Genomic DNA, 57671 nt, shown 5'->3' on the forward strand with positions numbered 1-57671 from the left:
TATCCAAGTCTGGCAACAACAAGCTTGGCAACCACTGCAAGCTGAGCAGCGCTATATCATGGTCACCAATAGCTTTCTTGCCGGCGGCAACGATGGCTGGCAATTGCTAAAACAACTCAATGAGCAAGGGCGTATTACCGATACTTATGTGAACTATGCTCAATCTTTTGTTGATTGGCTGCGCGCTCAGGGCGAAATTAGCCGTCCTGAATTCCATAGTACCCGTACCTTTATTGGACAATAGCCCTTATGTCGAATTACCAACCACCGTCAGATCGCGCACGGTTTGATTTGACTGTGGTCCTGCTGGCCTTACTAACCATGTTTGGGCCGCTCTCTATCGATATGTATCTGCCAGCCTTTGGCGCGATTGCGGAGACTTTCGAGCGCAGTGCCAACGATGTGGAGTTGAGCCTAACCGCATTTTTCCTTGGTTTATTTATTGGCCAGTTATTGTATGGCACCGTCGCCGATAGGTTTGGGCGTAAGCCGCCGCTTTATATTGGCTTGTTTCTGTACGTACTCAGTTCACTTGCACTGGCGTTTGCTAGCAGCCTCGAAAGCTTTATCATTTGGCGTTTTGTGCAAGCGCTTGGGTCATGTGCTGGGCTGGTGATTGCTCGCGCTATGGTGCGCGATTTGTACAGTGCGCAAGCCTCTGCTCAGGTTTTTTCTTGGCTTATCTTAGTGATGGGCATTGCCCCAATTTTGGCCCCTTTGCTTGGCGCCGCCATCACCGCTCAGTTCGGCTGGCAAATGATCTTTTTATCCGTCGCAGGTCTGGCGTTATTGTGCTTGGTCATCATGAATTTTCGCCTGCAAGAAACCCGTGGACCTGACCCGAGTGTCCGCATCAGTCGCAGTTTATCAATCTATTTTGCGATTTTACGGGATGTCAGCTTTTTACGTTACTCTCTGCCCGGTGGCGTGGCGCAATCCGGTTTATTCGCTTATATCACCGCATCACCATTATTGTTTATTGAGTATTATCAGCTCAGTCCGAGTATGTATGGGGTGTTATTTGCCAGCAATGCGATCGGAATCATCAGTGTCGCGCAATTCAATGCTTGGTTGTTGCGCCGCTATCCAGCCGAGCGTATCCTCAACCGTGCCTTACCCTTTTTGGGGGTAACGGCCTTAGCTGCTGGCGGTGCAGGGCTATTAGAGGTGAGTTTGATTCCTGTCATCGCTCTGGTATTTATTTACATCAGTACGCTTGGCATGGTGTTCCCCAATGCCATGGCCGGAGCGCTAGCGGAGCAGCAGCACCGAGCTGGTGCTGCCTCTGCTTTGACTGGCTCATTGCAATTTCTAATTGCAGGCGGGGTTTCGGCACTTGTCAGTTGGTGGGGCCGATTCGACCCCTATGCCATGACTTATATGCTCGCTATTTGCGGTAGCTTGGCGGTCGTTTTGTATGGGCTATTGCGGGTTACAAGAAAATCGAAAGATTAGCAAAGGTCAACCTTACGATTGTGTCTCACGTTTTTTAAGCTCCACACAAAGCTTTCTAAAAGCATCGCTGAGGCTGAATATGAATGCTGGAATGACAGAAATAAAAATTATCCTAATATGTTCATCAAGCGAGAAATCACGTTGATTCTCCCACTCGAATATAAGTGCCATGGTAGTGATAAGGTGTATTGCACCAAGAAATATTAACCACCACATCACTGTCGACTTGATGAAATAATATAATTTTTGCCCTAATAAACTCAGCCTCAAATTCATGGTAGTTCCCCCAGCCGTTACGTTACCGGATAGTAGGTTGGTGCCATAGGTCCGACTGGGAAGTCGAAGCCAAACACCCAGAGCATAAAGAAGGCGGTCCAGCCGATTAAGAAAATCACTGTGTATGGCAGCATCATGGCAATCATGGTGCCGATACCGGTATCCCTCTTATAGCGAGTTGCAACGGCCAAAATCAGGCCAAAATAACTCATCATTGGCGTGATTAAGTTGGTCACTGAATCGCCGATGCGGTAGGCCGCCTGAATCACCTCAGGTGAGTAGCCAACCAGCATCAACATTGGAATGAAGATGGGCGCGAAAATTGCCCATTGAGCTGACGCTGAACCCAATGACAAGTTGACGAACGCACACATAAAAATAAACACCACAAACAGCATGGGTCCGGTTAACCCAATGTTTTGCAGGAATTCGGCGCCGTTAATCGCGAAAATGGTGCCAAGGTTGGTCCAGCCGAAGAAAGCAACGAACTGGGCAGCAAAAAATACCAAGACAATATACATGCCCATGGTGCTCATGCTGTCGGACATGGCATCAATGACGTCACGATCTGAACGCATCACCGCTGTAATACGACCATAGACGTAACCCGGGATTGCGAAGGTAATAAAAATAAAGGTGACGATACCTTTTAAGAAGGGTGAGTTGGCGACTAGACCTGTCTCTGGGTTACGCAAAATACCATCGGCTGGGATTACGGTCCAAGCTAATAAACTAGCAAGCACCAAAAAGGCGATGAGCGCACCTTTCAGTCCGCGCTTTTCCAGCGCAGTTAACGGCTCGATTTTTTGCTCACCAAGATTGATGGTTGCTAGTTTAGGGTCGTATTGACCTAGTTTGGGCTCAACGATTTTTTCGGTAACAAAGGTTCCCATCAAGGCAATCAAGAAGGTTGAAGCAAACATAAAATACCAATTTGCTTCAGCGCCAACGACATAATTAGGGTCGAGTAGGTTGGCGGCCTTGGTCGTGATCCCCGCTAATAAGGGGTCAACGGTTCCGATAAAAATATTCGCGCTGTAGCCGGCTGATACTCCGGCAAAAGCAGCGGCCAAACCGGCTAACGGATGTCGCCCAAGAGAGTGGAAGATCATGGCGGCAAGCGGAATTAAGACCACGTAGCCAAGTTCTGAAGCGGTATTTGAAACGACTCCAGCAAATACTACAGCAAGTGTAACTAGGCGTGGTGGCGCATTCATCACAAGACCACGCATCATGGCGGACAAAAGCCCCGAGCGCTCTGCGATGCCAACCCCAAGTAAGGCGACGAGAACCGTGCCGAGTGGGGTAAAGCCGGTGAAGTTTGTCACCAGGCCGGTGACGATCCGCTGTAAACCTTCCGCGTTAAGTAAGTTAACGACTTCAATGACGCCGCCACCTGGACGCGGGTCCTGGGCACTGACGCCAAAGTAACTGGCAATGCCACTGCCGATGACGATGGCAATAGCAAATAGTGCAAATAAGGTGATTGGGTGGGGAAGCATATTGCCGAGGTATTCGACCGTATCTAAAAAGCGACTAAATACACTTCGTTGTTGATTTGTCTGAGAATTATTTTGCGTCATGCAGCGCCTTTCCATCTACTTCTAGCAATCGAATTGCCGATTGTACACGAAAAAAAACGGCGCCACAGGCGCCGTTTTAATTTATCGCGTGTTTTTAGCCGCAATTAGGCTGCATTAGGCTTTTTTGCTGCTTGCTCCAAAGCGTAATCGCGTGCTGCTTGACCCGCCATTAAATCCTCATGCGCGAAGTCATCGACGTTAATCACGCGTAAGCGACCTTCTTCAGTGCGCTTAAGTAATTCAACTTCGTCATCAGACAATACCCCGAGCTCTTTTCCTTGCTCAGCAATCTGGTCAAGGAAGATAAACGGTAAGCGTTTGTTCAATGCTTTGCCCACCTTGGCAACCACAGGCTCGGCTGCAATTACGTCGCGCAAGGTTTGCTCAACGTAGCCGTATTCACCTTCTGGAGCAAGGAATTGACCTGCACCAAGACGTTCGCGACTAGCATTCGGTTGCAATAAGATCTTCGCAACTTTGCTATCAAGTTTGTCCGATGGACGTTTCACGAAACGACCAAATGGATACATGATGGCACGCATGAACGAACCCACTCCGCCGAAGTTCTCAAGCAGCGCTAATTGCGCTTCTTGCAACTTGAACAAGGTGTCTTGCATTGCCCAGTGCACCAGTGGCAAATCGTCTTTTTGACGACCTTCGTCTTCAAAACGCTTCAAGGTCGCAGCACCGATGTACAGATAGCTCAGCATATCACCTAAGCGTGCAGAGATACGCTGTTTACGCTTCAGGGTTCCGCCAAGCACACCCATTGCTACATCACTTAACAGGGCTAGATTTGCGCTAAAGCGGTTCATTTGCTTGTAGTAGGTAGCCGTTTCACCACTTACCGGAGCTGAACTGAACTTATAGCCGCCAAAGCCAAGCGCGAGTGAGCGGACAAAGTTGCTGATACCGAAGCCAATATGACCAAAGATAGCATTATCGAAACGCGCTAACGCTTCTTTGCCTTCCTCAGCTGAGGCGAGCATCTCTTCAAGCACGTAAGGATGGCAGCGAATCGCGCCTTGACCGTAGATCATAAGATTACGGGTTAGGATATTTGCACCTTCAACTGTGATGGCGACCGGTACACCCTGGTAACCGCGACCAAGATAGTTGCTTGGTCCTAAGCAAATTCCTTTACCGCCATGCACGTCCATTGCGTCGTCCATACAAGTACGCAATTTTTCCGTCATGTGGTACTTAGCGATAGCTGAAATCACTGATGGCTTCTCGCCGAGGTCGATACCTTTGGTTGAGAAACTTGTGACCGCATCCATTAAATAGGCGTTACCCGCAAGACGCGCCATTGGCTCTTGCACACCTTCCATCTTACCAATCGGTAATTTGAATTGACGACGAATGTAAGAGTAGGCACCGGTTGCAAGAGCAAGCGATTTCACCCCACCAGCACTGTTCGAAGGTAGCGTAATCGCACGACCGACTGACAAACATTCAACCAGCATACGCCAGCCTTTACCTGCCATCTCTTGACCACCGATAATAAAGTCGAGTGGAACAAAGACGTCTTTCCCTTTAATTGGACCATTCATAAACGGAACGTTCAGTGGGAAGTGGCGACGACCAATCTCAACATTTTTGGTATCACGTGGGATCAGTGCAGCAGTGATGCCCAGTTCTTCTTTATCACCCAAAAGTTTGTCAGGGTCATAAAGCTTGAAGGCCAAACCGATGACAGTAGCAACTGGAGCAAGGGTGATATAGCGCTTGTTGAAGTTCAAGCGGATACCCACGACTTCTTTGCCTTCCCACTCGCCTTTACAGACCACGCCAGTATCTGGGATTGAGCCAGCATCTGAACCGGCTTCAGGGCTGGTCAGGGCAAAACATGGAATTTCATCACCGTTAGCAAGACGCGGCAAGTAATGGTCTTTCTGCGCTTTAGTACCATAGTGTTGGAGCAATTCACCCGGACCGAGTGAGTTAGGCACACCTACGGTTGAAGCAAGAATCGTACTTACCCCAGCAAGTTTCTGCAGAACACGCGATTGCGCATACGCAGAAAATTCCAGACCACCGTATTCTTTCTTGATGATCATCGCGAAGAATTTGTGGTCTTTGAGGTACTGCCATACTTCTGGCGACATATCAGCCAATTCATGCGTGGCTGTCCAGTCGTCCATCATCTTGCAGACTTCTTCAACTGGTCCGTCGAGGAACGCTTGCTCTTCAGCAGTTAACTCAGGTTTTTGAATGCTGTGGAGCTTGCGCCAATCCGGTGCACCGCGGAACAGTTCACCTTCAAACCAGGTTGTACCTGCGTCAATGGCGTCTTTCTCAGTTTCTGAGATTTCCGGCATGACTTTGCGGTACATTCCCAATAGCGACTTCGCAATAATGCCGCGTCGAATTGCAGTGACATTCAATGGAACGAGCACTAAGGCCAGTAGAATCCAAAGAATCGGACCCACCACACCAACAGCGCTGCCGATCGCAAACATGACGACCATACCCGCGCTTGTCGCGATGCGTGAGGTTCGATAGTACATTAGGCCACCAAATACGATTAAGGTGGCGATTACCCATAAGGCGACACTCATAAAAACACTCCATTCAATCGGTTAGAGGTCTGACCAGTAATTTATAGTACGTTGAGCGTAGTCGTTTTGATCAGATTTTTCAAGGTGAATTTGAACGCCCGTTTGAAATTTTTTGTGGTGTTTAACTTGGCTTAAACCTATTGTTTCTTGTACGGTCTATACAGCAACATAGATTACAACTTATGAACTCGCGAGTTGAGTTTATCAAGATAGGGATAACACCATGGGATTTAAAAGTGGCGCGACGATAACAGCCCTTATGAGTGCTGCTGCGCTTTTTGCTCTGAGTGCAAATGAGTTGGCCGCAGCTGAACTCGCGCCTTACCAGGCACGCTATATCGTTGAGCGAGGTGGTTCGGATTACGGAGAGGCAAGCCGCGAGTTAAGTCGTGACGCTGAGGGCGTCTATCAGCTTTATACCGAAACTGAGATTTCTTGGTTGTTTATCTCGGACCGGCGTCGGTTATGGTCTGAATTTAGCTTGGCAGACGCACGAGTGAGTTCGCATAGTTTTCGCTATAAACGTTCAGGGACAGGCAAAGATCGAAGCTTTGCGGTCGAAATAGACCATGACAACGCACAACTACTAGATCCACAGACGCACGAACCAATGAACGTCAGCTACGAAGTCGGAGCCATTGATGAAGCTAGTCTGTTAGAACAGCTACGCTATGATGTCAGTCAGAATGATGCGACAGAGTTGAGCTATCGGGTACTGGATGAAAAAGGCCGTATTGAAACGCAGAAATTTGCCATTCAGGGGCAAGAACAGTTGGCCTTGCCGTATGCAGAAATTGAGGCGATTAAAGTAGCGCGAGTGCGCGAGAACTCAAGTCGGGAAACTTATTTTTGGTTCGCTCCGAGTTTGAATTATGTGATGGTGCAAATGCATCAGCGTAAAGATGGGGATGAAGTCGCAACGCTGCGGCTGCAGCAGATGAATTAATCTGCTGCGTAGCCGTATGGCCCGAGGATCTCGTTATCCAACATTGCCCCGCGCTCGGTTAACTGTAACCGCCCAGTACAGAGCCACTGCACCACCAATGGGTAAATGCGATATTCCTGCTCATGCACGCGCTCTTGCAGATCTTCGACCTCATCACCGGGAAAAATTGGAATTCTGGCTTGCAGAATGACCGGTCCGCCATCGAGCTCCGCAGTAACAAAATGGACACTGACACCATGTTCTTTGTCACCTGCATCTAAGGCACGTTGATGGGTATTAACGCCTTTATATTTGGGTAATAAAGATGGGTGAATATTTACCATCTTACCGGCAAAATGGGACACTAAAGTAGGCGTTAAAATCCGCATAAACCCGGCGAGGACAATAAAGTCGGGGTAAAACGAATCAATCACCAGTTTTAATTCAGCATCATATTCTTCGCGGCTCGCAAAATCTGTGTGCGGCAGCACCGCAGTTGGGATACCCATCGCCTCGGCTCGAGCTAAGCCGAGTACGCCTGGTTTATTGCTGATCACCCCAACGACTTCGCCATCAATGCGACCTTGCTGACAGGCGTCAGCAATGGCCTGCATATTGGTGCCAGAGCCGCTAATAAGAATGAGAATTCGGCGCATTAATTGATCTCGACTTGGGCTTCGTCGGCGCTACGCATGACCACATCGCCAATAATCCAAGCATCTTCGCCATGCTCGCGCAGGATTTCGACTGCTTGTTCGGCTTTATCCGCAGCAACTGCGAGGACTAAACCGACACCACAATTGAACGTGCGGTACATTTCTTTGGTGGTGACATTGCCATGCTCTTGTAACCAGTTAAATACCGCCGGCCATTCCCAACTGCTGTCATCGATGACCACTTTGGCAGATGCCGGCAGCACCCGTGGAATATTTTCCCAGAAACCGCCACCGGTAATGTGCGAAATCGCATGCACATCAACCTGCTCGAGCAGGGCAAGAACCGATTTGACATAAATTTTGGTGGGTTCGATTAAGTGCTGGGCCAATGGTTTGCCGTCAAGCAAGGTGGTTTGTGGATCAGTTTCACTGACTTCAAGAATTTTGCGAATTAACGAATAGCCGTTTGAATGAGGCCCAGATGATGCAAGTGCAATCAGTTTGTCGCCCGCAGCAACAGCCTGTCCATCAATGAGTTTTGCTTTCTCAGCAACGCCAACACAGAAGCCAGCGATATCATAATCACCTTGCTCGTACATGCCGGGCATCTCAGCGGTCTCACCACCAATCAGGGCACAGCCAGCCTGCACACAGCCTTCACCGATGCCTTCAACCACTGCAGCCGCAACATCCACATCAAGTTTCGCAGTAGCGTAATAATCGAGGAAGAAGAGGGGCTCTGCACCTTGTACAATTAGGTCGTTAACGCACATTGCGACCAAATCAATCCCAACGGTATCGTGTTGGTTAAAATCAATTGCTAAGCGGAGTTTGGTCCCCACACCGTCGGTGCCAGAGACGAGTACCGGCTGCTTGTATTTAGTCGGGATCTCACAGAGTGCGCCGAATCCACCAATTGACCCCATAACTTCAGGGCGTTTTGTGCGCTTGGTTGCGCCTTTGATACGTTCAACTAAGGCATTGCCAGCGTCGATGTCGACACCTGCATCTTTATAACTCAATGATGGTTTTTGCTCACTCACGAAGGGGTCCTCAAGCGGTGCGAAAATTTTCGCCGAATAGTTTATCACTTTCGTTGTCATACTGCGATAGAATAAGCGAGATATCGGGCCGCAACCGCTGTTTAAAAAATCTTCAAACAGCAGGGAACTTCTCGCTATAGAATGCGGTCTGAGTTATAGTACGCATAGTAAGTAAAAACCTGGGGCTGATTCGGATTCGACGGGATACGCGAAACCCAAGGTGCATGCCGAGGTGAGGCAGGCCTCGTAAAAAGCCTCAAACTAATAGTTGCAAACGAAGACAACTACGCTTTAGCGGCTTAATAACCCGCTATGCCCGAGCCCTAGCGCTTAGTCTGTGAGACTAGGATCACTCGGTTCACCCCATAGCAGACTCGCGTGGAGGCTTCGCCCGTAGCCAAGACGTTAAAACCAATCGGGATCGTCACCTTAAGTAGCCTGTTTGTCGGCGACTTGGTGATTAACTAAAAGACAAACTAAGCATGTAGTACCGAGGATGTAGGTATTGCGGACGCGGGTTCAACTCCCGCCAGCTCCACCAAATCCAAAAATAAAGACGTCTTCGGGCGTCTTTTTTTGTTCATTTTTTCAATAATTACTGGGCTTTAGCCGTTTTATTGTGTATTAAAGTCCAAACTTGTCCAGTGACATCCAGTGAATCTAGTAGTACATTTAGTAGTACCTAATAAGGTATGGTTCTAGAGGTACTACATAATGGCTCGGGTGAAGCCGCTAACAAATACTGAAGTCAAGCAAGCCAAACCGCGTCAGATGGTCTACAAGCTATCAGATGGCGGTGGTCTTCAATTGAGAATCCGGCCCAACGGAAACAAATCCTGGTTGCTCGACTATATAAAGCCGAACACTAAAAAGCGCTCGGCTATAGGTCTCGGTGGATATCCAGCTTTATCGCTGGCGGATGCACGCAAGCAAAGAGAAATTTATCGAGAACTACTCGTTAGAGGTATCGACCCTAAAGATCATAAAGACAAGCAGCAAGTCGAGCGCTTACATAGTGCATCAAACACTTTTATGGTTGTGTCTCAAAGATGGTTTGAGGTTAAGCAAACTCAGGTGAGTAGAGATTACGCTGATGACATTTGGCGATCGTTGGAAAAATACATCCTCCCCAAATTAGCAAATCATGCGATCGACAAGATCAGAGCACCTGAGGTGATTGATATTCTCAGACCGGTTTCCAGCAAAGGTAATCACGAGACAGTTAAGCGGTTATGTCAGCGCCTAAATGAAGTGATGGTTTTTGCTGTTAACACTGGACTTGTGCATTCGAATCCACTGAGCGGATTAAAAGCTGCGTTTCCGAGTCCAGTGAAGTCCAATATGCCTGCACTTTTACCGAAAGAACTTCCGATGTTTTTGGAGGACCTAAGTTATGCCAGTGTCAAAATCGTCACAAGGCTTCTGATAGAGTGGCAACTGCACACTATGGTAAGACCAAATGAAGCTGCAGGCACTCGATGGAGCGAGTTAGACCTTGAACAGAAAGTCTGGGTTATTCCTGCTTCCAGAATGAAAAGGAAGCAGGAGCATATAGTCCCCTTGACTGACCGAGCACTGGAAATCATCCAGCGGCTGCGTCCAATTAGTGGCGAGAGTAAATTTCTGTTCCCCTCGGACCGTCATCCTAGTCAACATACAAATTCTCAGACTGCAAATATGGCAATTAAACGCATGGGATATGCTGGTCGCCTCGTCGCCCATGGAATGAGGTCTATCGCAAGTACCACATTAAATGAACAAGGTTTTGCCCCTGATATTATCGAGGCTGCTCTCGCTCACACGGATCAAAATCAGGTTAGAAGAGCCTACAATCGCTCAAATTACCTCGATCAAAGACGTGCGATGATGCAATGGTGGAGTGACCATATAGAGCAATCAAAATCGATGTCTTAACTGGTGTTCATGTATTGAAATCTGGATATAAGAGAGAGTTTGACGATGGAATCATCAAAAAATTTATTTGAAAATCATCACGGTAATGGTTTTTTCACGGTCGATGAAATAGTCCAGTTCAATATACTATCAGTACCGTTTGATAAAGTTAGCACCAAATTAAAGCAATATATTTATGTCTCAGATATTACTTATGCGCCAGATAATAGACTAATAAAAATAAATGGATACTTCGTCATTGGGGGGACTGAATCTTACAAACTGACTGAAATCGATGATGAATTTAAAGCTTCCCCTGTTGTTATAACAAAGATAACTAGTGTTATCCTCGGTGAAGATAGTTTGACTGAACGCCCTATCCCTTATTTACCCAGCAGCGAATATAAATTGATTACAAAGCTTTCTTTGACAGAGCCATTATATTCATTTGCGGAGTTGATTAGAGTCTGTGATGCGCTCGATTTAGGAATGCCGGAATTACCGAATATTGACGCTAGATCAAAGAAAATCCATGATGGGATTTACTTTCCAATCTCCACACGTAAGCTAAGAGCAGCGCTAGAAGCACAAGAGATTTATTGGGTACCATACCTTGATTCAGGACAACCCCCGCAGCAAAAAATGGTCATATTTGACATCGATAAAGCTCTTGGAAAAACGTCATCAGCCCCCTCTCGGACGGCCAATGAACTTGCTCTAGCTATTATGCCAGATGGTTTTAAATATAAGTGATGTCATATCTATAACCCTTTAAAATCGGGGTGTCTGTTAGCGATATGGTATCTATTCAAAGTCACCATGACATTATGACACCATCGCAAATCCAACATGACGCAATTAAGCTCATAACCGTTTAGAGAAGCTCAAAAGGAGAGCACGGTTATGAGTAAAGTGAATTTTCCAAGAATAGTCCGATTTCCAGAAGTCATCAAAATAACCGGATGGTCGAAATCTACCATATACAATCGTTTAAAAGTTGGCTTATTTCCAAAGCCAGTCAGTCTCGGTGCTCGATCAGTCGGGTTCGTAGAGAGTGAATTGCAAGAATATATGCATGCAGTCATTGCTGGACTTTCCGACGATGAATTACGACAAGTAGCTCGTAGCCTTTCGGCCCAACGTTTCAAATTGTACCAGACTAAAATACGATAAGTAGTAACGCAAAAGCATCAATATCTAAAGGCAAGCATTTGAATTATAAATTATTAGTCTTTATTGGACATTAATCATAGGTTTTTTGCCCCGCATTTTTTTAGGTTTTCCTCGGAAGAGTCCGAGGAGTAGGACGATGGCACATCCTGTGTTGATATTGATGATAGGTTTTTAATAATATCTCCTAAGGTTATTAGGTCTTTTATGTCACACATCACTAGAAGTAGAATTGTTCGATATGATGGTCAGGATTGGTTTATTAATCATCGCTATGGTGGTGTATACCTGGGCGCTATGACATCAATTATGCGACAACTGCATTGCATATTGGACTATCACAGTAAGATATTGGTCATTCGATTCGATTTGCGTCTTTATGTATACACTGCTGATAATGAAGTGATATCTCGATTTAATGAATTGTTGCACCGCTGGCTTAGGAGAAACTATGGAATGAAACGTTTGGGGTTCTGCTGGGCTAGAGAGATGGAAAACAGTGATAAGCAACATTATCACTATGCACTTATGCTAAACGGTCACAAAGTTAGGCATCCATCGAAAATTCTAGAACAAGCAAAATTGTATTGGGATGAATACATACAAGGCAGTTTTTTCGTACCTGAAAATTGCTATTACTTCATACAGAGACATGATAAGGAGGCCATGCAGAATGTGATTTTTCGTCTTTCATATCTCGCTAAAGTCAACGGAAAGGAAAGTAGGCCGGATCAGACTAAAAGATTTGGGTCGAGTCGGTTGGAGAATACTGGTTCACAGAGACTATCAAATAGAGTTAGTTCGAAAATGGTCGAAAGCTCACCCCACGTTTAATCATGTTGAAGTTAGGTTTAAAAACCAATCGCAGAGTTTGATTTCGAATAAGATAATGTTAACAACATATCAAATGACGATAAAAATTACAGAAGTAAAGTCAATAATTTCAGTGGTATTGTTGATAAATGTTCAAAATTTATCTCAGTTTACTAGAATGGGTAACGATAATTACTTTATTTGACACATTGCGCATTTCGTAAAGTTATCCACGCTCAATACATGAAATTCCTTCTCTACAACTAAATGAATCGGCAATACTTGGCAGCCGTTAAGGACAACGTTTCATCCTTGACTACTGTTTTCACTTCTTCTTTTCCAACTTTTTGAGCTAGGTCCTTTGTTGCGGAATCATAAGCGCTGCGGAGTTGCTCACTAAGTTTATCGCTCCCTATTTGTAAATAGCAGTATTGAGATGCAGGAAAATCGAAATCTAGAGGGTCATATACGCGGCCCGTTTTGAGCATCAATCTGATTAGCTTTGACCAGTACTCGTCTGTTAACATTGTTCTTGGCATGATGGGTTGTCATGGTTAGTTTTTGGCGAAAGTAATTATACCAGCCCATCATGCTGTCTAATAATCCATCGCGAAAGATCAACAAGCCCTAATAAGTTTATGGTATCATGATTCATGTAATCTCCTCCTTTAAGAAGCCGCAAAAAACGCGGCGCAAACTGCCTGCTTATTTGGAAAGGTGCTTATCCATGGTTCACGATAATTCTGAGTCTCATTGTCATCACCATACACCCTCCCACACGGGCTCAGGGCTTACAGACCCGGTCTGCGGCATGGGTGTAACGGCAGACTCTGCCCAGTATGTTGAGCATGCGGGTAAAACTTACTACTTCTGCAGCACCAAATGCATGAATAGATTCCAGCATGACCCTGAGAAGTTTCTTTCACCAACCCCGCCACCTCCCTCGGAAGCGGTCAAAGGCACAATTTATACGTGCCCGATGCATCCGGAAATACGTCAGGACAACCCCGGAACCTGCCCTAAATGCGGCATGGCACTTGAACCCCTGATGCCCAGTCTGGAAGATGACAATCCCGAGCTGGACGATTTTTCCAGGCGATTCTGGTGGACATTGCCTTTTACCGTCATTGTCACGGTGCTTGCCATGTTTGGGCCACAGCTTGGCTGGTTCGAGATGGCGACGCAAACGTGGATAGAGCTTGTACTGTCGCTTCCCGTGGTGCTGTGGGCCGGACAGCCGTTCTTCGTACGGGGTTGGCAATCAGTGGTCAACCGCAGTCCCAACATGTGGACGCTCATCGGCTTGGGTACCGGTGCCGCCTTCGTCTACAGCACGCTGGCAACCGTAGCTCCCGGTATATTTCCGGAAACATTCATGTCCATGGGGCGTGTGGCGGTTTATTTCGAAGCCGCAGTGGTGATCATTTCCCTTACGCTGTTTGGTCAGGTGCTGGAGCTTCGCGCGCGTTCCCAGACATCCGCTGCCGTCCGGTCATTGCTCGGTCTGGCGCCCAAGACGGCCCGCCGTATCAATGCAGACGGAACAGAAGAAGAAGTACCGCTGACGCATGTGCATGAAGGTGATCGTTTACGCGTACGTCCCGGTGAGAAAGTTCCTGTCGATGGCATTGTTGAAGAGGGTGCAAGTTCTCTCGATGAATCCATGTTGACTGGTGAATCGTTACCCATCAGCAAGCGCCCGGGTGACAAGGTCATAGGGGCAACGATGAACACCTCTGGTGCACTTGTGATCCGGGCGGAGAAAGTCGGCTCGGCCACTGTGTTGTCACAAATTGTCCAGTTGGTGGCTCAGGCCCAACGCTCTCGGGCGCCGATGCAACGGATGGCTGATTTGGTGGCGGGTTACTTTGTCATGGCGGTGGTAGCCATCGCCATCCTCACCTTGGTCGTGTGGGGCATGTTCGGCCCGCAGCCAAGCTGGGTCTATGGCCTGATCAATGCGGTCGCTGTTCTGATCATCGCTTGCCCTTGTGCGCTGGGGCTCGCAACGCCCATGTCAGTCATGGTTGCTACCGGACGAGGCGCAACCCAGGGTGTTCTGTTTCGTGATGCAGCAGCAATAGAAAATCTGCGCAAAGTCGATACGCTCATCGTAGACAAGACCGGCACCTTGACAGAAGGCCGACCCGCATTCGATCAGGCTGTTTCCGCTGGCGAGTTGGACGCCGATGAAATCTTGCGCCTGGCTGCCAGCCTCGATCAAGGCAGCGAGCATCCTTTGGCTGACGCTATTGTCAGCGCTGCGCGCGAACGTAATTTGGTGCTCAGCCCAGTGGACGACTTTGACTCGGGTAGCGGCATAGGCGTACGGGGCAAGGTTGAAGGCAAAATACTGCTGTTGGGCAACACTGCGTTCATGCAGCAGGATAACGTCAATGTTGATGGCCTGGCTGCCACCGCTGAGGGATGGAGGATAAAGGGTGCGAGTGTGATGTACCTGGCGGTTGACGGCACACTGGTCGGCCTACTCGCCGTTTCCGACCCCATCAAACAGAGCACCCCTGAAGCGGTACAGGCGCTCAAGGCCGCGGGAATCAGGGTCATCATGGCTACTGGTGACGGTATTTCAACGGCAAAAGCGGTCGCCGAACAACTAGGCATAGACGAAGTTCATGGCGAAGTGAAACCGGCCGACAAGCTGAATCTGGTTGATAAGCTTCAATCAGAAGGTTGCATCGTTGCGATGGCGGGCGACGGCATCAACGATGCCCCGGCACTGGCCAAGGCGAATGTCGGTATCGCTATGGGAACCGGGACGGACGTAGCGATGAACAGTGCGCAAATCACCTTGGTAAAAGGAGACCTGCGGGGTATCTCGATTGCCCGGGACCTGTCAAACAAGACTGTTCTCAATATGAAGCAGAACCTTGGTTTTGCGTTCATTTATAATGCATTAGGCGTTCCACTGGCTGCTGGCGTCCTGTACCCGTTTGCCGGGTTGCTTCTATCACCCATGTTTGCAGCCCTGGCGATGAGTCTGAGTTCAGCGTCCGTTGTATTCAACTCGCTGCGGCTTCGTGGTTCGGTTTAAGCTGGATACGTCGAGGGGGTAGCGGAAAATGGCGAGTCTCTACTCGCCATTTTTCTTCGGTTTTTCGGGTAAGGGGATTAAATGGTTGATCTTACCTTTGCATGAGAGTGAGGCAAACCGGCATCTCATCGGATTATCTGGTTGGCACTCCAACCTACTGCTGATGCATGCTTCCCTCGCTAATTCCAGCAAGAACCCCACACGCCTTAACTTCCCGGTCATCGTTGCAACGCGCTCTTAGTGAAACGAGTTGTTTCTCAAGCGCCTGTAGAGCGGTTATCTGCGAGCGCACATGAGAGATGTGATCATCGAGCAAGGCATTGACAGCGGTACAGGACTGATGAGGGTCGTCCTGATAGCGCTTTAGTTCGTGAATTTCTGCCAGTGACAGATCCAGGATGCGGCAGCGACGAATAAAGGCCAGCCGCTCAACGTGTTTCTCGGTATAGACACGGTAACCGTTCTCCTGCCGACCAGGCGGCGGCAACAAGCCCTGCCGTTCGTAGAAGCGGATCGTCTGTGTATCTACCCCTACTGACTGTGCCAACTGACCAATACGCATCGGGTTCCTCCGCAACGGATTCTCTACGCTATTGACATTATAGCTACTATATAGTTTTAAATGAAAACCCGATCACATTCAAGTGGAGTCATATCATGAGTAAAAACTGCGGAGGCCCCTGTGGCGACCATGCAAGGCCTGCGGCGGATACCGATATACAGGCCTCCTCCGAGGCGCCAGGGAGATGGGTCAGTGTTTATGCCGTGCCGAAGATGGACTGTCCATCAGAAGAACGAATGATTCGCCTAGCCCTGAACGGCTTTGAGGAGATTCGGGCGCTGTCCTTCGACTTGTCGAACCGCCGGCTGAAGGTCGTGCATGACGGCGAGGTCGAGCCCGTCACCTCGAAACTGAAGACCTTGGGGCTAGGCGCCGCGCTTCAGGAAAGCGTTGCTGCAAATCCGGAGACCATCAAGGCCGCCGAGTTTTCGGCAGCTTCTGCTAAGCAAGAATCCGGGACCCTGCGCTGGTTGCTCGGCATCAATGCACTTCTGTTCGTGGTGGAAATGACTGCCGGTCTGATCGCCCGGTCCACCGGCCTGATTGGAGAATCCCTGGACAATTTTGCCGATGCGGCGGTGTACGGGCTTGCCCTTTATGCGGTTGGACATAGCGTGAAAATGCAGGTACGTGCCGCGCATCTTGCTGGTGTACTGCAACTGATCTTGGCTGTGGGCGTACTCATAGAGGTGGTGAGACGCTTTGTATTCGGTAGTGAGCCTGAATCGCTGGTGATGATGGCTATCGCATTCGTCGCATTGATTGCCAATACCAGTTGTCTGCTGCTCATATCCAAACATCGGGAGGGCGGGGCGCACATGAAGGCAAGCTGGATATTCTCGGCCAACGACGTGGTGATCAACCTGGGGGTCATCACCGCCGGCGCTCTGGTCGCGTGGACCGGGTCCAATTATCCGGATCTGATTATCGGCACCATCGCGGGGGTAATTGTGCTTAACGGTGCTAGACGCATTCTGGCGCTCAAGGATTAAGCAATGTCCATTTTTGGCAAACATCTGTCACCGTACGCTCTGTTGTCCATCTCCGGCCTGCTGGCAGCGTCTGATCAGGCCGTAAAATGGCTGGTGCAACAATCAATGGCCTATGGCGAGTCTATTTCAGTGACCTCATTCTTTAACTGGGTACACGTATGGAATACCGGTGCCGCATTCAGTCTTTTTGCGAATGGTGGAGGCTGGCAGCGCTACTTTTTTATCGGAATCGCGGTAGTGGTCTCGATTTTTCTGATCAAGCTGATCCTTGAAAATCGTCATAAAGGAGAAGCCATCGCTTACAGTCTTATCCTCGGTGGCGCCATGGGCAACCTGATTGACCGGGTCTTTCGCGGCTATGTTGTGGATTCCTTTGATTTCTATTGGCGAGACTGGCATTGGCCGGCCTTCAACCTGGCTGATATTGCAATTGTCCTCGGTGCCTTACTTTTAGTTTCCAGCAGCTTGTTGGGTAAAAAAGCAAGCACCAATGCCGAGTCGGATGGATCTGACTGACACCTACGCCTATACAACACCATGACCGAACTTCCCGACAACATCCTTCACCTGCCGCAATACCAAGTACTGGGCTGCAAATCAACCGACGACGAAATGCACTTCCAGGTGGACGTGCCCGATCCCATCGCCTGCGAGGAATGCGGCGTGCAGGGTGAGTTCGTACGGTTCGGCAAGCGTGACGTTCCCTATCGTGATCTGCCCATCCACGGCAAGCGGGTCACTCTCTGGGTGGTCCGCCGCCGATACACCTGCCGGGCCTGCAAGACAACATTCAGGCCCCAGCTACCGGAGATGGTGGACGGATTCCGTATGACACTGCGGCTGCATGAGTACGTGGAGAAGGAATCCTTCAACCACCCCTACACCTTTGTGGCGGCACAGACCGGCCTGGACGAGAAGACGGTGCGCGACATCTTCAACGCCCGCGCCGAGTTCCTGGGGCGCTGGCACCGCTTCGAGACGCCCCGCATCCTGGGCATTGACGAGCTATACCTGAACAAGCGCTACCGCTGCATTCTGACCAACATTGAGGAGCGAACCCTGCTCGACCTGCTGGCCACCCGCCGCCAGGACGTGGTGACCAACTACCTGATGAAGCTGAAAGACCGGCAGAAGGTCGAGATCGTCAGCATGGACATGTGGAACCCCTACCGGGCAGCGGTCAAGGCTGTGCTGTCCCAGGCCCGTATCGTGGTCGATAAGTTCCATGTGGTACGCATGGCCAACGATGCCCTAGAGAGAGTGCGCAAGGGCCTCAGAAAGGAGCTGAAACCGTCCCAGAGCCGGACTCTCAAGGGAGACCGGAAAATCCTGCTGAAACGCGCTCACGAAGTCTCAGACCGGGAGCGCCTCATCATGGAGACTTGGACAGGCGCGTTCCCGCAACTGCTGGCCGCCTACGAGCACAAGGAGCGCTTCTACGGCATCTGGGACGCCACCACACGGCTCCAGGCAGAAGCCGCCCTGGACGAGTGGATAGCCACCATCCCGAAGGGCCAAAAGGAAGTCTGGAGCGATCTGGTCAGGGCAGTGGGAAACTGGCGCGAAGAGACCATGACCTACTTCGAGACGGACATGCCCGTCACCAACGCTTACACGGAGTCCATCAACCGACTGGCCAAGGACAAGAACCGTGAAGGGCGCGGTTACTCCTTCGAGGTGATGCGGGCACGAATGCTCTACACCACGAAGCACAAGAAGAAGGCACCGACTGCGAAGGTCTCTCCTTTCTACAAGAAAACCATCGGTTACGGACTGCCGGACTTCGCAGAGGAACTCAACTACGGAGTCGATCTATCAACCATCTGAGGGTGGTATCAGATTGATGGGGTGAAGGTGCCCCATCAACCATTAAATCCGTATACCCTTTTTTTATTGAAGCACGATAATGTCAGCCGGGTTTCGCCAGTTGCTGCAAGATATGGCAATGTGGGCTGCCATCGCCCCGGCAGCTGTCCGCCAGCTCCGTCATCACCTGCTGCATATGCTGCAGCTCGGCAATTTTGCCGGCAATTTCATCCAGGTGTTGCTGAGCCAGCTGTTTTACCACCCGGCTTTCACGCTGTGGGTCTTGCCATAATGCCAGCAGCGACTGGATATCGTGTAACGAAAACCCCAGGTTGCGTGCCTGACGAATAAAACGTAGCTGGTTAATTTGCTCACTGTTGTAAAGCCGGTAACCGGCATCAGTGCGTGGTGATTTTCTCAGCAAACCGGATTGCTCATAGTGCCGGATCATTTTGGCGCTTAAGCCACTCTCTTTTGCCGCATCACCAATGGTCAGTAAGGTCGCCATTTGCTGCTCCTTGTTAAAAAGACATGCGTTGCAAACGCAGGGCATTGGTTACCACCAGCACACTGCTACAGGCCATCGCTGCGCCGGCAATCACCGGGTTTAAAAAGCCCAGCGCCGCCAGCGGTATACCGATAGTATTGAAGGCAAAGGCCCAGAACAGATTTTGCTGAATATTACGGTAGGTTGCACTGGCGAGCAGCAGTGCTGTCGCAACCAGTTCCGGGTCGCCACGCATCAGCGTAAATGCAGACGCACTGACCGCAACATCGGTACCTGTTGCCATCGCGATACCTAAATCAGCTTGAGCCAAAGCAGGGGCATCATTAATGCCATCGCCCACCATCGCTACTTTATAGCCTTGCTGCTGATAGGCCGCTACGGCTTGTGCTTTACCCTGCGGCAGCACTTCTGCGTTAAAGTTATCCAGCCCCAGCTCTTTGGCAACATACTCGGCGCTGGCCGCTGAATCACCCGTTAACATGGCAACCTGAATACCGGCAGCTTGTAACTTATGTACCGCATTTTTTGCCTGGGCTTTGGCTTTATCGGCAAAACACAGCAAACCGAGTAATGTCGTGCCCTGAGCAGTTTTCTCTGCCAGCCAGGATACCGAGGCGCCCGGCACTGCGATAAGGTCTTGCGGTAATGTCAGCCCCATCTCTCTCATCCAGCTACCTGAGCCCAGCATTACCGCACGGCCTTTGACGTTAGCTTTCACGCCTTTTCCGGCCACTACAGCAAAATCCGATACTGCCAATAAATCGACATTGTGGTTGATAGCATAGCTAACAATTGCTTTGGCCAGTGGGTGTTCGCTGTACTGTGATAACGCATAGGCCAGTGCGGCCAACTCAGTTTCGTTGTTAAGCGCATTCAGCTGCGTTAATACGGGTTTACCCTCGGTGAGGGTGCCGGTTTTATCAAACACCACATAATCAATTTTTGTCGCCTGCTCCAGCGCGACAGCATCTTTCACCAAAATACCCTGGCGCGCCGCTGTGCCGGTACCGGCCATAATGGCCGCCGGAGTGGCCAGACCCAAAGCACAGGGACAGGCTATAACCAATACCGCTACTGCATTAAGAATACCTTGCTGCCAATCGGCAAACGCCAGACCCCAAATCAGCACGGTGGCTAAGGCGACCAGTAATACTACCGGTACAAAGATACTGCTTATCTTATCCACCAGGGCTTGCACTGGTGCTTTCGCGCCCTGAGCCTGCTCTACCAGGCGGATAATTTTTGACAAGGTGGATTCTGCACCTAAGGCGCTGGCCTCGAACTCCAGCCGACCATCGAGATTAACCGAGCCGCCCGTCACTTTATCGCCAGAGGTTTTATGCAGCGGCACACTTTCGCCGCTGATTAGTGCCTCATCCACGTGGCTGCTGCCCTCTGTCACTATGCCGTCGGCCGGTATCCGTTCTCCTGGCAGCACCTGAATGCGATCACCTTTGAGCAGCTCAGCCGCTGCAATACTGTGCCAGCTATTATTGCGCCAGACCCTTGCTGATGTCGGTTTTAAGTTTTCCAGTGCTTGCAGCGCATCGGTCGTACGCCGCTTGGCGCGTTTCTCCAGGAACTTACCCAGCAGTACCAGGGTTAATACTGCCGCGCCACTTTCAAAGTACAGGTGTGGTGCGCCATGATGCCCATCAAAGCTGTACCACAGATAGAGCGATAAGCCATAAGCGGCACTGGTACCCATTGATACCAGCAGGTCCATATTGCCGGTGCCCGCTTTCAGTGCATGCCAGCCGGCTTTGTAAAAGCGCGCGCCAAAGTAAAATTGTACCGGTGTTGCTAACAGCCATTGCCACAAGGCAGGCAACATCCAGTCGGCACCGAACAGCATGCCCACCATCGGCAATACTAACGGCAGGGTGAGTAAGGCAGCACCGATCACTGGCCAGCTGTCACGCTGATAAAAACGTCGTGGTTGAGCAGGGGAATTTTGAGCCTCAGGCGAAGCCTGGCTGAGGATCAGCTCATACCCGGCATCGGCAACGGCCTGTTTCAGGGCGCGGTCTTCTGTGGCGGGTAACAGGGTCAGGCTTACCTGCTCTGTAGCCAGGTTTACTGACGCGCTTAGCACACCAGGCACCTTTAACAGGCTTTTTTCCACCCGGCCGGCGCAAGACGCACAGGTCATACCCTTTACCGCATATTGCCGGTTAGCCGTGTCCAGTTCATAGCCGGCACGGGTTACCGCTGCACTAAGCTCGTCAAAGCGGGCATCGCCTGCTACCGTTGCGATGTCTGTTGCCAGGTTGACGCTGGCTGAGGTCACGCCGGCCACAGCGCGCAGTGCATTTTCAATCCGATTCGCGCAGGACGCACAGGTCATGCCCTTTATTGCAAGTTGTATTGTTGCTGCCATATCCGTAACTCCAGGTTGAGAAATGTTATCAGGCATAACAAGACTAAACCTTACCATTATGGCAAGGTCAAACAACTTTCAAAAAAACTTAAAATAGCGGCTTGACTGTACCACAGTGGCAAGCATTAGCTTGTGTCATGAACACACCACAGGAGAGAAACACTATGAAATTCCATATCGCTGACATGACATGTGGCCACTGCGTTAGCATGGTTACCAAAGCCATCCTCACAGCAGATGGTGATGCAAAAATACAGACGAACCTGACCGACAAAACGCTGCAGCTCAGCACGGAACTGAGCTCTGCAGAGGTAATGGAGGTCTTAACAGAGGCGGGATATCCGGCGACAGAAGTCAAAGCCAGCTGCTGTAATCCGGCGAACACCTGCCACAGCGCCTAACGAAAAAGCCACCTTAAGGTGGTGCTAAATCCCAGCTGTTTGAGGAGTTTATAAATAGCGTTGTGGTGGTACTCCACACCAAACTCGGTTTTGATGTAGTGAAGAATTTTCTCGCCGGTCAGTCTGCCACCTTGCTCACTTTGGCTATGCGATTCAATAAACTCGCCTAATTGCTTTTGCTGTTGTGCGCTGAGATAAGGAATCCGCCCCTTTGCTTTGCGGGCTTCAAGACCATCCAAGCCCGCTTCAAGGTAACTTGACACCCAGTTATTGACGCTGGTGCGGCTGACCTTCTATTGATTAGCGACTTGTGTGCGGTTTTTACATTCAAGGAATTGCGCGATCGCGAGTAAACGCATGCGTTTACGCGCATTTTTCTCCGCTCGGGAGAGCTTGAGGAGTTCTTCAGCGGTTTGATTCATAAAGCTAAGCGAGTGATTATTCGAAACCTGCAATTAAAACAGAAAACTAGACGGAATGGTATAACAGCGCTCCTTAATTTCTTTGTTAGGGACGTCCAATGCAAGTGATGGCGGCAAACATATCCATCCACTGGATGCTTACACCTGACAGATGATGGGAATATAAATTGCCACTTAAAATCAGAAATTGCGTAAGGGTATTTTCGAGCGAGCCCTGGCGGGAGACTTGTTTTACCCTCACCTTCGCAAAGATCCTTTTCATGAAGATCACGAACCTTTTCAATATGCAATTTAAGGGGTTCAACAAGCTTTTCAGGTAACATCGTGACTCGATCTTTACCGCCTTTGCCACGAAATACATACAGTATCTCTGCAACACCAAAAAAGCGGTAAGTTGTCAGTTTGTATAACAAGGCGCTATTGTCGCCGCATGCGCGGCTGGGACGGCTTACGCTGCGCTTCAGCCGCCCCAAAGCTTTGCGTTCTGCTAACACCTAAAAGCGGACTTTACAGCCTTAAAGTTGGAATGTCTGCAATTGGCACACAGACGATCTTAACTATGAGCGAAAAGCTGACATTAGCGTCAATAAAATGAGCATGGTTTCATTTTGCACTTTAATAGTGATTAAAGTGCAGCTTTTTAACTGAAATAGTAACAAAGCGTACACCTTGTAAAAAAATAGGTAAATCAGGCACTGCTGTAACCATTTTTGTGGGCGACTAACATTTGATACACAATGTATTCTGAAAAATTCTTAATCAAGAACAGAAAAACCATTGCTATAAATGATAAAAGTACCTAAGTCTTTCTTTTCGTAATACCGTGCTCAAAACAAATTGTTTATCTCGGCGCAAACATGATCACTGCCATGCCTGCGAGCATTAGCACCACGCCAGCCAGATCCCAGCGGTGTGGTTGAATGCCATCTACTCCCCACAACCAGACTATTGCTATTGTTACGTATACTCCGCCATAAGCCGCGTAAACACGTCCAGCAGCCGTTGGGTGAAGCGTTAACAACCAGGCAAATAATGCCAGACTGATTGCAGCAGGTAACAGCACCCAGGCTGAAGCTCCTTTTTTCAGCCACAAGTAAGGCAAATAGCAACCGACAATTTCTGCTATTGCAGTAATGATAAATAAACCTAACGTTGTAATGACGGTCACTTCACTGCACCTTATCCGGGAATTCATCCCGACAATGTTCTTGTGTTAACTCCAGTTCTATCGTGGTATGTGCTAAATCAAACTGCTCCAATGCGTTAGCAATACGCAGCTTAATATCGGCATAATGGTTTGCAGTAAATGCCTTGCTGGCATTGGTTACCACATGTGCGGTGAGTACATGATGTTCACCATCAAGCGACCAGAGATGCAGGTGATGAATGCTGTCTAACTCATCAATTTTCAGCAAAGTATCTTGGATTTCATTTTGCAATTTGCTATCTGGCGCGGCTTGCAGAAATAAACGCGCAGTTGTGCTGAGGTTTCGTAAAACATTAACCAAAATAAATAAGGTGAAACCAATAGAAAGCAAAGGGTCAAGGATAGGCCAATCCACAAATTGCAGCACAATAGCCACAACCAAAACTGCAACCCACCCAAGAACGTCTTCAAGCAAATGCCAATTCAGCACTTTTTCATTCAGTGTATTTCCTTTGCTCAAGCGGTAAGCGGCAAAGCCATTGACTGCAACACCCAGCACAGCTAAAGCCAGCATTCCCTCTGTCACTGGCATTACCGGGTTAGCCAGCCGCGGTATTGCCTCAGTCAGTACCCAAACCGATCCGGCAATCAATACCAAGCCGTTAATTAAGGCGCCAAACAATGACAATCTGCGGTAGCCGTAAGTAAATTGTCGGTTTGCAGACTTTCGGCCAAGCCGGTTCAACAGCCATGCACTGCCAATAGATAAGCTATCACCCAGGTCATGCACTGCATCTGCCATAATTGCTGTGCTGTTGGTTAACCAACCGCCGATAAACTCAATTAGGGTAAAACCCACATTAAGAAAAAAAGCCATAGCGATCCGGTTGTCGCTGTCGTCTTTGATATGTGAATGGTTGTGCTGGTGCATTAAGACTCACCTATTTATTGCTGATAACAACTTAGTTGGTTTGACTAACGGCTTCATTCAATTGTTTTAAAATACCACAGTGCTCTACCGTGCGCTTCGAGTTGCAGCTAAGACGTAAAGCCTTTAGTTGTTTATTAAGCTGCGTTAAATCCGCTATGCGACGTTCTACCTGCTCGATATGCTGTTCAATCATCTGATTGACATCATCACACTGCGACATAGGCGAGTGATGCAGTGTCAGTAACTGACGAATTTCTGCCAAACTCAGATCTAAACTCCGGCAGTGTTTAATGAATAACAACCGCTCGATATCAGCGTGATCGTAGAGGCGGAAATTACCATCGCTACGTAATTTCGCAGCAAGAAGCTGTTCCTTTTCATAGTGACGGATGGTTTGCACAGAACAGCCAGAGATTTTTGCCAGCTCTCCAATCTTGATCATCTCGATACTGCCTATTGACTCTATAGTAACTACAGAGTTTAAACTAGGTTTCATATCAACCCAAGGTTTATCGGTTATGAATGCAAAATGCTGTTCCAATGATAAGTGTAGCGAAACGGGCAACAGTGAAAATAGCGCCGTTGATGCACCTGATAAGCATGCAAAATATGCCTACCTTAGTGAATTTAGGGTGCCTAAAATGGACTGCCCTGCCGAAGAGCGTTTGATCCGTATGGCGCTGGAAACAGTTGAGCCTGGTGTTCTGTTACAGTTTGATATCCCACAACGGCAGGTTCGCGTTTTTCACACGGTGAATGCCAATGAAATTACACCAAAAATGCACAGCTTAGGGCTGGGCGCATCGCTGACAAAGACCGGGCCGGTGAAACCCGAAGAGGTAACGCAGGCCAGACAATCCACAGCATCAGGTTCGCTGCGTGAGGAGTTAATTTTAAAATGGTTGCTGGGCATTAACGCGGTGATGTTTGCAGTAGAGTTTGTGACCGGTTGGCTGGCTCAATCAACCGGGTTAATAGCCGACTCTTTGGATATGTTTGCCGATGCAGCGGTATACGGGGTTGCGCTATACGCAGTCGGGCGTAGTAGCAAGGTTCAATTAAACGCCGCACAGCTTGCCGGCTGGCTGCAATTAATTTTAGCTTTTGGGGTGATCAGTGAGGTGATACGGCGCTACCTGTTTGGTAACGAGCCAGTGTCGACGTTGATGTTAATTATGGGCGCTATTGCTTTGGTTGCTAATGTGATCTGTCTTTCGTTAATTCATCAACAAAAAGAAAGCGGCGCGCATATGAAAGCCAGTTGGATTTTCTCTGCAAATGACGTTATCGCAAATGCTGGGGTGATTTTGGCCGGATTATTAGTCACCTGGACCGGGTCACGCTATCCGGATCTGGTAATAGGGTTCATCATTGGATTAGTTGTACTCAATGGTGCGCGCAGGATTTTACAGCTAAAAGCGTAGCTTGTTGTTAAGTCGCAATAGCGCTACCATAGCGCTAACTTACTGAGGGATTTATGTTAGGTCGTACATCAGGCTTATTATTACTGTTGCTGACTATGCTGAATCATGCCGTGATGGCCTGTGATGCGTTAGTTATGCATTTGCCCGATCATGCCCATACCTACACTGACCTGCAACATGAACACTGCCACTCAGATACCCTTTTCGACGTAAGCAGTGAGCAAGTCACTGCACATAACGTTGCACATAACTCTGAGCATGATACCGACGAACACAGTAATCATGCTCATGTCACCTGCTATATCGCTTTTTTTCAGGGCATGGAGGTGCTTAACTTCCGTGACAGCGTTATAGCCGCTACCCAACCAGGGTTAAACCTCATTAGCTATCGCCCACCGGTGCCGCCGCCAAATATCTGATCCTGCTTGTTTATCTTTTTTTATTAACGATTAACTTACAGGAGCATACCCATGCGTATGACACTAATGCTGCCAGCAATACTGGCGGCGGTATTTTGCGCGCTTCCGCTACGTGCAGAGCCGCAAGCACTGACATTACAACAGGCAATAGATAAAACGCTGCAACACAACCCTCAGCTGCATCAGTTTAAATTTACGCAACAGCGTCTGTTTGCAGAGCGTGATTTGCAAAGCCTTAAACCCGGTTATCAACTCGGTGTAGAGCTTGAGAATGTTGCGGGCACCGGAGAGGCCAGAGGGCTGGCCGGTGCTGAGCTGACAATCGCCTTATCTTCCGTGATAGAGCTGGATAATAAAGCTCAATGGCGCGCTGCGGTAGTAGACGCCAGGCTCAATACTCTTGAATGGCAGCAACAGGCGCAAACCCTGGATGTGCTGGCAGAGCTTACCCGCAATTATATTAATCTATTGGCCAGCCAGCAGGAATTGACACTGACAGAAGAGGCCGTAGCGCTCTCAGAAGCCCTGCTGCAAAGCGCTGAAAAACGTGCTGCCAGCGGTGCCTTGTCAGATGCTGAAATCATGCGGGCAAAGGCGCAACTGGCGCAGGTTCAGATCGGGCGGGACGCCCTGTTGCAGCGCATTGAGCGGCAAAAAATAGCCATAGCACGTTTTTGGGGTGATACCAGCGCCAACTTTAACGTTGTGGCAGGTAACTTGTTTGCTTTTGGCCAAAGCCGCCCTTTTGCTGAGCTGTATCAGCGGCTGCAACAATCGCCGGCGTTAACCATTTTTGCCTCTGAACGTCGGTTAAAAGACGCTGAAGTGCGACTGGCACAAAGCCAGAATCGCGCCGATCTGAGTTGGCAGGTAGGGGTAAGACGCTATCAGGCCAGTGATGATACAGGCCTTACCTTTGGTATCTCAGTGCCGTTATTTGCTGAACGTCGCAATAGTGCAGCCATCGAAGCTGCGCTGGCAGAGCGAAACAATGTCGAGTATCGACAGCAGGATAGCTTACTGATCCTGCATGAACGCTTGTTTGATGCGTACTCGCAACGACAGCAATTTATTACCAGTCACCAACAGTTGGCGCAGTACGTGATCCCCAACCTGGAACAAGCGCTGGATCTTACGCGTGATGCATACCAGCGCGGGCGCTCAAATTATCAGGATTGGCTTAATGCCCAGCAAGAATTGTTGCAGGCAAAAAGACACTTACTGGAAACCGCCACTGCGGTGCTATTGAGCCAGGCGACGATTGAACAGCTTACCGCCGAGCCGGTAACGCAGTAACTGACAAGATTATTGCCCCGCTGCCGCACTTCATTAACTGTGCGACGTGGCAAACAGAACATACAGGAAGATAGCATTATGAAACCACATGTAACACTGGCAATGTTTATTGCAGCCTGGCTGATGCCGATGCATGTAATGGCCGCCAATGAGCAAGAACAAGCTCACGTCCATGCCAAAGAACAAGCGGTAAAGCCGCAATCTGACACTAAGAAAAATGAAGAGCACAAAAAACATGAAGAACACAATGAGCATGAAGGGCACGACGAAAACGACGAGCATGAACACAACGAAACCCTAAGCAGCCGCATTAGTGATGATATGGCTACGGCGGTTAATATTGTCACAGACCGTGCTGACAGCCAGCGATTACGCCAACATCAGGTTGTTTATGGCAAGCTTAGCGCTGATCCAAACCGCATCAGCCATGTTAATGCCCGTTTTCCCGGTATTCTTACCTCGGTGAAATTCTCGCTGGGTGACAGCGTAAAAGCAGGCGATGTACTGGCCGTTGTCGAGTCAAATGAGAGCTTAAATACCTATACCATTAAAGCGCCAATTGACGGCGTTATTATTCAGCGCAGCGCCAATGTTGGTGAAGTCGCACAGCAGCAGACGCTGTTTAGCATTGCTGATTTTGGCGGCCTGTGGGCAGATTTTCGGCTGTACCCGTCACAACAAGATGCTGTCGCGACAGGGCAAAACGTGGTCATTATGGCCGCTGACACTGAGATTAACGGCGTAATTGCGCATATCATCCCGTCATTAACCCAGCCCTACCAGCTGGCCAGAGTTAAGCTGGATAACCGTGACGGTAAACTGTCGTCCGGGCAATTGATCGAAGGTGCTGTGATAAGCGGTGAATTCAACGTTGAGCTTGCCGTTAAAAAATCGGCCATTCAAATACTGGACAATAAAAGCGGAGTCTTCGTAAAAAACAATAGCGAATATGTCTTTACCCCATTGCAGCTTGGCCGTAGCGACATGGATTATGTCGAAGTGATTGCCGGTTTAAAGCCCGGCCAGTGGTATGTCACGACAAATAGCTATCTGTTAAAAGCGGATATTGAAAAATCTGAAGCCGAGCATGATCATTAAGGGGGCACTATGATTGAATCCATGTTGCGCCTGGCTATTGCGAGGCGGTATCTATTTTTAACGCTGACACTGTTGATTATTGCCATTGGTAGCTGGAGCTACCAACAGTTACCGATTGATGCAGTGCCGGATATTACTAACGTTCAGGTGCAAATAAACACGGCGGCGCCAGGTTATTCGCCACTTGAAGCAGAGCAGCGTATTACCTATCCGGTAGAAACTGCCCTGTATGGCTTACCCAATTTAAGTTATACCCGCTCATTGTCACGCTATGGCTTGTCACAGGTAACGGTGGTGTTTGAAGAAGGCACGGACATCTACTTTGCCCGCAATTTAATCAACACCCGGTTAAGCGCTATCAAGGATATGTTGCCCGAGGGCATAGAGCCTGAAATGGGCCCTATTTCAACCGGTCTTGGTGAAATCTTTATGTATACGGTGCAGGCCAAGCCGGGCGCGCTGCAACAAAATGGTTCACCTTACGATGCCATGGCACTGCGGGAAATCCAGGACTGGATAATAAAACCTCAGCTGGCACAGGTTAAAGGTGTGGTGGAAGTAAACAGCATTGGTGGCTACAACAAGCAATACCATGTGTTACCCGACCCACTGAAACTGCTTAATTATGGCCTGAGTATTAAGGATGTTGAACTGGCCCTGCAAGCCAACAATGACAACCGGGGTGCCGGTTATATTGAACGTGAGGGCATGCAACTGCTGGTACGCTCGCCCGGTCAGTTAACCTCTCTGGATGACATTGCTAATGTCATTATTACGCAATACGACACCATACCGGTAAAGCTGAGTGACGTTGCCGATGTTGCCATTGGCAAAGAGCTGCGAACCGGTGCGGCAACCCAGGATGGTAAAGAAGCTGTGCTGGGTACAGCCATGATGTTAATTGGTGAAAACTCACGCACAGTGGCACGCGATGTCGCGCAAAAGCTGGAGCAGATCAAAAGCTCTCTGCCAGAGGGTATTATTGCTGAAGCCGTATATGATCGCACCACCTTAGTGGATAAAGCCATTGCAACCGTCAGTAAAAACCTGCTGGAAGGCGCATTACTGGTGATCGTAGTGTTGTTTATCCTGCTGGGCAACCTGCGGGCGGCGTTAATCACTGCGGCGGTGATCCCGCTATCAATGCTGATGACCATTACCGGCATGGTACAAGCCGGCGTTTCTGCCAACCTGATGAGCCTGGGTGCGCTGGATTTTGGCTTAATTGTTGATGGTACGGTGATTATTGTCGAGAATGCGGTTCGCCGCCTGGCGCAGGCACAGCACAACGGCCGTATCCAACCGCTAAAAGAGCGCTTAAATACGGTGTATCTGGCAACTGCAGAGGTTATCCGGCCCAGTTTGTTCGGTGTGGCCATTATTACTATCGTGTATATTCCTATTTTTTCGCTGACCGGTGTCGAAGGTAAAATGTTTCATCCTATGGCAGCGACTGTGGTGATGGCCCTGTTATCCGCTATGGTGTTGTCGCTGACCATTGTGCCTGCCGCTGTGGCGGTGTTCTTAAATGGTAAAATCAGTGAAAAAGAAAGTGCGGTCATAAGAGGCGCTAAAACCCTGTACGCACCGCTATTAGCGCTGGCACTCAAATTTCGCTGGCTGGTGATTGGTTTGGCCAGTGCTCTGGTTGGTGTGTGTCTGTGGTTGGCGACCACGTTGGGGGCAGAGTTTGTGCCTCAGCTTGATGAGGGCGATATCGCTTTACATGCCATGCGTATTCCGGGCACCGGCTTAGAACAAGCCGTTGCAATGCAGGAAATTCTGGAGCAGAAGATCAAAACCTTTGCTGAGGTTGATAAAGTGTTTGCCAGAATTGGTACCGCAGAAGTGGCGACCGATCCGATGCCACCCAATGTGGCTGACAACTTTGTGATATTAAAACCGCGCAGTGAATGGCCCAATCCGGATAAAACCAAAGCCCAATTGGTCACTGAAATGGAAGCTGCTTTGGCGACATTGCCGGGCAATAACTATGAATTTACCCAACCTATTCAGATGCGTTTTAATGAACTGATTTCCGGTGTACGAGCAGATCTGGGTATTAAGGTATTTGGTGATGATTTAGATCAGCTGGTTACAAGCGCTAATCAAATTCTGCAAGCCGTCAACAAGGTGCAAGGTGCTGCGGATACTAAAGTGGAACAAGTCACTGGTTTGCCAACCTTGTCGGTGATCCCCAACCGAACTGCGCTTGCCCGTTACGGCTTAAATGTGGTTGAACTACAGGACTGGGTATCAGCGGCAATTGGAGGTACGTCGGCCGGTATTCTGTATGAAGGTGACAGACGCTTTGAGCTGATTGTGCGCTTGCCGGAAACCCTGCGTCGCGATCTGGACAAACTGGCGGTGTTGCCGGTGCCATTACCAAATGGGGACTTTGTACCGTTACAGGAAGTGGCTACCTTAGATGTGTCGCCTGCGCCGGCGCAAATTAGTCGTGAAAATGGCAAACGCCGGGTAGTGGTAACCGCGAATGTGCGCGGGCGAGACCTTGGTAGTTTTGTAGAAGAGGTAAAGGCCCAAATCAACCGTGACGTTACATTACCAGCCGGTTACTGGCTGGACTATGGTGGTACTTTTGAGCAGCTGGAGTCCGCCAGTCAGCGCCTTAGCATTGTGGTGCCTGTTACGTTGCTGCTGATTTTAGGTATTCTGGTGATGGCTTTTGCGTCATTTAAAGATGCGTTGATTATCTTCAGCGGTGTGCCGTTGGCGCTCACCGGTGGTGTGTTGGCCTTGTATTTGAGGGGTATGCCTTTATCAATCTCTGCTGGCATTGGCTTTATCGCCTTATCAGGCGTAGCGGTGTTGAACGGTCTGGTGATGCTGAGCTTTATTCGCGATCTCTGGCGTGAGAAAGGTGACTTGCTGTTAGCGATAACGGAAGGCGCGCTTACCCGGTTGCGCCCTGTGCTAATGACCGCTTTGGTCGCGAGCCTCGGTTTTGTGCCGATGGCGATTAATATTGGCACCGGTGCTGAAGTGCAGCGCCCGCTGGCGACAGTGGTGATTGGCGGTATTATTTCGTCAACCTTGCTGACATTGTTGGTATTGCCCGTGTTATATCATTGGGTGCACAAAAACGATAACCGCAAACAGCAAACGGAATAATCATTAACCTGCTTCGCTGCAGCATTGGGCTGCAGCGAAGAACGTTTTGGCAATAGTATGGGTGTTTATGCTAATACGATTAAAACGATAACCGCGTAAATAGTCAGGCGTATTAAGACGTCCCGCCAAATGGGGCTGTCAGCTAGCAAGGGTTGCAAGTCAGCTGGCAAGGGCACTGGCTTTAAAGCAGAGATATTCGCGCCTCCAGGATTTCCCCTTGGAACCCAACCAAATATAAAACCCGGAACCGTTGCTATCAAACGGACGATCTGACCAATAACCTCGCGATTATCAATACGTTCCATAGACACTCCTTAAAGATAGGTCTAAGCCTATCGCTTAACTAATAAGTGTCCGTTTTAAAAAGGGGCCAATACAGGAAGAACTGCGTGCAGGGCAAGGCAAAGATATACCGCGAGAGTCGCTTTGATTTTTGGGCTAAATCCTTTAAATAGCGTTCCTACTTTGCCTGCTTACCATTGCAATAAAACCTCTTTGTGAATAATTTTGCTACTGCGCCGGGTTGACTAAAAACCCCCGCTTAACGCCCTTGCTGGCGCTGCTGCAACCGGCCAGAATAGCGCCATCTTGCAGTTGAGATGGTTATGGTTAATCTGGCGTTGCTGGGCGCGTTTATTCCGACGTTTTTGTTTGTTTCGGTTACCCCGGGCATGTGCATGACACTGGCGATGACGTTGGGCATGAGCCAGGGCGTGCGCCGTACGCTGTGGATGATGTGGGGCGAAATGCTCGGCGTGGCGCTGGTAGCGATACTGGCGGTATGCGGTGTGGCGGCGATAATGCTGCAGTTTCCAACGCTGTTTCAGTGGTTTAAATTAGTGGGTGCCGCCTACCTGGCTTACATTGGCTGGCAAATGTGGCGTGCTAAGGGCAAGCTGGCACTACCGAAGCCGGGCGAGTTGCCGGCTAAACTTGCGCGGCGTACCTTGTTTAGCCAGGGTTTTATTACGGCGGTGTCTAACCCCAAAGGCTGGGCGTTTCATATGGCGCTGCTGCCGCCCTTTATCGATAGCCAGCTGGCATTCTGGCCGCAGCTGTTGGTGCTAGTGGCGATTATTCTGCTGCTGGAATTTGGCTCTATGTTGCTGTACGCCAGTGGCGGTAAAGCCTTGGCGCTGTTTTTTAGTAAAACCAACCGGGTGCAGTATTTAAACCGCATCGGCGCCAGCCTGATGTTTGGCGTGGCGCTATGGATGTTACTTGGCTAATGCCGCATAGCAACGCAGAGAGTTTAATCGCCGACATAGTTAGCAGAAACCGGCGTTATTTCAGTTTAATCCTGATGCTAAAGCGGGTAGAGCGCGCATCTGATTCGACGCTTAACTGGCCCTGATGAGCATCGACTATGGCTTTGGTAATGGCTAGGCCCAAACCCGAGCCTTCTATCTGGCGTTGGCGCGAGGCGTCAGCACGATAGAAGCGATCGAATAAAAACGGCAAATGCTGTGGCGGGATCTGCTGGCCCGGGTTTTCTACCGTGATGGTGGTGCTGTCGGCTGCTGCGGTGGTGCTGACGGTAATGGTTTCGCCGGGCGGGGTATACCTAAGCGCATTGGATAATAAATTGGTCAGGGCGTGGCGCAGCAAGGTGCGATCTGCCTGCACAATAATATTGGCACCGTGATAGCTAAGGCCAACCTGACTTTCTGCCGCCCAGGCTTCGAAAAAGTTGAAAATTGCGGCCACTTCCTGCTTTAGCTCCAGCGGCTGCTTTTGCAGTGTTAACAGGCCATTGTCACTTTTGGCCAGCCACAGCATATCGCTAATCATTTTATTCAGCCGCTCCAGCTCTTCCAGATTGGAGAACAGCAGATTCTGGTACTCGTCGGCGCTGCGCGCGCGCGATAAGCTGACCTGCGTTTGCGTGATCATATTGGTCAGCGGCGTGCGCAGCTCGTGGGCGATGTCGGCACTAAAGTGCGACAGCTTGGTAAACCCCTGCTCCAGCCGATCTAACATCAGATTAAAAGACTGCACCATGTGGCGCAGTTCGGTCGGGACCTCGCCCGGGGACAAGCGAATATCCAGTTTACTGGTTTGAATATCACGCATTTGTTCGCTAAGGCCTCTGAGTGGATTCAACCCCTGATGCACCGCCAGCCAGGCCGCCAGCAAGGTGAGCAGTGCAGAGCCGAGTAAAATCAGCCCCAGGCTGCGCTGTAACTGCGCCAAGAAATGGGTATGAAAACTGATATCAATAGCAGCAATTACCTTATAGTGCTGATCTGCCGTGGTCAGGCGGCTGAACACGCCGCGATAGGCTTTGCCGTCCAGCTGCCAGTGGTGGATGGTTTTGGCATTGTAGTCGGCGCTGGCCGGGGTGTTGGCAGCCAGCAGGCTTAAGTCAACGTCGGCATTGCGGTACAGTAAGCGGTTCTGGCTATCCATCACCTGATAGTAAACACCGTGATGGCCCGATACCGCTTTGGCCAGCGTCTGTGCCGGCGGTTGCTGGCCGTCCTGAGCGGTAGTCAGCGTGTGCTCAACCGCGTGCAGGATCACGGCTAATTCGTCGGCGTCCTGCTCGATAAAGTGATGTTCGACTGAGCTGAGCAGTAATTGCTGCACGAAGAACAGGCAAATCGAAATGGTTAGCGCGACAAAAAGTACCACGCGAACGGTGATCGAGAGAGGGCGTTTGCCAGCGTTATGCATCAGTTTGCTCATCGTCCAGTTTATAGCCCATACCGCGCACGGTGTGGATCAGTTTTGCCGCAAAGCCATCATCAATTTTGGCGCGCAAGCGGCGGATAGCTACATCGATAACATTGGTGTCGCTGTCAAAATTCATATCCCACACCTGCGAGGCGATAAGCGAGCGTGGCAGTACTTCGCCGCGGCGGCGCATCAGCAGCTCAAGCAAGCTAAATTCCTGATTACTCAATGTTATTTTGGCGCCGCTGCGGCTGGCTTTACGCTTGGCGATATCCAGTTGTAAATCGGCGACCTGCAATAATTCTGACTGCGGTACGGCCTGACCACGCCGTAGCAGGGTTCTGACCCGGGCCAGCACTTCAGAGAAAGCAAAGGGTTTGATCAGGTAGTCGTCGGCGCCAAGCTCCAGGCCTTTTACCCGGTCGTCGACACTGTCGCGGGCCGACAGAAACAGTACCGGCGTGTGGTTATGGTTTTCTCTTAGCGCCTGCACAATGCGTAAGCCGCTGACGTCCGGCAGCATCACATCCAGCATGATTAAATCGAAATCTTCTGTCATCGCCAGATGATGGCCATCCAGGCCATTTCTGACCAGTGACACCTGAAAACCGGCTTCGCTCAGGCCTTGCTTTAGATAGTCACCGGTTTTTTGTTCATCTTCCACTATCAGCAAACGCACGTTGTTCTCTCCAAAGATCGCTCTGGCAGTATTAGGCCATAAACCGCCAAACAGCAACATGACAGTAAGATTACAACTTTGTCATGTTCATGTCATGCTGCTGACAGTTTCGTCCTCTACACTGCTACGCATATAGAGAGTATTGGAGGTTGCAGATGATAAAGGCTAACACCATGATGCCGGTATCGGTTTCACGGCGCCGGTTTGTGCAGGGGCTGGCGGTGGGCGGCGTGCTGGCCACTTTTCCGCATATCGTCAGGGCGGGTAGCGCCTTTAAAGATAATGCCTTTACCGGCTATGCCACTGAGCTGAGCGGTAAAGTGATTGATTTAACCATCGGCGAAGCGCTGGTAAATTTTACCGGCGTGGTCCGTAAAGCCACCACCATCAATGGTTCGATACCGGCACCGACCTTACGCTTGCGCAAAGACGATGCAGTCAATCAGCTGGGTAAAGGCCTGTCTTCACTGGGCGCCGGGCTTCGGCTACGCTATGAATTTAGCCGCCAGTTTGCGCCCTATGTCGGGGTCGAGTGGCAGAACAAATATGGTAACACGGCAGATTTTGCCCGCCTGCAGGATGCATCGACAGCAGAAACATCCTGGGTTGCCGGTGTGCGGTTCTGGTTTTAATAGATCAGGATTTTAATCAATTTGGATGTTAATAAATAAGGTGGTCAACATGAACAAATTAATCTCGCTGCTTACCCTGCTCTGTTTGGCGTTTGCTGGACCCGTACTGGCGCATGTTAAACAAAGCGGCTCGGTACCGGCGGATAACGCCATGCTGATGCAGGCGCCGGATGTACTCAGTATCAGCTTTAGTGGCCCGATCCGGCTGACGAAAGTCACGCTGCTGCACGATAGCGGCAGCGCTATCGACTTTGGCTTTACGCCCACCGCTGCGGCCGCGCAGTTTAGCTGGCCGTTGCCATCGCTCAACATCGGCAGTTACCAGGTCAGCTGGGTAGGTTTGGGCGAAGACGGTCATAAAATGAAAGGTGATTTCAGTTTTATGCTACACGCCAGCGCTGACGGCGGGGGGAAAGCTGATAGCGTGCACTCCCATCAGCACTAGATGGGTTGAGATTGGCGATGTTTAGTGATGCCTGGGTATTAGCCTTATTCGCCCACAAACTGGCGAGTTATCTTGCAGTTAGCGGCAGTATTGGTGCAGCGTTTTTGCTGCTGTTACCGGCGCTGGCTCAGCCACAGTCTGATAGCCTTGCCTTTCGGCTGTGGTTAAAACGCCTGGTACTGGGATGGTCGGCTGCAGGTATGGTACTGACGCTGCTTTATCTGCCGCTGCAGGCTGGTGCGCTGGCCGAGGCGGGTATAGCTGGCATGGCTGACAGGCTGATGCTGCAAATGGTTTGGCAATCGGCAATGCGCACCCAGCTGCTTTTACTGCTATGCGGTTTTGCGGCGCTGTGGTTTTGGGCCTGGCGCGCTGAACACAGCGGCAACGCGGTAGCGGTTAACATTGCGCTTGTTAGCCTGGCTGCGTTATTGCTTGCCGCCAGTTTCAGCCAAACCGGCCATGTGGCCAGTTTGGCAGGACTGTGGCCGCTGTTACTGACGCTGCATGTACTGGCAATTTCGGCCTGGGTAGGCTCCTTGCTGCCGCTGTGGCAAAGCTGTTACCGCTTAGCACCAGACAGGCTGCAGGCGCTGATGCAGCAGTTTGGCCAGGTTGCGCTCTATCTGCTGGTATTGCTGATCAGCTGTGGCGTGCTGATTTTACTGCAACTGCTCGACTCGCCCAGTGCGTTGTTTGTCAGCGACTATGGCCGTTTAATGTTGTTTAAGCTGATGTTGATCGCGGCCATGTTACTGCTGGCCGCCTGGCATAAATTTAATCTGGTCAAAGCGTTGGCGAAGCATCAGAACAGCCGCTTGCTGGCACGGTCTATTTTTATCGAAATGCTGTTGGCGCTATTGGTACTGGCAACCAGCAGCAGTTTTACCACTGTGGTGGGTTTAGCCCATTAAGCCCACTTTATTCTAATAATTACAACAGGATACCTAATATGTTTCGCAATAAAGTTCAAACCTTATCTGCCATCAGCCTGAGCCTGGCGTTGTTCTCTCCCGTTAGCGCGCTGGCGCACGGCAATGAAAAACCTGCCACCCCGGCCTTGTTTGTTGGCGAAAGCACCGCCGCGGCGCAGACGGTAACAGCGTTTCATCAGGCGTTACGCGCTGGTGATGCCAAAGCGGTGCGCGCCATGCTGGCAGATGACGTGCTGATTGTCGAAGGTAATGGCGTAGAGCGCTCGGCTGACGAGTATGCCAGCCACCATATGCTGGCTGATATGAAATTTATGGCGGCGGTACAGGTAGAAGCGCTGGAGCATCAGACCAAGGTGCTGGGCAAGGTGGCCTATTCGGTTAGCCGTAGCCAACTGACGGGTGAATATAAAGGCAAGCCGGTTGACGTTGTCAGTAAAGAAACGCTGGTGCTGGTAGATAACGGCGACGGTTGGAAGATCGTGCATGTGCACTGGTCGCACTAAGGCAACAGCGGGAGAGCACTATGAAGTTAACTCTGACAGCGGTCGTGCTGGCAGCCGTCGCGCTGCTGGCCGGCTGTAAAGACGCCGGCCCGGCTAAACCGGAAACTACAGCTGTGTCCGACAGTGCTGGCAATGCGGCAGCACTAACCCTCACGGTATACAAAACACCAAGCTGCGGTTGCTGTAAAAAGTGGGTATCGCACCTTGAGCAGCAGGGAGTGGTTGCACAGACGAGAGACTATGATGATTTAAGCGACATAAAAGCCCGCTACGGCATTGCGCCACGGTATTACTCCTGTCACACCGCAGTATCTGAGCAGGGCTACGCCTTTGAAGGCCATATCCCTGCTAAATACATCCGGCAATTCCTCGCAGAGTCGCATCCGGATGCGATTGGCCTGAGTGTACCGGCGATGCCGCTTGGATCACCGGATATGGAAGTGGAAGGCCGCTTTATGCCGTACGACATTCTGCTGCTGCATAAAGATGGCAGCGCCAGCGTTTACGCTCACATCAGTGATGCTGCCATGCAGTAAGTAGTGTAGTGTCAATCCTTGCTGCTACGCGGTGCTGTAATGACAACTAAATCACTTGATTTTAATACGTTTGAGAAAGGCATACTGCAAAGTATTTTGCTAACACTAATAATGAGAGCATGTCGCTTCGTTAGTGGTTAGTTTGCTTTTTGTTAAATTGTTTTGGAGGCACTAATGAACTTGTCAAATGTTACTTTCTTTGTCGTTTTGTCGCTAAGCGTCAGCAATGTTATTGGGTATGCTCAGACGTTTCCTGAGCCACTTAAGTTGGAGCAGGCGGTTGCACTTGCCGTAGATGCTGATCCCTGGCTTACGGGAAGCCAGTTCACTCAGGAAGCTCTCAATGATGAAGCGATAGCCGCGGCGACTTTACCGGACCCACGAGTGAGCTTGATGGCGGGCAATTTCCCCGTGGACACTTTCGATTTGAACCAGGAAGCCATGACCCAGTTGTCGGTAGGGGTCAGCCAGATGTTTCCACGGGGCGATAGCCTTGCGCTCGCCCAGCATCAAAAGCAGCAACTAGCCGAGCAACATCCACTGCTAAGGTTGGATCGCAAGGCCAAGGTAAGCGCTATGGTCAGCCAGTTGTGGCTGGAGGCCTTCAAAGCTCAGGAGAGTATCCGGCTGATCGAACAGGATCGCGCACTGTTTGAGCAGTTGGTGGATGCCGCCAAAGCGGGTTACTCCTCGGCGCTGGGCAGGGCACGTCAGCAGGACGTAATTCGCGCGCAGTTGGAGCTGATTCGTCTTGAAGACAGACTGACGATGCTCAGGCAGCAACAGCAAGCCGCACAAAAGCGTCTGACCGAATGGATCGGTGCGCCTGCCACTGTCCCTCTGGCTCCGGTACTACCGACACAGTCTCTTTCCAGGCCACTGTCGGTACCGACCATTAAGCAGGCCAGCGAGCATACGCGCTACGAATGGATCCGCCATCATCCCGCGCTACGGGCGCTGGACCAGCGTATCGACGCAACGCAAACCGGTGTGGATCTGGCAAAACAGAAATACAAGCCCGAATGGGGCCTGACCGCCCAATACGGCTATCGCGACAACGACCCCTTGGGGCGCGACCGGGCCGATCTGTTCTCCGTTGGCGTCACCTTCGATCTGCCCCTTTTCACCGGTAACCGGCAGGACAAGGAAGTCAGCGCCGCCGTAAATCGAACCGAGGCCATCAAAACCGAAAAGCACTTGCTTGGTCGTCGGCTAATGGCGGAACTGGAAACCGCGAGCGTACAACTGGCACGTCTCGATGAACGCCAGGCGTTATACACCGATCAGCTGTTGCCGCAAATGGCCGAGCAGGCAGAGGCTTCACTTTCGGCCTACAACAACGACGACGGCGACTTCGCCGAAGCCGTGCGTGCCCGCATTGCCGAATTGAATGCCAAGATCGACGCGCTCGCCATTGCCGTGGATCGGCAGAAGACCATCGCCCAAATCAATTACCTGCTCGCCGAGGCGTCGTTCGACGATGCACGGCCGGCGAAACCGTTTTAAAGGAGTTCAACATGAATACATTCACCAAAACCTTGCTGGGCACGGCCGTCGGCGCGCTGCTCGGCGCATCCGGCGTCTGGCTACTCGGCAACCCCGATGAGGGGGATATGACAGCAACCGGCGGTGAACGCAAGCCACTTTACTGGGTGGCGCCCATGGATCCCAACTACAAGCGCGACAAGCCTGGCAAATCGCCCATGGGCATGGATCTGATCCCTGTGTACGAGAAATCCGCCGGAGAGGATGAAGCCGGCACCGTCAAGATATCGCCCGAGGTCGTCAACAATCTCGGCGTGCGCACCGCCACGGTTGGGTCCGGGTCTCTGAATCTGGATGTCAAAACCGTCGGTTACGTGCAATACGATGAGAACCGGCTGGTGCATATCAGCCCGCGCGTGGAAGGCTGGATCGAGAAGCTCCATGTCAAGGCCGCCGGGGATCCGGTCAGACAGGGCGACCCCCTGTACGCCCTCTATTCACCCACCCTGGTCAACGCCCAGGAGGAATTGTTGTTGGCGTTGAAACGCGACAATCCGGTGTTGATTGGCGCTGCCGTGGAACGCTTGTTGGCGCTGCAAGTACCTCAGGCAGATATCGACCGGCTGCGTAAAACCCGCAAGGTCAGCCAGACCATCACCGTTGCCGCGCCGCAGTCCGGGGTACTGGACAATCTCGCGGTGCGTGAGGGCATGTTCGTCAAGCCTGGCTTGAGTCTGATGAGCATCGGCCAGTTAGAACATATCTGGGTGATCGGTGAGGTGTTCGAACGACAGGCAAGCCTGGTCAAGACCGGCGACCAGGTGCGGATGCGGCTCGATTACCTGCCCGGTCGGGATTGGTTGGGCCAGGTGGACTATGTCTATCCGTCTTTGAATGCCAAGACACGTACCGCGCAAATCCGGGTGCATTTCGACAACCCGGACGACTTCCTCAAGCCGGGCATGTTCGCGCAGATGGTCATTGAGACCCAGGCGGGGGCTGAAGCACTGTTAATCCCGCGGGAAGCGCTGATCCGTACCGGCAGCCAGGCGCACGTGGTGTTGGCGCTGGGTGATGGCAAATTCAAATCGGTGGCCGTTGAGGTCGGGCGTGTGGGCGAACGGCAGGTGGAAATTCAGTCGGGACTCAAAGAAGGGGAACGCATTGTGACCTCTGCTCAGTTCCTGATCGACTCGGAATCCAGCAAGACGTCGGACTTCAAGCGCATGGCCAAGCGCGATCAGGAAGGCGAATCAATGGATGTAAAGGCAGACGCTGATTCCCGCTCAGTCTGGGTGGCCGCACGTATCGACAGCCTGATGCCGGATCACCGCATGGTGACCCTGGAGCACGAGGCCATCCCGGACTGGCAATGGCCCACCATGACCATGGATTTCACCGTCGCTGAGGCTGTGGACATGGATGCGCTCAAACAGGGAATGCGCCTGCATGTGCAGATCACCAATAACAACAGTGGTGGATACCAGATTACCCAAGTGCATATTCCCAATGAGCAAGGCAATGATACCATGCCTGCAGGAATGGATCACGGTCAGCACGAGGGTATGGATCACGGTGATATGTCGATGCCGGAGCACAGCGAACACCAGGGCATGAACCACGGCGGTCACGATCAAAAGGAGCACAATCATGATTGAATCGATAATCCGTTGGTCCATCGGTAACCGTTTCTTCGTGCTGCTGGCTACTTTGATGCTGGTGGGGATGGGTCTCTATTCGCTGAAAAACACCCCGGTGGACGCCATTCCCGATCTGTCCGATGTACAGGTCATTATTAAGACCAGTTTTCCTGGGCAGGCACCGCAGGTGGTGGAGGACCAGGTCACGTATCCACTGACTACTGCCATGTTGTCGGTACCCGGTGCGGTTACCGTGCGCGGTTATTCCTTTTTTGGCGATTCCTTTGTGTATGTCATTTTCGACGAGGATACCGATGCCTACTGGGCACGTTCCCGGGTGCTGGAGTACCTGTCTCAGGTCGCGCCCACATTACCGCCCAGCGCCCGGCCGCAACTGGGGCCGGACGCTACCGGAGTTGGCTGGGTCTATCTCTACGCCCTGGTGGACCGTACCGGCAAGCATGACCTCAGTCAGCTGCGCAGCCTGCAGGACTGGTTCCTGAAATACGAGCTGCAAACCGTGCCGGGTGTTTCCGAAGTCTCGGCGCTCGGTGGCATGGTCAAGCAGTATCAAGTGAAGGTAAACCCTGAAAAACTGCGCGCCTTCGGTATTCCCCTGTCTCTTATCCAGATGGCTATCCAGCGCGGCAACCAGGAAGTGGGCGCCTCGGTGGTGGAAATGGCCGAAGCCGAATACATGGTGCGCGCCAGCGGTTACATCCAGAGTATCGATGATCTGGCCAACATTCCGTTAGGGTTGGATGTTAACGGTACGCCGCTGTTGCTCAAGGATGTGGCGGATATCGAATTGGGGCCGCAAATGCGCCGTGGCATCGCCGAGTTGAACGGCGAAGGTGAAGTGGTGGGCGGTATTGTGGTGATGCGTTTCGGTGAGAACGCCCAGAAAACCATTGATGGGGTCAAGGCCAAGCTGGAAAAACTCAAGGCGGGTTTGCCCGAGGGCGTGGAGATCGTAACCGTTTATGATCGTTCAGGGCTGATATCTCGCGCCATTGACAGTTTGTGGAAAAGTGTGGTCGAAGAACTCGCTCTTGTGGCGTTGATCTGTGTCATTTTCCTGTTTCATGTCAGGTCCTCACTGGTGGCGGTCATCAGTCTGCCACTAGGTATTCTTACGGCTTTTATCGTGATGTATTGGCAAGGCCTTAATGCCAATATCATGTCATTAGGCGGTATAGCGATTGCGATAGGCGCCATGATTGATGGCGCGATTGTCATGATCGAAAACATGCATAAGCATATGGAACGTACGCCCTTGACGCCAGAGAACCGTTGGAAAATCGTGGCGGCGTCAGCCAGTGAAGTCGGTCCGGCGCTGTTTTTCAGTTTGCTTATTATCACTGTGAGCTTTGTACCTGTGTTTACCCTGGAAGCCCAAGAGGGCCGGATGTTCAGCCCGTTGGCCCTTACCAAAACCTATGCCATGGCAGCCAGTGCGGCGCTTGCTATCACAGTGGTGCCGGTTTTGATGGGATATTTCATCAGAGGTAAGGTGGTAGCGGAAAACAAGAATCCCGTTAATCGATTACTGATTGCCGGGTACATGCCCCTGCTGAAAACCGTATTGCGTTTTTCGAAAATCACACTTGCCATTGCGGTTGTGATTTTCCTCGTTGGGATCTGGCCGGTTAACAAGATTGGTAGTGAATTCATCCCCGATCTGGATGAAGGTGATCTGATGTATATGCCGACCACTTATCCGGGGATCTCGATAGGCAAAGCCAGGGAATTGTTGCAGCAGACCGACAAGCTGATCGCGACAGTGCCTGAGGTAAAAACCGTGTTTGGCAAAATCGGTCGTGCCGAGACAGCCACGGATCCCGCTCCGCTGACCATGATCGAGACCTTTATTCAGCTTAAGCCCAAAGAGGAATGGCGCGAGGGCATGACCACGGAGAAGCTCAAGAAGGAGCTGGATGCGCTAGTGAAATTCCCCGGTCTAACCAACGCTTGGGTGATGCCGATCAAGACTCGCATCGACATGCTGGCCACCGGTATCAAGACGCCGGTAGGCATCAAGGTGGCGGGCGAGGATCTGCGAGAAATTCAGAAGATTGGTCAGCGACTAGAGCAGATCCTCAAGGATGTACCCGGCACAGCCTCGGTGTATTCCGAAAGGGTGGCCGGTGGGCGTTACATCAAGGTGGATATTCAGCGTGCACAGGCGGCGCGCTATGGCCTCAATATTGCTGATGTGCAGCAGGTAATAGCCACGGCCATTGGGGGAATGAATGTGGCGCAGACCATTGAGGGGCTGGAGCGTTATCCGATCAATCTGCGCTACCCGCAGGACTATCGAGACTCGCCAGAACAGCTGGCGCTGCTGCCCATCGTTACGCCCAGCGGCCAACGCATTGCGCTCGCCGATGTGGCCAATGTCTATGTGGAGGACGGCCCGCCAGCGATCAAGAGCGAGAACGCCAGGCTGAATGGCTGGACCTTTGTAGATATCGATGGGGTGGACGTGGGCAGCTATGTACAAGCGGCCATGGCAACGGTCGAGCAGCAGTTGGATTTACCGGCCGGTTACTCGGTGGCCTGGTCCGGTCAGTACGAATACATGCTGCGCGCCAAAGAGAAACTGACCTATGTGGTTCCTTTGACGCTTGCCATCATTATCATTCTGTTATACATGAATTTTCGTAACTTCACTGAAATAGCCATTATTCTGGGAACACTACCACTGGCGGTAATTGGTTCAATCTGGCTGATGTACCTGCTTGGCTATAATTTTTCTGTCGCGGTTGCGGTTGGTTTTATTGCACTGGCGGGGGTTACGGTGGAAATAGGTATCATCATGTTAACTTATCTTAACCAAGCATATCACCAATTGATAGATACCTGTCGTGAGCGTGGAGTGCAACCATTAAAAGAAGATTTGCTCGAAGCCGTGACACAGGGCGCGGGACTTCGTGTCAGACCGGTAATGATGACGACAGTCTCAACCATCGCCGGCTTACTGCCCATTATGTTAAGTGATGGCACCGGTGCCGAAGTTGTTAGCAGAATTGCAGCACCCATGGTTGGGGGGATGATTAGCGCCTTAATTCTAACACTACTGGTATTGCCTGTGGTCTACTACCTATGGCGCAAGCAATCACTGGAAAGTTAATTTTCTATTGATCATTTTTAAGGGGCGACAAGGATATCGCCCTTATTTTAGGTCTGTATTTAGTGATAAATAAACGACCGTTTTCTTTACGCCACTTGCCGACTCACAAATGATATCTCTCTAATCTCAGAATGTGTAAATAAATTATGTAAAGAAATCTATGTAAAGATTAGGTACCTTTTCTATGCGGTTGGGCTAAAATCCAATGTGATGCGTTTGCTGATGGAGGTTTGCGATGATTATCGGTTATGCACGGGTGAGTACCCAAGAGCAATCTCTAGATCTACAAACTGATGCTCTGAGGACAGCAGGCTGCCAGGAGGTTCTCAGTGAGAAAGTGACAGGTAAGCAGCGCGAGCGGCCTGAATTGCAAAACTGCCTGCGCATGCTTCGCAAAGGTGATGTCCTGGTTGTTTGGAAACTTGACCGCCTGGCACGCTCATTGAAAGATCTGGTTGGGCTTGTAATCCCCCCGAAAAATCGGAGCAGTTATAAGCAGAAAATTCCATTAAACTAAAACGAAGGAATTTTCTATGCGCAAATCACGTTAAACAGACAGTTAGATCCTAGCGATTCTAAAACAGAGCGAGAACGGTGTTCCTGTTCCAGAGCTTTGCCCTGAACAGGGTATGAGCTCAGCCCAATTTTATAAATGGAGCGCCAAGTTCGGTGGTATGAACTTATAAATTTAACGCAAGCGGTTCATTAATTTTACCGATAACTGCTGCTTAAACTGGGGAAATTACGCAGTGAAGCGTCATGCATGGTAAGTAAACGTGAGGTATTTATTCAATAAGCCAATAGGCTTGATCCAGATCATGAAATTCAAACAGCTCCTTGATTAAGATAGTGACAACAGTTAATCAAGGAGACTGTCATGGAATTATTCAAAGAGTTCTTTACTGACCCAGTGCTATTCTTTTCATTTACCGGTTTGGCGGTGTTACTCGGGATCTGTATCTTCTATGTGATCTACTTTATTCGTAACACAGTGAATGAACAGCCGCGCGAACCAAAGTCATCGACTCCTAAGCCGTCTCATTAATATGGAATAGGGGTGTTTTGGTCGATCAAGATGATCGACCAAAATGTTGCTACTGTAGATTAACGGTCAATACGGCATTGTTTACAGCGCGCTTGACCCGTCACAACCTCTGATATTTTATAGCGATGCCGGGCAAACCAAAGATAAACACGGTCGGCAAACCAGCGAATCAAAGGCCAGCGTATGGGAGCGGTAAGCCAACCACGTCCTACCGCTTTCCATGCTTGGTGAGTTACGTCTAAACCGAGGAGTAGCTCACCGTTTGCGGTCATACCGTGCAATATTGCGCGCGCTCGCTGCGGATCAATCATCGGGAAACGTTGCTCGAAATCTTCGGCGAGAATATCTTCGAAGATGATGCGCTGATGGTGTTGCTGTTGTTGCAGTTTGAACAGATGTCGCATCTCACGAACACAAAGTGGACAGCCGCCGTCGTAAAATATCGTTAGTTGATGCGCCATAGTGGGTCACTCAGAATTACATGCTTGGTCTTTACTATACGCGTTTTCAAGCGAGCTGGATTAAAAAAGCCGCTCTAGTTAGAGCGGCTTTTTATCATTAAAACGCGTTTAGTCAATGGGGTTACCATTGGTGTCGAGCTTAGTCACAGTACCGAGGTTCAGACTGCGAATGTCTTCTTCGATCTGTTCGAGATCACCGACGATGACCCAAGTGAGTGCATCCGGACGGATGACATCTGCAGCAACAGCTTGGATTTCATCTAGCTCAAGACTATTAACACGTTGCCCGTACGCTTCCAACCAAGTCATGTCTTTGCCTTTCTCAAGCATGTCAACAATGGCCGAAAGCAGCGCACGTTTGGTCTCATAAGCACCTGGTAGCTTCGCAGTTTTATTGGCTTTCACTTTATCAAGCTCTTCTGCGGTTGCAGGTTCATCGCCAATATAACCATTGAGTTCCGCTAGAATTTCTAGCACAGACTCTTTGGTTTTGTCGGTTTGCACTGGTGCAAGAGCTAGCAGCAGCCCTTCAGCATCCGCTTGAACCCACGATGAGCGTGCCCCATAAGACCAACCTTTGTCTTCACGCAAGTTCATGTTTAAACGCGAAGTAAAGCTGCCACCGATGACGGTATTCATGACATCGATAGCTTCTGCGTTATCAACCTTGCCAGACGGCGCAAGTTGTCCCGCAATAATGGTTGATTGTGGAGTACCCGGCTGGTCGATCAAGAAGACGCGACTCTCGTTGAAGCGCGCCACTTCAGGGAACTGCTTCACAGGTGCAGCGGTTGCTGGAGCTTGCCATTCAGCAAGATATTGCTCAAGTAATGGCTTAATTTCAGCTTCAGTGACCGCACCTACGATAACGAGTCGAGCATTATCTGGACGCAACCAAGTCTCTGCATGCGCGACTAAGTCAGCGCGAGTCAGTGAGTTAATTGACGTCTCGGTACCCGAACCTGTTAGTGGTGCGTTGTACGGATGGTCGTCAGCGAACATCAAACTCGGCAGAATACGCAGAGCTTGTTGCTGCGGAGAGGCTTTTTCTTTCTTAATACCTTCCAACCACAATGAGCGCTTGCGTTCGATTTCTGTTGCATCAAAGGCAGGATTCATTAACAGGTCAGTCATGATATCAAGGCTTGGCTCAAGGCTGGTGATCAAGCTATCCATGGTGATGCGTGATGAATCGAGGCTCGCCGAGGTCGAGAGGTTGGTCCCAAGCTCTTCAAGTTCGCGGCTCAAATCGAGCGCTGAGCGCTTCGCTGTGCCCTCGCGCAACATGCTCATAGTGAAGCTTGCCGTACCCATTTTACCGCCAACATCTGCCGCGTAACCACTGTCGAACACCAAGCTCATCTGTACGGTCGGAACATCATGGCGTTCTGCCAAGGCAACTTCGAGCCCGTTAGATAGCGTGAAGGTGTTCAATTCTGGCAGATCAAGTTCCGGCAGCTGACCTACTTCCGGCAGCTTGCTCCGGTCTGCACCGGTTTGTGCAGTGGTATATTTAGGCTGTGGTACCACGTTAAGAACAAAGGCACCATCTGTCAGCCAGCGCTCAGCAGCGGCTTGTAAATCTGCCGGCGTTGCTGCGCTTAGGGTTGCCATCTCATCGCGATAAGCGCTTGGGTTACCTTGATAAATTTCGCCCGCAGCAAGAATGTCTGACTTACCACCGAATCCACCGATCCGCTCCGCGCCGCGCACAAAACTTGCGACACTCGAGTAACGAACTCGGTTGAGTTCTTCTTGGCTCGGCCCTTCTTGCAGCAGTTTGGCAATTTCTTCATCGATGATTGCTTCAATGCGTTCAAGTTCAACTCCTGGCTTCGCATCCGCGATCACGAAGAATTGTCCCGCTAGGATACGGTTGTATTGGAACCCAGAGACCATACTTGCAATTTGCTCATCGTAAACGAGACGCTGATACAGGCGTGAGTTCTTACCACCGGCTAGGATCTCGTTAAAAAGTTCAAGATAGGTGCTATCTTCGGTTCCGAGCTCTGCAGTATTCCAGACTTTGTAAATACGCGCTGCTGGAACATTATCTTCCATCGTGGCGCGTTTAGTGCCGGTGCTCTTCGCAACCCAGCTGTTAAGTTTTTTCAGTGGCTTACCTGCTTTGATGTCACCAAAATAGGTTTCCATTTTTTCCCGCGCGGTTTCGACATCAATATCACCAGCCAGCACTACAACTGCGTTTGCTGCGCCATAATAGTCGTTGAACCACTGATGGACATCGTCCAGTGAAGCGGCGTTAAGGTCTTCCATTGAACCGATCACAGACCATGAATAAGGATGCCCTTCAGGGAAGGTTTGCTCCGCAAGGAATCCAAATACGCGGCCATAAGGCTGAGCTTCGCCCTGACGTTTTTCGTTTTGGACAACGCCGCGCTGTTCATCAAGCTTCTCTTGAGTGACCGCGCCTAACAAGTGACCCATGCGGTCAGATTCCATCCACAACGCCATATCAAGGGCAGGTGTTGGAACGTTTTGGAAATAGTTGGTGCGGTCGTTGTTGGTGGTCCCGTTCATATCGGTCGCACCGGCACGTTCAAACGGCCCAAAATACTCGTCATCATAGTTCTCTGTACCGTTGAACATCAGATGCTCAAACAAGTGCGCAAAGCCAGTTTGACCCACTTGCTCATCTTTGGAACCGACCGCATACCATACGTTGACCGCAACGATAGGCGCTTTGCGATCAGTATGGACGATAACGCGTAAGCCATTATCGAGGGTGAACATTTCGTACGGAATGTTGACTTCCGGGAGTTGTTGAACGACAGCTGCTTGGTTGTCATTGGCAGCACGCTCACTTGAAGTCGCTTGACAGCCGCCAAGCAGAACAGTTGCAACAGCAACCGCAGTGATGGTTTTCACTAAACGCATAGGAATACCCTGTTAGTTTAAAATAAATGCATGACTACTATAAAACACTACGAAATGGATGTAAGGGCGGATTAGATGTCAAAGTGTAACAAGATTGTTCAGAGTGGTTCTGCACTTCCAATTTTGCCGCGAATCGATGATAATTTGTCGTTAATATCCGACAGATGAAGAATTTAAGCGTGGGAAAAACGACGATTATCGCGATTACAGGTGCTTCGGCCTCGGGCAAGAGTTTGTTTGCTTCGACTGTTTATCAAGAGCTAGTCGCCGAGCTTGGCGGTGATGGAATTGCGATACTGGCAGAGGATGCGTACTACCGAGACCAAAGCCACCTTACTTTGGAACAGCGTCAGCTCACTAATTACGACCATCCCTCGGCGTTTGAACACGAGTTGTTAGTGAAACATTTAGAGCAACTGCGCAATAACCAAGCTGTTGCGATGCCGCAATACGACTATAAAACGCATACGCGGCAACCCACTTCAATTCAGGTTAATCCCGGCAAAGTGATTATGGTCGAGGGCATTTTGTTGCTACACGACCCGAAACTGCGGGAATTATTCGATATTTCGGTGTTTATGGATACGCCACTCGATGTTTGCCTGCTGCGCCGAGTGGTGCGCGATGTCGAAGAGCGCGGCCGGACGATCCAATCGGTGGTGGAGCAATATCAAGAAACGGTGCGCCCAGCCTTCTTTGAGTTTATCTTGCCCTCGAAACAGTTTGCTGATTTAGTAGTGACCCGTGGCGGTCAAAACGAAATTGCAATCGACCTCATTAAATCAAAAATCCGCCAGCTGCTTGCCGAGTAGTGGCATATATCAAAAACATGGTCAAAACCCTATGAATAGTATTTTAGGCATTCTGATAATCCTTCTTATTGCATTTGCATTCTCTACCAATCGTCGCGGTATTCGCTGGCGCACAGTGGGTGGTGCATTTGCAATTCAAGTCGCACTTGGCGCCTTCGTATTGTATGTGCCATTTGGTCAAGACGTGCTTTATGGTGTTGCAACGGCGGTGGGAAGCGTTATCAGTTACACCAATGCCGGTATCCAATTTATGTTTGGTGGCCTGCTCTCTGACAGTACAGGGTTTGTCTTTGCAATCAATGTATTAAGCGTCATTATCTTTTTCTCGTCATTGATTTCGGTGTTGTATTACCTGGGCATCATGAAATGGATCATCAAGGTACTCGGCGGTGGCTTGCAGAAAGTCATTGGTAGCAGTCGGCCAGAATCCATGTCAGCCGCAGCAAATATTTTTGTCGGGCAAACTGAAGCGCCGATGATGGTCAGACCGTTTATTTCAAGTATGACGCGATCGGAGTTGTTCGCGGTCATGGTCGGCGGCATGGCCTCGGTTCTGGCTCAGTTCTGGCCGGTTACGCTGGTGTAGGGGTTGAGTTAAAGTATTTAATTGCAGCAAGCTTTATGGCAGCGCCTGCAGGGCTTCTGATGGCCAAGATGATCATCCCTGAGTTAGACCAACCACGCGATGATTTAGATGCCATCATTGACCATTCAAATGGCAAAAAAAGCGGTGATGTGCAAGTCGAAGATGGCGCGGTTAATGTGATTGATGCCGCCGCTGCGGGGGCCTCAAGCGGGGTGCAACTGGCGATTAACGTCGGTGCGATGTTGATTGCCTTTGTCGCGCTGATTGCCCTTATTAACGGTATCTTCGGTATGGTCGGCGGCTGGTTAGGCTATCCTGATTTAAGTCTGCAGCAGCTGTTCGGTTATATCTTCCAGCCCATCGCCTATATCTTAGGAGTAAGCTGGGACGAAGCACAATTAGCGGGAAGTTTTATTGGCCAGAAGCTGGTTATCAATGAATTTGTCGCGTATCTCGACTTTGTAAACTACAAAGATCAACTTAGTGCGCATAGCCAAGTGATCATTACCTTTGTCTTGTGTGGCTTTGCGAACTTCTCATCGATCGCTATCTTACTCGGTGGGTTAGGTGGGATGGCGCCGAGCCGACGCCATGATATCGCGCGTTTAGGTTTACGTGCGCTTCTAGCCGCGACTCTAGCCAACATGATGAGTGCGGCCATCGCAGGCTTCTTCTTTAGCCTTAGCTAGACTGTTTTGGCTTTTGGTGCTGGCGAATCACGCCCTCTTGAATGGTGGAGGCAACCAGCACCCCTTCACGGGTAAAGAACTGTCCTCTGACTAAGCCTCGACCGCCTGCAGCGGCGGGGCTATCAATGGCATAAAGTAACCAGTCATCCATCCGAAAATCTTTATGAAACCACATCGCATGGTCGATGGTTGCCAGTTGCATATCCGGCTGCGCAAAACTTTTACCATGGGGTTGCACCGCCGTCGGCAGAAAATTGAAATCACTGGCGTAAGCAAGTAAATATTTATGCACGCGTTGGTCATCAGGCATGGTGCCGTTGGCGCGCAGCCAAACATAGCGTTTGGGCTCCATGACCTGAGGTTTAAATGGATTATTAGCGGTTACAAAACGCATCTCGACCGGCTTTTCAGAGATGAATTTATTCCGAATCGACTCGGGAATAAGGTCGGCGTGCTCGCGGTAGATATCAAGATCAGACACCAAGCCTTCAGGTCCTGGCACATCAGGCATCTTATCTTGGTGCTCAAAACCAAGTTCTTCTACTTGGAATGAAGCGGTCATGTAAAAGATGGTTTTACCATGCTGAATCGCTTGCACCCGGCGAGCGGAAAAGCTTTTGCCGTCGCGAATAACTTCCACATCATAAACAATCGGGCGACTGGCATCGCCTGGGCGTAAGAAATAACTGTGAAAAGAATGAATTTTGCGATCTTCCGGGACTGTTTCTTTTGCGGCAGAAAGCGCTTGGCCGATGACTTGTCCCCCGAACACGGCACGAAATCCGAGATCTTGGCTTTGGCCACGATAGAGTCCTTGCTCAATCGTTTCGAGTTTCAATAAATCTAATAAGTCGTCCAGTACCTTACCCATCTGCATCTCCCATCTTTCTAATCGCTATATTTTGCGGTTTGTTGTCGTTGCATACAAGGGGCAAGATTTGATCTTTGCCGCGCTGATGCTCATAGTGTATGCAGGTCAATGATGACAGCAGGAGGGAATAATGAGTGCCAAAACTCGTAACCGTGTGGATAGTTTAGGAACGGCAAGAACCTTAGATGTGCAAGGCAAAGAGTATCATTACTTCAGTCTAGCCAAGGCTGCAGAGGAGCTGGCAGATATTGGTGATATTTCTCAATTACCGGTGTCAATGAAGGTGTTGCTCGAGAACCTGTTGCGCAATGAAGATGGAGACACTGTCACCCGTGCCGATATTGAGGCCATTGCTGAATGGTTAAAAGAGCGCCGCTCAAACACTGAAATTCAATATCGACCTGCTCGTGTGTTGATGCAGGATTTCACCGGTGTTCCAGCCGTTGTCGATCTTGCAGCAATGCGTGATGCGGTCGCTAAAGCTGGCCACGACCCAGAGCAAATCAACCCATTATCTGCGGTCGATTTAGTCATTGACCATTCTGTGATGGTGGATAAGTTTGCAACTCCCGAAGCATTTGCCGAAAACGTCAAAATCGAGATGGAGCGCAATTTTGAGCGCTACCAGTTTTTGCGTTGGGGCCAAAGTGCCTTTAAAAACTTTAGTGTGGTGCCACCGGGTACCGGTATTTGCCACCAGGTGAACTTGGAATATTTAGCAAAAGTTGCTTGGACCGAAGAACAAGACGGTCGCACTGTGGTGATGCCAGATACCTTAGTGGGAACTGATTCGCATACCACCATGATCAATGGTTTGGGCGTCCTTGGCTGGGGAGTGGGTGGGATTGAAGCAGAAGCTGCCATGCTCGGTCAGCCCGTTTCCATGTTGATTCCGGAAGTAGTCGGCATGCGTCTCACCGGTAAGCTGCCAGAGGGAGTGACCGCGACCGATTTAGTGTTAACTGTGACCCAAATGCTGCGTGAGCGTGGGGTAGTGGGTAAGTTTGTCGAATTCTATGGTCCTGGGTTAGCGCATCTACCGTTGGCGGATCGCGCGACAATTGCCAATATGGCGCCTGAATATGGCGCGACCTGTGGCTTTTTCCCAGTTGATCAGGAAACTTTACGATATCTGCGACTCTCTGGTCGCTCTGAGCAGACTGTGGATTTAGTAGAGGCCTATGCAAAAGCGCAAGGTTTTTGGCGCGATGAAGGCAGTGAACCCGTCTTTAGCGACACCCTTGAGCTTGATTTGAATACGGTAGTTGCCTCACTGGCCGGACCGAAACGGCCACAAGATCGGGTGGCATTAACTGAGTTGAAACCACAACTTGATCTGATGCTCGCCAACTCCGGTCAAGCCAGCAGCGATGAGGGTGTTGAAGTTGCTGGGCAAGGCTATACGCTCAATCATGGTGACGTAGTCATTGCCGCCATTACCTCCTGTACCAACACCTCCAACCCGAGTGTGTTGATGGCGGCAGGCTTAGTCGCGAAAAAGGCCGTAGAAAGGGGCTTAATGCGCAAGCCTTGGGTGAAATCATCACTCGCCCCCGGCTCAAAAGTAGTCACCGATTACCTCAGTAAAGCAGGCTTATCTGAATATCTCGATAAGCTCGGCTTTAATCTCGTAGGCTATGGATGTACCACCTGTATCGGTAACTCTGGACCATTACCAGAGGTCATAAGCGAAGCAATTCAAAAGGGCAATTTAACGGTATCGTCAGTACTGTCTGGGAACCGTAACTTCGAAGGTCGGGTGCACCCTGAAGTGCGCGCCAACTGGCTTGCTTCGCCACCGCTGGTGGTGGCTTATGCCTTGGCCGGTACGACCCATATTGATTTGAGTAGTGAACCACTTGGCGTTGATAGCAACGAACAGCCGGTTTATTTGCGCGATATTTGGCCCACTAGTCATGAAATTGCCGAAGCAGTTGCGCTGGTGGATGGCGAGATGTTCCGTCGCGAATATGCGGATGTTTTCAGTGGTGATGAAGATTGGCGCGCGATCCCTATTGGTGAAGGAAAAACCTATGATTGGCGTGATGATTCCACCTACGTCAAAAACCCACCATTTTTTGAAGGCATCGACCAACCTCTTGAGGTCGTTGAGCGTATCGAAAATGCTCGGGTACTGGCGAAATTTGGTGACTCGATTACCACCGACCATATTTCGCCGGCAGGCTCCATCAAAGCGGATTCGCCAGCCGGTCAATATCTACAAGACAATGGTGTCGCGCCGAGTGATTTCAATAGCTATGGCTCACGCCGGGGTAATCATGAGGTAATGATGCGAGGTACGTTTGCTAACGTCCGTATCAAAAACCAATTGCTAGATGGCGTTGAAGGGGGGTACACGCTCCATATTCCATCGCATGAGCAAATGTCGATTTACGATGCAGCGATGCGCTACCAAGCGGAGCAAACCCCGCTGGTGGTATTAGCGGGCAAGGAATACGGCACTGGCTCAAGTCGTGACTGGGCGGCGAAAGGAACCCGATTGCTGGGGGTAAAAGCAGTTATTGCGGAAAGCTTCGAACGCATCCATCGCTCTAACCTAGTCGGGATGGGCGTGTTACCGTTGCAGTTTATGCCCGGAGAATCGGTTGAATCACTTGGTTTAACAGGACACGAGGTATTGACCATCGAAGGTCTGAGTGATTTAACGACCGGTGCTGAACTCCAGGTCAAAGCCGTAACTGACGATGGCAAAGATAAGCAGTTCACGGTCAAATGCCGCATCGATACCGGCAATGAACTTGCCTATTATCGCAGCGGCGGTATCTTGCACTATGTTTTGCGGGAGATGATTAAAGCGCACTAAATATTGAGTGCGCGCCCTCCATCAACTTTAATGGACTCACCCGTGATGAAGCGATTGTCGCGTAAAAAGCGCACCGCTTCAATCATGGGCTGAAGTCCACCTTCTACTTTCAATGGGGTTTGCTCGAGCACGGTGCGACGATGCTCGGAATCATGCTCAGGCAGAAATAGAATAGGGCCGGGCTGAATCGCATTAACGCGCACATGCGGGGCGAGTGTTTTCGCAAAGCTCTGAGTGAGGCTCGCAAGACCGGCTTTCGCCGCACAATAAGCAATATATTGTGGTGAAGGGCTATCAACATAGATATCAGTAATATTTACCACTAAGGCGTCATCAGCCGCCTCAAACTCACTTTGCAAATAATGGATCAGTAGATAAGGCGCCATAGCATGCACTCGAAAAACGGCATCGAGATTAGCAAGATCTGCATCTACGGTTTGATTATTGAAAAAACACGAGGCATTGTTGACTAACAAATCAACTTTTAACGTGTGGCTCTGAATAGCACGAATCAGTCGCTTGACCTCTTGCAGATCGCTTAAATCCGCCTGTAAACCTATGGCACCGAGTTGCTCGAGTTCATCAATGCCTGCGCGAGAGGTGTTGTAATGAGCGAGAACGATATAATTTTCAGCGAGTAAAGCTTTGGCTAACTCAAAGCCAAAACGTCTTCCGGCACCGGTAATAACAGCTACTTTCTGAGTCACAGTTGAAGCTCCTGAGATGCATTGTGGGTTTCAAATTGTTGCTTGAATTCAGCACCAAGAGTACGCAAATAGCTCGGGACTTGCGCCCAGACTTGGTCAGAGTAGGGCCCAAGAATATCGATATCCATAGGTCGATCAAGAATGCTGCAACGAGGATCTTCGCGATCTCGACCGAATTCAATTTCGATTTGATTGAACTCAAGTTTTAGCTCAGTTGCAGAGAGTTCGGTTTCAATCACAAACAAACCGTTGAGGAAGTCTGAATTTGATTCCATGGCAACGGGCTTGGTGGTGATAACCGCTGAGTAAAACACCTCTCCCAGAGGCTCAAGTCGTTGTTGGACTCTGGCAAAGTTTTGCTTGGGTTCGATATTCGCGCCTAAACTGCATAGGTACCGGTACATGAGAATTTCCTGTCGTCTGAACCTGCATACACTACGCAGTTAAAGCGCAGATAGATCGTCATCCCGAGCTGATTGAGGTTACTTCACCAGCTCTAAGAGGACTTTCGCGATCTCGGTATTATCGCGATAACCGCGCAGTTCATCAGCCCCTGGGCCCTCTGCTAAAATCGGCACGTCAACCGCAGTGTGCCCCGTCGTCGTCCAACCTGTACGAGTATGTTCACTGATAAGTTGCACCAACACTGCACCCAATTGACGTTGCTGGGTACGCGTTGAGCTATCAGCTGCAAATTCAACACTAAGCACCGCATCCCACTCAGCTTCAGTAAATGCCAGATTGAGCCGTGGCCCGAGGTAATCTCGCCATTCGCTGCGTGGCATTTCAAGCATCGCCGTGGTCAGGTGCTGCAGGGAGTTTTGGATCCGCATCACTTTATCTGAGTGCCAAGCATACTCGCCGCCTTGGCCCAGAGTTAAGCCACCGGTTGAGTGGTCGGCAGTAATCACCAATAGGGTGTTCGGGTGACGTTGCATAAATTCGCGCACGACCGCAATAGCTTGAGCGAAATCTTCGATTTCATGAATAGCACAGGCGATATCGTTGGCATGACCGCACCAATCGATTTGGCTGCCTTCAATCATCAGTGCAAAAGGCTTTTGCTGTTCGCGCTGCTGTTGTTCGAGTAGGCGTAAGGCAGTCGTTGTCATGCTGGCAAGGCGCGGCTGATCATCAATGGCATGAGGTAGCCCAACCGGAGCAAACAACCCCATAGCCGGCAAACGTGTTAACCCGTCCATTTGCTCAAATTCGGTAATGATGGTCATGCCTTGCTCGCGCAGCTCAGGTAACCAATCTTTATCGGCCCGACTGAAATCAGCATAACCGCCACCGAGGAGCACATCAAAAGACCACTTACCCGGCGCAATAGGTGTTGCGAGCGAGTCGGCAATGGCGTGATACTCGCGCCGCGACGGATGATGGGTAAAGAAGGATGCCGGCGTTGCATGGGTGACTTGTGAGGTTGAAATAGCCCCTGTTAACCAGCCATGCTGACGCGCCAGTTCCATCAAGGTTTGTTGTGGATGCTGTTCAGTATCAACACCGATCGCACCGTTGTAGCTTTTTACGCCAGTTGCCAAAGCTGTGGCACTGGCTGCGGAATCAGTCACCCAGGTATCATCGTCCGGGTAGGTGGTAGCTGCGCCGACGAGCAAATCATCAAATACAGTCGGAGTCAGCGTATCTGCGCCTAAGGTGCTGTTGGCATAGCGATAAGCTGAGATGAACTCAAAGCCCATGCCGTCACCAATCATATAAATGATATTTGGCGGCTGCGTGGTTGCCGCTTCAACTTCTGCATTTGCGTTGTCGGTGGTTTGACAGCCACTTAAATTAAATGCTGCTAAGGTTCCCAAAACAGCGAGCGATAAAACTGATTTGCGCATGATTTAATACCACAACATATAAAGCCAATAATTCGGCATCAAAAGATACCTCTAATCGTACCACAACTGAATGACAAATTGATGACTAATACAGCGCCTCAGTCTGTGTCACATTGTCTCTCTGTCACCTTCCATACCACGGGCTGCCAATAGTCCTGACTGCTGCGCTCGAAGCGCTTGCGCGGGAAAAACTCTGCCGCCAGATGGTATTGCTTATTGGCCTCAATCGTGATCGTGAGGGGTTTATCCACTTTTAGACTGCGACTGCGTCTAAGCTCTGTTGAACTGATTTGCTCATACAAGTGAATGGTATGCTCCC

At 50.3% G+C, this 57671-nt stretch carries 51 protein-coding genes, 1 other RNA gene and 3 pseudogenes (2 of these 55 running past the window's edge); 33 read left to right on the forward strand and 22 right to left on the reverse strand.

What is annotated here, in order from left to right; genetic code table 11:
- A protein-coding gene (locus tag CWI83_RS00795; RefSeq protein WP_126824417.1) for a bifunctional metallophosphatase/5'-nucleotidase crosses the window boundary here: on the forward strand, nt 1-244 show its final stretch. Its footprint begins 1493 nt before the window's first position; only the last 244 of its 1737 coding nucleotides appear in the window; its start codon lies off the left edge, out of view; it ends in the stop codon at nt 242-244.
- 5 nt (nt 245-249) lie between these two features.
- On the forward strand, nt 250-1455 hold the full coding sequence (locus CWI83_RS00800; RefSeq protein ID WP_126824419.1) for a multidrug effflux MFS transporter: 1206 nt from the start codon (nt 250-252) through the stop codon (nt 1453-1455).
- Nucleotides 1456-1748: 293 nt separating this feature from the next.
- On the opposite strand, the gene CWI83_RS00805 is transcribed toward CWI83_RS00800, so the two are convergent.
- Both CWI83_RS00805 and fadE read right to left on the reverse strand, forming a co-directional pair.
- A complete protein-coding gene (locus CWI83_RS00805; RefSeq protein WP_126824422.1) occupies nt 1749-3314 on the reverse strand; it encodes an AbgT family transporter in 1566 nt (521 codons plus the stop codon).
- A 104-nt stretch (nt 3315-3418) separates the two neighbouring features.
- Complete coding sequence (gene fadE, locus CWI83_RS00810) at nt 3419-5875, reverse strand: acyl-CoA dehydrogenase FadE (RefSeq protein ID WP_126824425.1); 2457 nt, start codon at nt 5873-5875, stop codon at nt 3419-3421.
- A gap of 223 nt (nt 5876-6098) precedes the next feature.
- Here fadE and CWI83_RS00815 point away from each other — a divergent pair, with 223 nt between their 5' ends.
- Nucleotides 6099-6821, forward strand: a complete 723-nt coding sequence (locus CWI83_RS00815; RefSeq protein WP_126824428.1) for a DUF3108 domain-containing protein — start codon at nt 6099-6101, stop codon at nt 6819-6821.
- Here CWI83_RS00815 and purN read toward each other — a convergent pair.
- Together purN and purM are read right to left on the reverse strand one after the other, a co-directional pair.
- Nucleotides 6818-7456: a phosphoribosylglycinamide formyltransferase gene (purN, locus tag CWI83_RS00820; RefSeq protein WP_126824431.1), complete on the reverse strand. Its 639-nt coding sequence runs from the start codon at nt 7454-7456 to the stop codon at nt 6818-6820. The two genes, CWI83_RS00815 and purN, sit on opposite strands and share 4 nt — an antisense overlap.
- Complete coding sequence (gene purM, locus CWI83_RS00825; protein WP_126824434.1) at nt 7456-8499, reverse strand: phosphoribosylformylglycinamidine cyclo-ligase; 1044 nt, start codon at nt 8497-8499, stop codon at nt 7456-7458. The genes purN and purM overlap by 1 nt, the downstream gene beginning before the upstream one ends.
- A gap of 181 nt (nt 8500-8680) precedes the next feature.
- Here purM and ssrA point away from each other — a divergent pair.
- The 5 genes from ssrA to CWI83_RS10705 all read left to right on the forward strand — a co-directional run bounded on the left by ssrA (nt 8681) and on the right by CWI83_RS10705 (nt 12396).
- Nucleotides 8681-9040, forward strand: a transfer-messenger RNA (tmRNA) gene (gene ssrA / locus CWI83_RS00830).
- 173 nt (nt 9041-9213) lie between these two features.
- A complete protein-coding gene (locus CWI83_RS00835; protein ID WP_126824437.1) occupies nt 9214-10413 on the forward strand; it encodes an integrase domain-containing protein in 1200 nt (399 codons plus the stop codon).
- 45 nt (nt 10414-10458) lie between these two features.
- Nucleotides 10459-11145: a hypothetical protein gene (locus CWI83_RS00840; protein ID WP_126824440.1), complete on the forward strand. Its 687-nt coding sequence runs from the start codon at nt 10459-10461 to the stop codon at nt 11143-11145.
- Nucleotides 11146-11295: 150 nt separating this feature from the next.
- On the forward strand, nt 11296-11565 hold the full coding sequence (locus CWI83_RS00845; RefSeq protein WP_126824442.1) for a helix-turn-helix transcriptional regulator: 270 nt from the start codon (nt 11296-11298) through the stop codon (nt 11563-11565).
- A gap of 306 nt (nt 11566-11871) precedes the next feature.
- Nucleotides 11872-12396 (forward strand): YagK/YfjJ domain-containing protein, encoded by a 525-nt coding sequence (locus CWI83_RS10705; RefSeq protein WP_420849382.1) that lies wholly within the window; start codon nt 11872-11874, stop codon nt 12394-12396.
- Between the two features lie 440 nt (nt 12397-12836).
- Here CWI83_RS10705 and CWI83_RS00855 read toward each other — a convergent pair.
- Nucleotides 12837-12914 (reverse strand): annotated as a pseudogene (locus CWI83_RS00855) (IS5/IS1182 family transposase); the annotation flags it as partial.
- Nucleotides 12915-13102: 188 nt separating this feature from the next.
- Between CWI83_RS00855 and CWI83_RS00860 the strand changes: the two are divergent.
- The gene (locus tag CWI83_RS00860) at nt 13103-15427 is read left to right on the forward strand and encodes a heavy metal translocating P-type ATPase (protein ID WP_126824445.1); all 2325 of its coding nucleotides are present in this window, start codon (nt 13103-13105) and stop codon (nt 15425-15427) included.
- 154 nt (nt 15428-15581) lie between these two features.
- Here CWI83_RS00860 and cadR (CWI83_RS00870) read toward each other — a convergent pair whose 3' ends face one another.
- Nucleotides 15582-15989 (reverse strand): Cd(II)/Pb(II)-responsive transcriptional regulator, encoded by a 408-nt coding sequence (gene cadR / locus CWI83_RS00870; RefSeq protein ID WP_001219642.1) that lies wholly within the window; start codon nt 15987-15989, stop codon nt 15582-15584.
- Nucleotides 15990-16084: 95 nt separating this feature from the next.
- Here cadR (CWI83_RS00870) and CWI83_RS00875 point away from each other — a divergent pair, with 95 nt between their 5' ends.
- The 3 genes from CWI83_RS00875 to CWI83_RS00885 are packed head-to-tail and all read left to right on the forward strand — an operon-like array spanning nt 16085 to nt 18808.
- On the forward strand, nt 16085-16981 hold the full coding sequence (locus CWI83_RS00875) for a cation efflux transmembrane domain-containing protein (protein WP_126824451.1): 897 nt from the start codon (nt 16085-16087) through the stop codon (nt 16979-16981).
- Nucleotides 16982-16984: 3 nt separating this feature from the next.
- Entirely contained in the window at nt 16985-17497 is a 513-nt protein-coding gene (lspA, locus tag CWI83_RS00880; RefSeq protein ID WP_126824454.1) for a signal peptidase II, read from the forward strand.
- 21 nt (nt 17498-17518) lie between these two features.
- Nucleotides 17519-18808, forward strand: coding sequence for an ISL3-like element ISPpu12 family transposase (locus CWI83_RS00885; RefSeq protein WP_023628798.1), 1290 nt, complete (start codon nt 17519-17521; stop codon nt 18806-18808).
- 82 nt (nt 18809-18890) lie between these two features.
- On the opposite strand, the gene cueR is transcribed toward CWI83_RS00885, so the two are convergent.
- Together cueR and CWI83_RS00900 are read right to left on the reverse strand one after the other, a co-directional pair.
- Nucleotides 18891-19295 (reverse strand): Cu(I)-responsive transcriptional regulator, encoded by a 405-nt coding sequence (gene cueR / locus CWI83_RS00895; protein ID WP_126824457.1) that lies wholly within the window; start codon nt 19293-19295, stop codon nt 18891-18893.
- A 13-nt stretch (nt 19296-19308) separates the two neighbouring features.
- Nucleotides 19309-21675 (reverse strand): heavy metal translocating P-type ATPase, encoded by a 2367-nt coding sequence (locus tag CWI83_RS00900; RefSeq protein ID WP_126824460.1) that lies wholly within the window; start codon nt 21673-21675, stop codon nt 19309-19311.
- A gap of 164 nt (nt 21676-21839) precedes the next feature.
- On the opposite strand from CWI83_RS00900, the gene CWI83_RS00905 reads away from it, so the two are divergent.
- Nucleotides 21840-22076: a heavy-metal-associated domain-containing protein gene (locus CWI83_RS00905; RefSeq protein WP_092797183.1), complete on the forward strand. Its 237-nt coding sequence runs from the start codon at nt 21840-21842 to the stop codon at nt 22074-22076.
- On the opposite strand, the gene CWI83_RS00910 is transcribed toward CWI83_RS00905, so the two are convergent.
- The 4 genes from CWI83_RS00910 to cadR (CWI83_RS00930) all read right to left on the reverse strand — a co-directional run bounded on the left by CWI83_RS00910 (nt 22073) and on the right by cadR (CWI83_RS00930) (nt 25018).
- The gene (locus CWI83_RS00910) at nt 22073-22339 is read right to left on the reverse strand and encodes a helix-turn-helix domain-containing protein (protein ID WP_092797185.1); all 267 of its coding nucleotides are present in this window, start codon (nt 22337-22339) and stop codon (nt 22073-22075) included. The genes CWI83_RS00905 and CWI83_RS00910 overlap by 4 nt on opposite strands.
- Nucleotides 22340-23339: 1000 nt before the next feature.
- Complete coding sequence (locus CWI83_RS00920; protein WP_211172941.1) at nt 23340-23693, reverse strand: YnfA family protein; 354 nt, start codon at nt 23691-23693, stop codon at nt 23340-23342.
- Nucleotides 23668-24576: a cation diffusion facilitator family transporter gene (locus CWI83_RS00925; RefSeq protein ID WP_126824463.1), complete on the reverse strand. Its 909-nt coding sequence runs from the start codon at nt 24574-24576 to the stop codon at nt 23668-23670. The genes CWI83_RS00920 and CWI83_RS00925 overlap by 26 nt, the downstream gene beginning before the upstream one ends.
- Nucleotides 24577-24607: 31 nt before the next feature.
- Nucleotides 24608-25018, reverse strand: coding sequence for a Cd(II)/Pb(II)-responsive transcriptional regulator (cadR, locus tag CWI83_RS00930; protein WP_440582354.1), 411 nt, complete (start codon nt 25016-25018; stop codon nt 24608-24610).
- 76 nt (nt 25019-25094) lie between these two features.
- Here cadR (CWI83_RS00930) and CWI83_RS00935 point away from each other — a divergent pair, with 76 nt between their 5' ends.
- From CWI83_RS00935 to CWI83_RS00955, 5 genes are all read left to right on the forward strand, one after another.
- Nucleotides 25095-26000 carry a cation efflux transmembrane domain-containing protein gene (locus CWI83_RS00935; RefSeq protein WP_126824466.1) on the forward strand — a complete coding sequence of 302 codons (906 nt, stop codon included), beginning with the start codon at nt 25095-25097 and terminating at the stop codon, nt 25998-26000.
- 53 nt (nt 26001-26053) lie between these two features.
- A complete protein-coding gene (locus CWI83_RS00940) occupies nt 26054-26419 on the forward strand; it encodes a cobalt transporter (RefSeq protein ID WP_126824469.1) in 366 nt (121 codons plus the stop codon).
- A gap of 51 nt (nt 26420-26470) precedes the next feature.
- Nucleotides 26471-27715, forward strand: coding sequence for a TolC family protein (locus CWI83_RS00945; RefSeq protein WP_008985545.1), 1245 nt, complete (start codon nt 26471-26473; stop codon nt 27713-27715).
- 78 nt (nt 27716-27793) lie between these two features.
- Nucleotides 27794-28813 (forward strand): efflux RND transporter periplasmic adaptor subunit, encoded by a 1020-nt coding sequence (locus CWI83_RS00950; protein ID WP_126824472.1) that lies wholly within the window; start codon nt 27794-27796, stop codon nt 28811-28813.
- 9 nt (nt 28814-28822) lie between these two features.
- On the forward strand, nt 28823-31945 hold the full coding sequence (locus tag CWI83_RS00955) for an efflux RND transporter permease subunit (RefSeq protein WP_008985543.1): 3123 nt from the start codon (nt 28823-28825) through the stop codon (nt 31943-31945).
- Nucleotides 31946-32010: 65 nt separating this feature from the next.
- On the opposite strand, the gene CWI83_RS00960 is transcribed toward CWI83_RS00955, so the two are convergent.
- A complete protein-coding gene (locus CWI83_RS00960; RefSeq protein WP_241969844.1) occupies nt 32011-32250 on the reverse strand; it encodes a DUF3703 domain-containing protein in 240 nt (79 codons plus the stop codon).
- Between the two features lie 300 nt (nt 32251-32550).
- Between CWI83_RS00960 and CWI83_RS00965 the strand changes: the two genes are divergently transcribed.
- On the forward strand, nt 32551-33174 hold the full coding sequence (locus CWI83_RS00965) for a LysE family translocator (protein WP_126824475.1): 624 nt from the start codon (nt 32551-32553) through the stop codon (nt 33172-33174).
- Nucleotides 33175-33229: 55 nt separating this feature from the next.
- Here CWI83_RS00965 and CWI83_RS00970 read toward each other — a convergent pair whose 3' ends face one another.
- Both CWI83_RS00970 and CWI83_RS00975 read right to left on the reverse strand, forming a co-directional pair.
- Nucleotides 33230-34621 (reverse strand): heavy metal sensor histidine kinase, encoded by a 1392-nt coding sequence (locus CWI83_RS00970; protein ID WP_126824478.1) that lies wholly within the window; start codon nt 34619-34621, stop codon nt 33230-33232.
- A complete protein-coding gene (locus tag CWI83_RS00975; protein ID WP_008950841.1) occupies nt 34614-35300 on the reverse strand; it encodes a heavy metal response regulator transcription factor in 687 nt (228 codons plus the stop codon). The genes CWI83_RS00970 and CWI83_RS00975 overlap by 8 nt, the downstream gene beginning before the upstream one ends.
- 173 nt (nt 35301-35473) lie before the next feature.
- Here CWI83_RS00975 and CWI83_RS10675 point away from each other — a divergent pair, with 173 nt between their 5' ends.
- From CWI83_RS10675 to CWI83_RS01030, 11 genes and pseudogenes are all read left to right on the forward strand, one after another.
- On the forward strand, nt 35474-35932 hold the full coding sequence (locus CWI83_RS10675) for a copper resistance protein B (protein ID WP_126825992.1): 459 nt from the start codon (nt 35474-35476) through the stop codon (nt 35930-35932).
- 49 nt (nt 35933-35981) lie between these two features.
- Complete coding sequence (locus tag CWI83_RS00985; protein ID WP_126824481.1) at nt 35982-36377, forward strand: copper resistance CopC family protein; 396 nt, start codon at nt 35982-35984, stop codon at nt 36375-36377.
- 17 nt (nt 36378-36394) lie between these two features.
- Nucleotides 36395-37291, forward strand: coding sequence for a CopD family protein (locus tag CWI83_RS00990; protein WP_126824484.1), 897 nt, complete (start codon nt 36395-36397; stop codon nt 37289-37291).
- Between the two features lie 38 nt (nt 37292-37329).
- Nucleotides 37330-37815: a YybH family protein gene (locus CWI83_RS00995; protein ID WP_126824487.1), complete on the forward strand. Its 486-nt coding sequence runs from the start codon at nt 37330-37332 to the stop codon at nt 37813-37815.
- A gap of 20 nt (nt 37816-37835) precedes the next feature.
- Nucleotides 37836-38351 (forward strand): DUF411 domain-containing protein, encoded by a 516-nt coding sequence (locus tag CWI83_RS01000; protein ID WP_126824489.1) that lies wholly within the window; start codon nt 37836-37838, stop codon nt 38349-38351.
- Nucleotides 38352-38525: 174 nt separating this feature from the next.
- The gene (locus CWI83_RS01005; RefSeq protein ID WP_126824490.1) at nt 38526-39857 is read left to right on the forward strand and encodes a TolC family protein; all 1332 of its coding nucleotides are present in this window, start codon (nt 38526-38528) and stop codon (nt 39855-39857) included.
- Between the two features lie 11 nt (nt 39858-39868).
- Nucleotides 39869-41494: an efflux RND transporter periplasmic adaptor subunit gene (locus tag CWI83_RS01010; protein ID WP_126824492.1), complete on the forward strand. Its 1626-nt coding sequence runs from the start codon at nt 39869-39871 to the stop codon at nt 41492-41494.
- Nucleotides 41487-44609 (forward strand): efflux RND transporter permease subunit, encoded by a 3123-nt coding sequence (locus CWI83_RS01015; protein ID WP_126824494.1) that lies wholly within the window; start codon nt 41487-41489, stop codon nt 44607-44609. Before CWI83_RS01010 ends, CWI83_RS01015 begins: the two co-directional genes overlap by 8 nt.
- A gap of 235 nt (nt 44610-44844) precedes the next feature.
- Nucleotides 44845-45126, forward strand: a complete 282-nt coding sequence (locus CWI83_RS01020) for a recombinase family protein (protein WP_126824497.1) — start codon at nt 44845-44847, stop codon at nt 45124-45126.
- Nucleotides 45127-45172: 46 nt separating this feature from the next.
- Nucleotides 45173-45289 (forward strand): annotated as a pseudogene (locus CWI83_RS01025) (transposase); the annotation flags it as partial.
- A gap of 197 nt (nt 45290-45486) precedes the next feature.
- Complete coding sequence (locus tag CWI83_RS01030) at nt 45487-45654, forward strand: DUF3149 domain-containing protein (RefSeq protein ID WP_126824499.1); 168 nt, start codon at nt 45487-45489, stop codon at nt 45652-45654.
- Nucleotides 45655-45713: 59 nt separating this feature from the next.
- Here CWI83_RS01030 and CWI83_RS01035 read toward each other — a convergent pair whose 3' ends face one another.
- A complete protein-coding gene (locus CWI83_RS01035) occupies nt 45714-46115 on the reverse strand; it encodes a thiol-disulfide oxidoreductase DCC family protein (RefSeq protein ID WP_126824502.1) in 402 nt (133 codons plus the stop codon).
- A 108-nt stretch (nt 46116-46223) separates the two neighbouring features.
- A complete protein-coding gene (locus CWI83_RS01040; RefSeq protein WP_126824505.1) occupies nt 46224-49013 on the reverse strand; it encodes a M16 family metallopeptidase in 2790 nt (929 codons plus the stop codon).
- Between the two features lie 179 nt (nt 49014-49192).
- On the opposite strand from CWI83_RS01040, the gene udk reads away from it, so the two are divergent.
- Nucleotides 49193-49825 (forward strand): uridine kinase, encoded by a 633-nt coding sequence (udk, locus tag CWI83_RS01045; protein WP_126824508.1) that lies wholly within the window; start codon nt 49193-49195, stop codon nt 49823-49825.
- 31 nt (nt 49826-49856) lie between these two features.
- A pseudogene (locus tag CWI83_RS01050) lies at nt 49857-51100 on the forward strand (NupC/NupG family nucleoside CNT transporter).
- On the opposite strand, the gene tesB reads toward CWI83_RS01050, so the two are convergent.
- Nucleotides 51093-51971: an acyl-CoA thioesterase II gene (gene tesB, locus CWI83_RS01055; RefSeq protein ID WP_126824511.1), complete on the reverse strand. Its 879-nt coding sequence runs from the start codon at nt 51969-51971 to the stop codon at nt 51093-51095. The pseudogene CWI83_RS01050 and the gene tesB sit on opposite strands and share 8 nt — an antisense overlap.
- Before the next feature lie 130 nt (nt 51972-52101).
- Here tesB and acnA point away from each other — a divergent pair, with 130 nt between their 5' ends.
- On the forward strand, nt 52102-54795 hold the full coding sequence (acnA, locus tag CWI83_RS01060; protein WP_126824514.1) for an aconitate hydratase AcnA: 2694 nt from the start codon (nt 52102-52104) through the stop codon (nt 54793-54795).
- On the opposite strand, the gene CWI83_RS01065 is transcribed toward acnA, so the two are convergent.
- The 4 genes from CWI83_RS01065 to CWI83_RS01080 all read right to left on the reverse strand — a co-directional run.
- On the reverse strand, nt 54792-55502 hold the full coding sequence (locus CWI83_RS01065) for an SDR family NAD(P)-dependent oxidoreductase (protein ID WP_126824517.1): 711 nt from the start codon (nt 55500-55502) through the stop codon (nt 54792-54794). The genes acnA and CWI83_RS01065 overlap by 4 nt on opposite strands.
- The gene (locus CWI83_RS01070; protein WP_126824520.1) at nt 55499-55906 is read right to left on the reverse strand and encodes a 2-amino-4-hydroxy-6-hydroxymethyldihydropteridine diphosphokinase; all 408 of its coding nucleotides are present in this window, start codon (nt 55904-55906) and stop codon (nt 55499-55501) included. Before CWI83_RS01070 ends, CWI83_RS01065 begins: the two co-directional genes overlap by 4 nt.
- A 78-nt stretch (nt 55907-55984) precedes the next feature.
- Nucleotides 55985-57352, reverse strand: a complete 1368-nt coding sequence (locus tag CWI83_RS01075) for an alkaline phosphatase (protein WP_126824523.1) — start codon at nt 57350-57352, stop codon at nt 55985-55987.
- A 98-nt stretch (nt 57353-57450) separates the two neighbouring features.
- Nucleotides 57451-57671: the 3' portion of a PDZ domain-containing protein gene (locus tag CWI83_RS01080; protein WP_126824526.1), read on the reverse strand. Its footprint extends 619 nt past the window's final position; the window shows 221 of its 840 coding nt (coding positions 620-840); its start codon lies off the right edge, out of view — the gene reads right to left on this strand; its stop codon occupies nt 57451-57453.

Source organism: Pseudidiomarina taiwanensis, from assembly GCF_003987435.1.
In the GTDB taxonomy this organism is placed as follows: domain Bacteria; phylum Pseudomonadota; class Gammaproteobacteria; order Enterobacterales; family Alteromonadaceae; genus Pseudidiomarina; species Pseudidiomarina taiwanensis.

Excerpts from the sequence above, each read along its gene's own strand:
- CWI83_RS00960 (WP_241969844.1), bottom strand. The coding sequence starts at position 32,250 with ATGGAACGTATTGATAATCGCGAGGTTATTGGTCAGATCGTCCGTTTG.
- CWI83_RS00875 (WP_126824451.1), top strand. The coding sequence starts at position 16,085 with ATGAGTAAAAACTGCGGAGGCCCCTGTGGCGACCATGCAAGGCCTGCG.
- CWI83_RS01020 (WP_126824497.1), top strand. The coding sequence starts at position 44,845 with ATGATTATCGGTTATGCACGGGTGAGTACCCAAGAGCAATCTCTAGAT.
- CWI83_RS01000 (WP_126824489.1), top strand. The coding sequence starts at position 37,836 with ATGAAGTTAACTCTGACAGCGGTCGTGCTGGCAGCCGTCGCGCTGCTG.
- lspA (WP_126824454.1), top strand. The coding sequence starts at position 16,985 with ATGTCCATTTTTGGCAAACATCTGTCACCGTACGCTCTGTTGTCCATC.
- CWI83_RS00985 (WP_126824481.1), top strand. The coding sequence starts at position 35,982 with ATGAACAAATTAATCTCGCTGCTTACCCTGCTCTGTTTGGCGTTTGCT.
- CWI83_RS00970 (WP_126824478.1), bottom strand. The coding sequence starts at position 34,621 with ATGCATAACGCTGGCAAACGCCCTCTCTCGATCACCGTTCGCGTGGTA.
- CWI83_RS01030 (WP_126824499.1), top strand. The coding sequence starts at position 45,487 with ATGGAATTATTCAAAGAGTTCTTTACTGACCCAGTGCTATTCTTTTCA.
- CWI83_RS01015 (WP_126824494.1), top strand. The coding sequence starts at position 41,487 with ATGATTGAATCGATAATCCGTTGGTCCATCGGTAACCGTTTCTTCGTG.
- CWI83_RS00995 (WP_126824487.1), top strand. The coding sequence starts at position 37,330 with ATGTTTCGCAATAAAGTTCAAACCTTATCTGCCATCAGCCTGAGCCTG.
- CWI83_RS10705 (WP_420849382.1), top strand. The coding sequence starts at position 11,872 with ATGCGACAACTGCATTGCATATTGGACTATCACAGTAAGATATTGGTC.
- CWI83_RS00835 (WP_126824437.1), top strand. The coding sequence starts at position 9,214 with ATGGCTCGGGTGAAGCCGCTAACAAATACTGAAGTCAAGCAAGCCAAA.
- CWI83_RS00945 (WP_008985545.1), top strand. The coding sequence starts at position 26,471 with ATGCGTATGACACTAATGCTGCCAGCAATACTGGCGGCGGTATTTTGC.
- CWI83_RS01010 (WP_126824492.1), top strand. The coding sequence starts at position 39,869 with ATGAATACATTCACCAAAACCTTGCTGGGCACGGCCGTCGGCGCGCTG.
- CWI83_RS00925 (WP_126824463.1), bottom strand. The coding sequence starts at position 24,576 with ATGCACCAGCACAACCATTCACATATCAAAGACGACAGCGACAACCGG.
- CWI83_RS01040 (WP_126824505.1), bottom strand. The coding sequence starts at position 49,013 with ATGCGTTTAGTGAAAACCATCACTGCGGTTGCTGTTGCAACTGTTCTG.
- acnA (WP_126824514.1), top strand. The coding sequence starts at position 52,102 with ATGAGTGCCAAAACTCGTAACCGTGTGGATAGTTTAGGAACGGCAAGA.
- CWI83_RS00955 (WP_008985543.1), top strand. The coding sequence starts at position 28,823 with ATGATTGAATCCATGTTGCGCCTGGCTATTGCGAGGCGGTATCTATTT.
- CWI83_RS00885 (WP_023628798.1), top strand. The coding sequence starts at position 17,519 with ATGACCGAACTTCCCGACAACATCCTTCACCTGCCGCAATACCAAGTA.
- purN (WP_126824431.1), bottom strand. The coding sequence starts at position 7,456 with ATGCGCCGAATTCTCATTCTTATTAGCGGCTCTGGCACCAATATGCAG.
- CWI83_RS01035 (WP_126824502.1), bottom strand. The coding sequence starts at position 46,115 with ATGGCGCATCAACTAACGATATTTTACGACGGCGGCTGTCCACTTTGT.
- tesB (WP_126824511.1), bottom strand. The coding sequence starts at position 51,971 with ATGGGTAAGGTACTGGACGACTTATTAGATTTATTGAAACTCGAAACG.
- CWI83_RS00935 (WP_126824466.1), top strand. The coding sequence starts at position 25,095 with ATGAATGCAAAATGCTGTTCCAATGATAAGTGTAGCGAAACGGGCAAC.
- cueR (WP_126824457.1), bottom strand. The coding sequence starts at position 19,295 with ATGGCGACCTTACTGACCATTGGTGATGCGGCAAAAGAGAGTGGCTTA.
- cadR (WP_001219642.1), bottom strand. The coding sequence starts at position 15,989 with ATGCGTATTGGTCAGTTGGCACAGTCAGTAGGGGTAGATACACAGACG.
- CWI83_RS00805 (WP_126824422.1), bottom strand. The coding sequence starts at position 3,314 with ATGACGCAAAATAATTCTCAGACAAATCAACAACGAAGTGTATTTAGT.
- CWI83_RS01070 (WP_126824520.1), bottom strand. The coding sequence starts at position 55,906 with ATGTACCGGTACCTATGCAGTTTAGGCGCGAATATCGAACCCAAGCAA.
- CWI83_RS00920 (WP_211172941.1), bottom strand. The coding sequence starts at position 23,693 with ATGAATTCCCGGATAAGGTGCAGTGAAGTGACCGTCATTACAACGTTA.
- CWI83_RS10675 (WP_126825992.1), top strand. The coding sequence starts at position 35,474 with ATGATGCCGGTATCGGTTTCACGGCGCCGGTTTGTGCAGGGGCTGGCG.
- fadE (WP_126824425.1), bottom strand. The coding sequence starts at position 5,875 with ATGAGTGTCGCCTTATGGGTAATCGCCACCTTAATCGTATTTGGTGGC.
- CWI83_RS00845 (WP_126824442.1), top strand. The coding sequence starts at position 11,296 with ATGAGTAAAGTGAATTTTCCAAGAATAGTCCGATTTCCAGAAGTCATC.
- CWI83_RS00940 (WP_126824469.1), top strand. The coding sequence starts at position 26,054 with ATGTTAGGTCGTACATCAGGCTTATTATTACTGTTGCTGACTATGCTG.
- cadR (WP_440582354.1), bottom strand. The coding sequence starts at position 25,018 with ATGATCAAGATTGGAGAGCTGGCAAAAATCTCTGGCTGTTCTGTGCAA.
- CWI83_RS00815 (WP_126824428.1), top strand. The coding sequence starts at position 6,099 with ATGGGATTTAAAAGTGGCGCGACGATAACAGCCCTTATGAGTGCTGCT.
- CWI83_RS00900 (WP_126824460.1), bottom strand. The coding sequence starts at position 21,675 with ATGGCAGCAACAATACAACTTGCAATAAAGGGCATGACCTGTGCGTCC.
- CWI83_RS01075 (WP_126824523.1), bottom strand. The coding sequence starts at position 57,352 with ATGCGCAAATCAGTTTTATCGCTCGCTGTTTTGGGAACCTTAGCAGCA.
- CWI83_RS00965 (WP_126824475.1), top strand. The coding sequence starts at position 32,551 with ATGGTTAATCTGGCGTTGCTGGGCGCGTTTATTCCGACGTTTTTGTTT.
- CWI83_RS00840 (WP_126824440.1), top strand. The coding sequence starts at position 10,459 with ATGGAATCATCAAAAAATTTATTTGAAAATCATCACGGTAATGGTTTT.
- CWI83_RS00990 (WP_126824484.1), top strand. The coding sequence starts at position 36,395 with ATGTTTAGTGATGCCTGGGTATTAGCCTTATTCGCCCACAAACTGGCG.
- CWI83_RS00800 (WP_126824419.1), top strand. The coding sequence starts at position 250 with ATGTCGAATTACCAACCACCGTCAGATCGCGCACGGTTTGATTTGACT.
- CWI83_RS00905 (WP_092797183.1), top strand. The coding sequence starts at position 21,840 with ATGAAATTCCATATCGCTGACATGACATGTGGCCACTGCGTTAGCATG.
- CWI83_RS00860 (WP_126824445.1), top strand. The coding sequence starts at position 13,103 with ATGGTTCACGATAATTCTGAGTCTCATTGTCATCACCATACACCCTCC.
- CWI83_RS00950 (WP_126824472.1), top strand. The coding sequence starts at position 27,794 with ATGAAACCACATGTAACACTGGCAATGTTTATTGCAGCCTGGCTGATG.
- CWI83_RS01005 (WP_126824490.1), top strand. The coding sequence starts at position 38,526 with ATGAACTTGTCAAATGTTACTTTCTTTGTCGTTTTGTCGCTAAGCGTC.